The 57,671-nt window shown below is 43.9% G+C and carries 57 protein-coding genes, 2 tRNA genes, 1 rRNA gene, 1 other RNA gene, 1 pseudogene and 1 other annotated feature (1 of these 63 running past the window's edge); of the genes and pseudogenes, 37 read left to right on the top strand and 25 right to left on the bottom strand.

What is annotated here, in order from left to right:
- The 4 genes from dnaB to BM003_RS05760 form a co-directional block, all read right to left on the bottom strand.
- Window positions 1-1,008: the 5' portion of a replicative DNA helicase gene (gene dnaB, locus BM003_RS05775; RefSeq protein ID WP_093671042.1), read on the bottom strand. It extends 363 nt beyond the left edge of the window; 1,008 of the gene's 1,371 nt are visible here — the first part of the coding sequence; its start codon is at window positions 1,006-1,008; its stop codon lies off the left edge, out of view.
- Window positions 1,009-1,074: 66 nt separating this feature from the next.
- Window positions 1,075-1,518: a 50S ribosomal protein L9 gene (rplI, locus tag BM003_RS05770; RefSeq protein WP_093671040.1), complete on the bottom strand. Its 444-nt coding sequence runs from the start codon at window positions 1,516-1,518 to the stop codon at window positions 1,075-1,077.
- Entirely contained in the window at window positions 1,518-3,497 is a 1,980-nt protein-coding gene (locus BM003_RS05765; RefSeq protein WP_093671238.1) for a DHH family phosphoesterase, read from the bottom strand. Before BM003_RS05765 ends, rplI begins: the two co-directional genes overlap by 1 nt.
- 312 nt (window positions 3,498-3,809) lie before the next feature.
- A complete protein-coding gene (locus tag BM003_RS05760; protein WP_093671038.1) occupies window positions 3,810-4,754 on the bottom strand; it encodes a YybS family protein in 945 nt (314 codons plus the stop codon).
- 708 nt (window positions 4,755-5,462) lie between these two features.
- Here BM003_RS05760 and BM003_RS05755 point away from each other — a divergent pair.
- The 4 genes from BM003_RS05755 to BM003_RS05740 all read left to right on the top strand — a co-directional run bounded on the left by BM003_RS05755 (window position 5,463) and on the right by BM003_RS05740 (window position 8,407).
- On the top strand, window positions 5,463-6,398 hold the full coding sequence (locus BM003_RS05755) for a cation diffusion facilitator family transporter (protein WP_093671036.1): 936 nt from the start codon (window positions 5,463-5,465) through the stop codon (window positions 6,396-6,398).
- Between the two features lie 135 nt (window positions 6,399-6,533).
- On the top strand, window positions 6,534-7,004 hold the full coding sequence (locus BM003_RS05750) for a chemotaxis protein CheW (protein ID WP_245734090.1): 471 nt from the start codon (window positions 6,534-6,536) through the stop codon (window positions 7,002-7,004).
- Between the two features lie 76 nt (window positions 7,005-7,080).
- Window positions 7,081-7,740 (top strand): HD domain-containing protein, encoded by a 660-nt coding sequence (locus tag BM003_RS05745; RefSeq protein ID WP_093671032.1) that lies wholly within the window; start codon window positions 7,081-7,083, stop codon window positions 7,738-7,740.
- 97 nt (window positions 7,741-7,837) lie between these two features.
- A complete protein-coding gene (locus BM003_RS05740) occupies window positions 7,838-8,407 on the top strand; it encodes a DUF420 domain-containing protein (protein ID WP_093671030.1) in 570 nt (189 codons plus the stop codon).
- Window positions 8,408-9,171: 764 nt separating this feature from the next.
- On the opposite strand, the gene BM003_RS17355 is transcribed toward BM003_RS05740, so the two are convergent.
- From BM003_RS17355 to BM003_RS05710, 7 genes are all read right to left on the bottom strand, one after another.
- Complete coding sequence (locus tag BM003_RS17355; RefSeq protein WP_143128432.1) at window positions 9,172-9,384, bottom strand: hypothetical protein; 213 nt, start codon at window positions 9,382-9,384, stop codon at window positions 9,172-9,174.
- 162 nt (window positions 9,385-9,546) lie between these two features.
- Window positions 9,547-9,777: a 30S ribosomal protein S18 gene (gene rpsR / locus BM003_RS05735; RefSeq protein WP_093671028.1), complete on the bottom strand. Its 231-nt coding sequence runs from the start codon at window positions 9,775-9,777 to the stop codon at window positions 9,547-9,549.
- A gap of 39 nt (window positions 9,778-9,816) precedes the next feature.
- Complete coding sequence (ssb, locus tag BM003_RS05730) at window positions 9,817-10,341, bottom strand: single-stranded DNA-binding protein (protein ID WP_093671026.1); 525 nt, start codon at window positions 10,339-10,341, stop codon at window positions 9,817-9,819.
- 30 nt (window positions 10,342-10,371) lie between these two features.
- Entirely contained in the window at window positions 10,372-10,677 is a 306-nt protein-coding gene (rpsF, locus tag BM003_RS05725; RefSeq protein ID WP_093671236.1) for a 30S ribosomal protein S6, read from the bottom strand.
- A gap of 120 nt (window positions 10,678-10,797) precedes the next feature.
- A complete protein-coding gene (gene ychF, locus BM003_RS05720; RefSeq protein WP_093671024.1) occupies window positions 10,798-11,898 on the bottom strand; it encodes a redox-regulated ATPase YchF in 1,101 nt (366 codons plus the stop codon).
- Window positions 11,899-11,993: 95 nt separating this feature from the next.
- Entirely contained in the window at window positions 11,994-12,212 is a 219-nt protein-coding gene (locus BM003_RS05715; RefSeq protein ID WP_093671022.1) for a DUF951 domain-containing protein, read from the bottom strand.
- Window positions 12,213-12,563: 351 nt separating this feature from the next.
- Window positions 12,564-13,946 (bottom strand): glycine--tRNA ligase, encoded by a 1,383-nt coding sequence (locus BM003_RS05710; RefSeq protein ID WP_093671020.1) that lies wholly within the window; start codon window positions 13,944-13,946, stop codon window positions 12,564-12,566.
- A 511-nt stretch (window positions 13,947-14,457) separates the two neighbouring features.
- On the opposite strand from BM003_RS05710, the gene yyaC reads away from it, so the two are divergent.
- Window positions 14,458-15,063 carry a spore protease YyaC gene (gene yyaC, locus BM003_RS05705; protein ID WP_093671018.1) on the top strand — a complete coding sequence of 202 codons (606 nt, stop codon included), beginning with the start codon at window positions 14,458-14,460 and terminating at the stop codon, window positions 15,061-15,063.
- A 181-nt stretch (window positions 15,064-15,244) separates the two neighbouring features.
- Here yyaC and BM003_RS05700 read toward each other — a convergent pair whose 3' ends face one another.
- The 11 genes from BM003_RS05700 to rpmH form a co-directional block, all read right to left on the bottom strand.
- Window positions 15,245-16,105 (bottom strand): ParB/RepB/Spo0J family partition protein, encoded by an 861-nt coding sequence (locus tag BM003_RS05700; RefSeq protein ID WP_093671016.1) that lies wholly within the window; start codon window positions 16,103-16,105, stop codon window positions 15,245-15,247.
- Entirely contained in the window at window positions 16,098-16,859 is a 762-nt protein-coding gene (locus BM003_RS05695; protein ID WP_093671014.1) for a ParA family protein, read from the bottom strand. The genes BM003_RS05700 and BM003_RS05695 overlap by 8 nt, the downstream gene beginning before the upstream one ends.
- A gap of 127 nt (window positions 16,860-16,986) precedes the next feature.
- Window positions 16,987-17,859 (bottom strand): nucleoid occlusion protein, encoded by an 873-nt coding sequence (gene noc, locus BM003_RS05690; protein WP_093671012.1) that lies wholly within the window; start codon window positions 17,857-17,859, stop codon window positions 16,987-16,989.
- Between the two features lie 86 nt (window positions 17,860-17,945).
- Window positions 17,946-18,653 (bottom strand): 16S rRNA (guanine(527)-N(7))-methyltransferase RsmG, encoded by a 708-nt coding sequence (gene rsmG, locus BM003_RS05685; protein WP_093671010.1) that lies wholly within the window; start codon window positions 18,651-18,653, stop codon window positions 17,946-17,948.
- 20 nt (window positions 18,654-18,673) lie between these two features.
- On the bottom strand, window positions 18,674-20,563 hold the full coding sequence (mnmG, locus tag BM003_RS05680) for a tRNA uridine-5-carboxymethylaminomethyl(34) synthesis enzyme MnmG (RefSeq protein ID WP_093671008.1): 1,890 nt from the start codon (window positions 20,561-20,563) through the stop codon (window positions 18,674-18,676).
- 55 nt (window positions 20,564-20,618) lie between these two features.
- A complete protein-coding gene (gene mnmE / locus BM003_RS05675; protein ID WP_093671006.1) occupies window positions 20,619-21,998 on the bottom strand; it encodes a tRNA uridine-5-carboxymethylaminomethyl(34) synthesis GTPase MnmE in 1,380 nt (459 codons plus the stop codon).
- Window positions 21,999-22,313: 315 nt separating this feature from the next.
- A complete protein-coding gene (gene jag / locus BM003_RS05670; protein WP_093671004.1) occupies window positions 22,314-22,934 on the bottom strand; it encodes an RNA-binding cell elongation regulator Jag/EloR in 621 nt (206 codons plus the stop codon).
- Entirely contained in the window at window positions 22,931-23,713 is a 783-nt protein-coding gene (spoIIIJ, locus tag BM003_RS05665) for a YidC family membrane integrase SpoIIIJ (RefSeq protein ID WP_093671002.1), read from the bottom strand. The genes jag and spoIIIJ overlap by 4 nt, the downstream gene beginning before the upstream one ends.
- A gap of 4 nt (window positions 23,714-23,717) precedes the next feature.
- Complete coding sequence (gene yidD / locus BM003_RS05660; RefSeq protein ID WP_093671000.1) at window positions 23,718-23,987, bottom strand: membrane protein insertion efficiency factor YidD; 270 nt, start codon at window positions 23,985-23,987, stop codon at window positions 23,718-23,720.
- Window positions 23,984-24,346 carry a ribonuclease P protein component gene (gene rnpA, locus BM003_RS05655; protein WP_093670998.1) on the bottom strand — a complete coding sequence of 121 codons (363 nt, stop codon included), beginning with the start codon at window positions 24,344-24,346 and terminating at the stop codon, window positions 23,984-23,986. The genes yidD and rnpA overlap by 4 nt, the downstream gene beginning before the upstream one ends.
- A 497-nt stretch (window positions 24,347-24,843) precedes the next feature.
- Window positions 24,844-24,978 carry a 50S ribosomal protein L34 gene (gene rpmH / locus BM003_RS05650; protein WP_093670996.1) on the bottom strand — a complete coding sequence of 45 codons (135 nt, stop codon included), beginning with the start codon at window positions 24,976-24,978 and terminating at the stop codon, window positions 24,844-24,846.
- Between the two features lie 894 nt (window positions 24,979-25,872).
- Between rpmH and dnaA the strand changes: the two genes are divergently transcribed.
- The 13 genes from dnaA (at window position 25,873) to BM003_RS17560 (ending at window position 42,953) form a co-directional block, all read left to right on the top strand.
- The gene (dnaA, locus tag BM003_RS05640) at window positions 25,873-27,294 is read left to right on the top strand and encodes a chromosomal replication initiator protein DnaA (RefSeq protein ID WP_093670992.1); all 1,422 of its coding nucleotides are present in this window, start codon (window positions 25,873-25,875) and stop codon (window positions 27,292-27,294) included.
- 264 nt (window positions 27,295-27,558) lie between these two features.
- Entirely contained in the window at window positions 27,559-28,740 is a 1,182-nt protein-coding gene (dnaN, locus tag BM003_RS05635; protein WP_093670990.1) for a DNA polymerase III subunit beta, read from the top strand.
- A 99-nt stretch (window positions 28,741-28,839) separates the two neighbouring features.
- Window positions 28,840-29,061 carry a S4 domain-containing protein YaaA gene (gene yaaA / locus BM003_RS05630; RefSeq protein ID WP_245734077.1) on the top strand — a complete coding sequence of 74 codons (222 nt, stop codon included), beginning with the start codon at window positions 28,840-28,842 and terminating at the stop codon, window positions 29,059-29,061.
- A gap of 17 nt (window positions 29,062-29,078) precedes the next feature.
- Window positions 29,079-30,200 (top strand): DNA replication/repair protein RecF, encoded by a 1,122-nt coding sequence (recF, locus tag BM003_RS05625; RefSeq protein ID WP_093670986.1) that lies wholly within the window; start codon window positions 29,079-29,081, stop codon window positions 30,198-30,200.
- Window positions 30,201-30,376: 176 nt separating this feature from the next.
- Complete coding sequence (gene gyrB / locus BM003_RS05620; protein ID WP_093670984.1) at window positions 30,377-32,296, top strand: DNA topoisomerase (ATP-hydrolyzing) subunit B; 1,920 nt, start codon at window positions 30,377-30,379, stop codon at window positions 32,294-32,296.
- 53 nt (window positions 32,297-32,349) lie between these two features.
- Window positions 32,350-34,812: a DNA gyrase subunit A gene (gene gyrA / locus BM003_RS05615; protein WP_093670982.1), complete on the top strand. Its 2,463-nt coding sequence runs from the start codon at window positions 32,350-32,352 to the stop codon at window positions 34,810-34,812.
- A gap of 113 nt (window positions 34,813-34,925) precedes the next feature.
- Window positions 34,926-35,930, top strand: a complete 1,005-nt coding sequence (locus BM003_RS05610) for an HD-GYP domain-containing protein (RefSeq protein WP_177184659.1) — start codon at window positions 34,926-34,928, stop codon at window positions 35,928-35,930.
- Window positions 35,931-36,216: 286 nt separating this feature from the next.
- Complete coding sequence (guaB, locus tag BM003_RS05605) at window positions 36,217-37,683, top strand: IMP dehydrogenase (protein WP_093670978.1); 1,467 nt, start codon at window positions 36,217-36,219, stop codon at window positions 37,681-37,683.
- A gap of 193 nt (window positions 37,684-37,876) precedes the next feature.
- Complete coding sequence (locus BM003_RS05600) at window positions 37,877-39,202, top strand: D-alanyl-D-alanine carboxypeptidase family protein (protein WP_093670976.1); 1,326 nt, start codon at window positions 37,877-37,879, stop codon at window positions 39,200-39,202.
- Window positions 39,203-39,589: 387 nt separating this feature from the next.
- Entirely contained in the window at window positions 39,590-40,474 is an 885-nt protein-coding gene (gene pdxS, locus BM003_RS05595; protein WP_093670974.1) for a pyridoxal 5'-phosphate synthase lyase subunit PdxS, read from the top strand.
- 14 nt (window positions 40,475-40,488) lie between these two features.
- On the top strand, window positions 40,489-41,064 hold the full coding sequence (gene pdxT / locus BM003_RS05590) for a pyridoxal 5'-phosphate synthase glutaminase subunit PdxT (protein ID WP_093670972.1): 576 nt from the start codon (window positions 40,489-40,491) through the stop codon (window positions 41,062-41,064).
- A 50-nt stretch (window positions 41,065-41,114) separates the two neighbouring features.
- Window positions 41,115-41,341 (top strand) — a binding site (T-box leader).
- Window positions 41,342-41,480: 139 nt separating this feature from the next.
- On the top strand, window positions 41,481-42,767 hold the full coding sequence (gene serS / locus BM003_RS05585) for a serine--tRNA ligase (RefSeq protein WP_093670970.1): 1,287 nt from the start codon (window positions 41,481-41,483) through the stop codon (window positions 42,765-42,767).
- Between the two features lie 33 nt (window positions 42,768-42,800).
- Window positions 42,801-42,953, top strand: coding sequence for a hypothetical protein (locus BM003_RS17560; RefSeq protein ID WP_177184658.1), 153 nt, complete (start codon window positions 42,801-42,803; stop codon window positions 42,951-42,953).
- 392 nt (window positions 42,954-43,345) lie between these two features.
- Here BM003_RS17560 and BM003_RS05580 read toward each other — a convergent pair whose 3' ends face one another.
- Window positions 43,346-44,005 (bottom strand): deoxynucleoside kinase, encoded by a 660-nt coding sequence (locus BM003_RS05580; protein WP_093670968.1) that lies wholly within the window; start codon window positions 44,003-44,005, stop codon window positions 43,346-43,348.
- A gap of 444 nt (window positions 44,006-44,449) precedes the next feature.
- On the opposite strand from BM003_RS05580, the gene cspD reads away from it, so the two are divergent.
- On the top strand, window positions 44,450-44,650 hold the full coding sequence (gene cspD, locus BM003_RS05575; protein ID WP_093670966.1) for a cold-shock protein CspD: 201 nt from the start codon (window positions 44,450-44,452) through the stop codon (window positions 44,648-44,650).
- Window positions 44,651-44,790: 140 nt separating this feature from the next.
- Window positions 44,791-44,863, top strand: a tRNA-Arg gene (locus BM003_RS05570).
- Between the two features lie 188 nt (window positions 44,864-45,051).
- Here BM003_RS05570 and BM003_RS05565 read toward each other — a convergent pair.
- On the bottom strand, window positions 45,052-45,489 hold the full coding sequence (locus tag BM003_RS05565; RefSeq protein ID WP_093670964.1) for a hypothetical protein: 438 nt from the start codon (window positions 45,487-45,489) through the stop codon (window positions 45,052-45,054).
- A gap of 147 nt (window positions 45,490-45,636) precedes the next feature.
- Window positions 45,637-46,074 (bottom strand): NUDIX domain-containing protein, encoded by a 438-nt coding sequence (locus BM003_RS05560; RefSeq protein WP_093670962.1) that lies wholly within the window; start codon window positions 46,072-46,074, stop codon window positions 45,637-45,639.
- Between the two features lie 346 nt (window positions 46,075-46,420).
- On the opposite strand from BM003_RS05560, the gene BM003_RS05555 reads away from it, so the two are divergent.
- From BM003_RS05555 to BM003_RS05475, 17 genes and pseudogenes are all read left to right on the top strand, one after another.
- Window positions 46,421-47,089, top strand: coding sequence for an RNA polymerase sigma factor (locus tag BM003_RS05555; RefSeq protein WP_093670960.1), 669 nt, complete (start codon window positions 46,421-46,423; stop codon window positions 47,087-47,089).
- A gap of 39 nt (window positions 47,090-47,128) precedes the next feature.
- Window positions 47,129-47,716 carry an ATP-dependent Clp endopeptidase proteolytic subunit ClpP gene (gene clpP, locus BM003_RS05550; protein WP_093670958.1) on the top strand — a complete coding sequence of 196 codons (588 nt, stop codon included), beginning with the start codon at window positions 47,129-47,131 and terminating at the stop codon, window positions 47,714-47,716.
- Window positions 47,717-47,834: 118 nt separating this feature from the next.
- On the top strand, window positions 47,835-48,347 hold the full coding sequence (locus tag BM003_RS05545) for a DUF6241 domain-containing protein (RefSeq protein ID WP_093670956.1): 513 nt from the start codon (window positions 47,835-47,837) through the stop codon (window positions 48,345-48,347).
- Window positions 48,348-48,464: 117 nt separating this feature from the next.
- Window positions 48,465-48,608: a small acid-soluble spore protein K gene (gene sspK / locus BM003_RS05540; RefSeq protein ID WP_425441040.1), complete on the top strand. Its 144-nt coding sequence runs from the start codon at window positions 48,465-48,467 to the stop codon at window positions 48,606-48,608.
- Window positions 48,609-48,611: 3 nt separating this feature from the next.
- Window positions 48,612-48,758 carry a YpzG family protein gene (locus tag BM003_RS05535; protein ID WP_093670952.1) on the top strand — a complete coding sequence of 49 codons (147 nt, stop codon included), beginning with the start codon at window positions 48,612-48,614 and terminating at the stop codon, window positions 48,756-48,758.
- Window positions 48,759-48,961: 203 nt separating this feature from the next.
- Entirely contained in the window at window positions 48,962-49,603 is a 642-nt protein-coding gene (locus tag BM003_RS05530; RefSeq protein ID WP_093670950.1) for a Bax inhibitor-1/YccA family protein, read from the top strand.
- A 668-nt stretch (window positions 49,604-50,271) separates the two neighbouring features.
- The gene (uraA, locus tag BM003_RS05525) at window positions 50,272-51,540 is read left to right on the top strand and encodes a uracil permease (protein WP_093670948.1); all 1,269 of its coding nucleotides are present in this window, start codon (window positions 50,272-50,274) and stop codon (window positions 51,538-51,540) included.
- A 108-nt stretch (window positions 51,541-51,648) separates the two neighbouring features.
- Window positions 51,649-52,131, top strand: coding sequence for a tRNA adenosine(34) deaminase TadA (gene tadA / locus BM003_RS05520; protein WP_093670946.1), 483 nt, complete (start codon window positions 51,649-51,651; stop codon window positions 52,129-52,131).
- Window positions 52,131-52,500: pseudogene (locus BM003_RS17910) on the top strand (IS4 family transposase); the annotation flags it as partial. The gene tadA and the pseudogene BM003_RS17910, both read left to right, overlap by 1 nt.
- A 411-nt stretch (window positions 52,501-52,911) precedes the next feature.
- Window positions 52,912-53,005 (top strand) — tRNA-Ser (locus tag BM003_RS05510).
- Between the two features lie 20 nt (window positions 53,006-53,025).
- Window positions 53,026-53,292, top strand: an RNA gene (ffs, locus tag BM003_RS05505) — signal recognition particle sRNA large type.
- A 160-nt stretch (window positions 53,293-53,452) separates the two neighbouring features.
- On the top strand, window positions 53,453-55,153 hold the full coding sequence (gene dnaX / locus BM003_RS05500) for a DNA polymerase III subunit gamma/tau (RefSeq protein ID WP_093670944.1): 1,701 nt from the start codon (window positions 53,453-53,455) through the stop codon (window positions 55,151-55,153).
- A 21-nt stretch (window positions 55,154-55,174) separates the two neighbouring features.
- Window positions 55,175-55,489, top strand: a complete 315-nt coding sequence (locus BM003_RS05495; RefSeq protein ID WP_093670942.1) for a YbaB/EbfC family nucleoid-associated protein — start codon at window positions 55,175-55,177, stop codon at window positions 55,487-55,489.
- 112 nt (window positions 55,490-55,601) lie between these two features.
- Window positions 55,602-56,198, top strand: a complete 597-nt coding sequence (gene recR, locus BM003_RS05490; protein ID WP_093670940.1) for a recombination mediator RecR — start codon at window positions 55,602-55,604, stop codon at window positions 56,196-56,198.
- A 54-nt stretch (window positions 56,199-56,252) separates the two neighbouring features.
- Entirely contained in the window at window positions 56,253-56,471 is a 219-nt protein-coding gene (locus BM003_RS05485) for a YaaL family protein (RefSeq protein ID WP_093670938.1), read from the top strand.
- Between the two features lie 96 nt (window positions 56,472-56,567).
- Window positions 56,568-56,837: a pro-sigmaK processing inhibitor BofA family protein gene (locus BM003_RS05480; RefSeq protein WP_093670936.1), complete on the top strand. Its 270-nt coding sequence runs from the start codon at window positions 56,568-56,570 to the stop codon at window positions 56,835-56,837.
- Window positions 56,838-57,461: 624 nt separating this feature from the next.
- Window positions 57,462-57,671: ribosomal RNA gene (locus BM003_RS05475) — 16S ribosomal RNA — on the top strand; the annotation flags it as partial.

Raw genomic sequence — 57,671 nt, 5'->3', positions numbered from 1 at the left:
GTTCTCTTGTCTACCTCCGCCTCCTGAGCCCAAAATCAGCTGTAAATAGTCAATAATAACCATATCCAGCCCTTTTTCCTGCTTAAGTCTGCGGCATTTTGAACGGATATCATTGACACGGATACCCGGCGAATCATCAATATAGATGCCCGCGCGTGACAAACTTCCCATAGCCATAGTCAGCTTCTGCCAATCTTCATCCTCTAGGCTGCCGGTTCGCAGTTTCTGAGCATTAATATTCCCTTCCGCGCACAACATACGCATGGCCAGTTGTTTCGCACCCATTTCAAGGCTGAAAATGGCAACATTCGCTTCATTTTTGATGGCGACATTCTGCGCAATATTTAGAGCGAACGCCGTTTTACCCACGGAAGGACGTGCGGCAACAATAATGAGATCACTTTTCTGGAAACCCGCTGTCATTCGGTCAAGCTCGAGAAAACCCGTTGGCGTGCCGGTGACATCGTCATGACGGCTCTGCAGCATTTCGATGTTGTCGTAAGTCTCAATCAACACATCTTTAATTGACTGAAATTCACCGGTGCGCTTTCGTTCGGCGACCTCAAGAATTTTCCTCTCCGCTTCATCAAGAATGCCTTCAACACCCTCTTCACGAGTGTATCCATCCGAGACAATTTGTGTTGCCGTTCGGATCAAGCGCCTGAGGGTTGCTTTCTCCGCAACAATCGTGGAGTAGTATTCAATGTTTGCAGCAGTCGGCGCCGATCCGGCGAGCTCAGCCAAATAGGACACGCCGCCAATCTCTTCAAGACGCTTTGACGTTTGAAGCGCGTTCGTCACTGTAACCACATCGACCGGTTCATTTTTTTCTGAAAGGTCCAGCATAACAGTAAAAATTAACTGGTGACTTGTCCGATAAAAATCTTCGGGCACCAGCAATTCTGAAGCAGTAATTACCGTTGACGGTTCAAGAAAAATTGCGCCTAAAACCGCCTGCTCTGCCTCCATATTATGCGGTGGAACTCGGTCAGCGAATAAGTCACTCATGGCACGCCTCCTTCGTTTGAAACGTTAAAATCCGCCAAGTACATGCGCAAGGCGGATGAAACGCGCTTATTCTTCCGTGACATGAACCTTTACAGTTGCGAGGACATCCGAGTGAAGCTTCAGCGCTACATCTGTGTAGCCTAGAGTTCGGATGGGTTCCGGCAGATCTATTTTTCGCTTATCAATAGAAATATTAGCTTTCTTTAAGGCTGCGGCGATTTGTTTGCTGGTAATCGATCCAAACAATCGTCCTCCCTCGCCGGACTTTGCCTTCATGTCAATAGTCATTTTTTCAATTTTTTCTTTAAGTACTTCCGCTTCATGCCGCTCATTCGCTTCAAGCTCTTGCTTCTTTTTCTTCTGAGCTTCCAGCTGGCTCAAGCTGCTTTTATTTGCTTCAACCGCAAGTTTCTTGGGCAAGAGATAGTTACGTGCATAACCTTCTGATACATCTTTGATTTCGCCTAAACTTCCTTTACCTTTAACATCTTTTAAAAAGATCACTTTCATTAGGATAAACCTCCTTCAAGATACAGGTCGATGGCGCGTTTCACGCGTGCGGTCGCTTCGTCAATGGTCGTGTCTGCCATCTGCGTCGCCGCGTTATTCAAATGGCCACCGCCTCCAATACTCTCCATGATCACCTGTACATTCAAATCACCGAGTGAACGGGCACTTACGCCAATTAGTCCGTCTGTCCGTTTGCCGATGACAAACGAAGTTCGAATCCCCTCGAGCATTAACATTGTGTCAGCAGTCTGTGCAAGGAGTACTTGATCATAGATGTGATCGCTGTCGCCCACCGCCATTGCAACATTCTGCCTATACAAATGTGTCCTTCGAATTAATTCTGCCCGCTGATTAAACTGATCCAAATCATCACAGAGAAACTTCTGTACCAAAATTGTATCTGCGCCATGTGCGCGTAAATAAGATGCTGCGTCAAATGTTCGGAATCCAGTTCTGAGTGTGAAATTCTTGGTATCGACGGCAATCCCGCCAAGCATCGCCGTCGCCTCAATTAGGTCCAAAGGTCGTTCATTCGGCTGATATTCGAGCAGCTCTGTAACCAATTCGGCTGTCGAAGAGGCATACGGTTCCATATACACCAGAACCGGATCTTTAATAAATTCTTCAGCCCTGCGATGATGGTCAATGACAACAATACGATGGCTGCTTGCGAGCAATGGTGGATCAGCAACCATAGACGGACGATGTGTATCAACGACAACAACCAATGTCCTTCTCGTTATCTGATCGGCAGCCTGACCTTCGGTGATGAAGTTCGACCACAAGTTCTTCTGCTTCTTGAGTTCATCAATCAGCCTTGCGACCCCGGAAACATTACGTGTCTGATCCATGATGATTTTTGCGCTTCGTCCATTGGCATGAGCAATTTTCAAAATGCCGATACACGAGCCAATAGAATCCAAATCCGGTGCCTGATGTCCCATAACCATCACTTGATCACTTTCCAACATCAATTCAGACAATGCGTGTGAAATAACGCGCGCGCGTACCCTTGTCCTCTTTTCCACCGGATTCGATTTTCCTCCATAGAAACGGACATCTCCATCCGGACGTTTAATAACCGCCTGGTCTCCTCCTCGTCCCAGCCCCAAGTCCAACGCGGATTGAGCATAGCTTCCCAAATCTTCTAGTGAAGCTGTACCCGCACCAACGCCAACACTTAGGGTCAAAGGAATATGGCTGAGCGGAACCGTAATTTCCCGTACCTTATCAAGTATCGAGAAATGTTCTTCTTCTATAGAGTGAAGCAGACGTTCATTCAAGATGGCAAGAAAACGATCTGATGCTGTTCGGCGCAAATAAATACCGTGCTCAGACGCCCACGTCTTAATGATCGTCGTTGTTTCATTATTAATTGTGCTTCGCACCTGATCTTCGAGCCCTTGCGTCACTTCATCATAATTATCCAAAAAAATCAAGGCAAGCACTGTTTTTTCATTGTAATACTGTTTCTTTATTTCCAAGACATCCGTAATATCGGTAAAATACAGCAGGCGTTCCGGTCGCTTTAAGCGCACACGATATTGCCGTTCGTTCAATGCGACGATCATTGATTCCTTGTCTGAAGCAATCAGCTTGCTCAGCAGCTCCGAAACCTCATGCAGCGGGCGTCCGATGACCGTTTTTCGGCTCTCATCCGCGATTTGGTTGAGATAAGGATTGCACCATTCCACCCGTTCTGACTCATCATACAAAAGAATACCAATCGGCATATTAAGCAGCGCTTCATTACCGACTTTCTTAAGCCGATAGGATAGACCAGCCACATACTCAATCAATTCCTTGTCGAATTGTCTTTCGTTAACTAAGAACCACAAAACGGACAGGGCGAGAAGCACAAGTCCGGCAATGGACAGCAACCAATTTAAGAATGCTGTGAATACAAGAAAAAGAAGAAACAGCAGCCCGATCACTATGAGCAGATCACTGCGCCATCGATGTTTAAATTGGTTCGCCAAATCATTCAGCTCCCGCAACCGCATTTCTCCGCAATCATTCTGAGAGAAGATGGTTCATAAATTGAGTAAACACAACATTAGATATTCTTGTTGGCCTATGAATGTAGTAATTTTCAATGAATTAACTATTAGAAAACTTGGCTTCGCCAAGCCTCTGGCGGAGGCGAAGACTTAGTTGCGACGGCCATGGACGGCCTAGTGTCCGGTGAGCCGCAGGACGCGGCATTTTTTCGGACCGCTTACACTCGTTACCTTGAATCTTTAATTTTTTTATACTTTCTTATCAGTGTAAATACGGTCCCATTGTATATATTAGGACTTCTTCTGATCAATTTTCTTCCGAAGATTGAAACCTAGGTCAATTATACCTAATATACGTACCATTTGCAGTAACAAGAATCCGAAAACGCCTGCTAATAGCGTTAGCGAAATGGGCACAATCAATGGAAATCTCCGAATATGGGCGTAATAATAAATGAGACTAAACCCTTGAATTGCAAGCAATATTTGCAGGATAACATCAATATTGAGCATCGCCGTGTACAAAGGAGTGTCTTTCTCAATACCAAACCAACCGGCAAACAAGACAATTAAATAGATCCAGATAATACTTTTTGGCATTTGCCACATACGAAATGGAACCCAGCGCGGCACATCAACCTTAAATTTCCGTAAAACCGGCAAGCTAATTAAGGCAACAATTAGGGCATAGGAAACGGCGACTACGATTAAAATCACTGGTGCGAGATGAACAATACTGTCCATTTGCGTCTGATATTGCGTTGCCAATTCATCCGTATTCTGTTCCAATATCGGTGCCATTTGCTTCACAACCTGCTGAAACGAATCATTAAGTGCGGACTGTACGGCAGTAACCGGATTAAAGTGAAAAATCAAAACAGACATTGCTAGATAAACAATCAGCACTGAAATGTTGGTCAGACTCCCCACAAGCAGGAGTGCGAATGCAGATTTTTTCAAATAAACCGCATAGCCAAGTACAACACCCAAAGTCATAAAAAATATGGGTAACAATGAGTAGAGCGAATGGTCCACGATCACTAAAAACAGAGCACCGAGACCGAAGCCGCATAGAGCGTGCTTCCAGCCATCTTTGGCCGCGAGAAACATAAGCGGCAACGGAATAAACCACACGGAAATCAATGAAACATAAGGCATAAAAAAAGTTAAAGCAATTAGAAGATATAATGAAATCGTTGCAAGCGCTCCGCGTATCAGAGCGTTTCGATCAGTCATAATAACACCTCTTAAGCTTGGGCTTTGCAGGAGAATCCCGCATTTTCTTACGCTGGTAAGAAAGTGGTAAAAATAAAAAAAGTTAAGAAAACGAGTGTAAGCGGTCAGGCGAATAACGGATCTTCGACTAGCGGCGCTCACTTCCTATGAGCAACGCCGAAGCCCACCACATCCTGCGGCTCATCGGACCCTGACCATTATGGCCGCGACGGCTTGGCCTTTGCTAAAGCTTGGCGAAGCCACGTTTTCTAATATAAATTCACTGGATTAACACCTCAATGAACGGCAAGCAATTGGTCACAATCGAAATTTGCCTGCTTCCGCTTATGAACAAGCGGGCTGTTCGTCTTAATGAATAGGACGACTTTGAAACCCCATAATTTTCATTATAATACAAAAGCACTTTTTATTGAAAGAGGTGATCTTTTCCTTGCAATTTATAAGAGATATTCATATAATTAAAATGTTAACTTAAAAACAAAAGAAAGCGTTTTATCGTTAGTGGATGACTTGCATTTCCTTTTGATTACAGGCTTGTTTCCGTTTTCCTTACCAAAGCTATTGACTACTTTTATCAACGAGAGTTGGTATCCTTATGAATACTTTAACAGTGAAAATAGACTTTTTTAAAAAGGCGGTCCGCTTGCGGATTGCCTTTTCTGTTTCCCGACTTGCCTTGGGTAAACAATTTAAGGAGTGTGAATCATTATGACCTATGAAGGACCAAAAGCACTGCTTACCGCATGGGTCAGTCTGGTAAGCAACTTACTTTTAACTTTGATAAAAATCATCTTCGGATTGATTTTCCATAGTACTGCTCTTGTTGCCGATGGCGTGCATAACGGAGGCGACGTGATTGCTTCCATAGCCACAATTGGTTCAATGAAACTCTCCAACCACCCGGCCGACCGCGAACACCCTTACGGTCACGGAAAAGCGGAAGATATTTCAACCGCCTTTATTTCAATCGTCTTGATTGTTGCCGCTTTGTTTCTTTCATACGAGGCTGTCAAAGCGTTATTTGGACCCATATCTTCTGTCAGCTTGTGGGCATTCATCGCGGCTCTTGTCTCTGCTCTGTGGAAATGGCTCTTATACCTTTACACGAATAAAGCCGCTTATCGCTATCACAGCAAAAGTTTACATGCAACTGCCGCCGATCACCTTGCAGATATTTACGCGTCAATCGCTGCGGCTCTTGGTCTGGGCATCGGCTGGATCGGCAGTGTCCTTAATATCCCTTATACACACTTTGGAGACCCGGTCGCCGGCATCGTTGTATCCATTTTGATCTTGAGAATTGCCATTGTCATGATCATCAAAGCGACAAATGTGTTGATGGAAAGCAGTGTCGATGAGAACGCGCAGGAAAAATACAGCGAAGTCTTTCTTTCATTTCCCGAAGTGAAAAAAATTGATATACTACGTGCCCGTGAACACGGAAACGCAGTACTTATCGACGCGCAGATTCGTATTCCCGCCTCCTATACCATTCAAGAAGGCGATGACCTTACCGAGGCAATCCGAACAAAAATGCTTCGTATCTATCCGGATGTAGAGGAAGTACTGATTCACATCAACCCATGGTATGAAGGCAGAGAATTAGTTGAGCCGGATTCGGTGCCTCATCTGAAAAACAAATGACGAACATGTATTTTTCGTTTACACTATTAAGTAATCTTAATCAAAGTTCGAAATAGATTATAAAGAGAGTTTGCGTTCTCACCATTTTTGGTTGGGGCATTTTCTCATTAGTTATTGAGGTGATGGATTTTGGCAGTGGATTCCGAAGAGTATTCAGGTATTACATTATTTGTTGGCACTCAAGAAGTCGGCGTACTAATTAAGGATGTTCAAGAAATTATTGAACCGATATCAATTCTAAGCGTACCCGTTACTCATCCCTTTTTTGCTGGCTTGATTTCATTGAGAGGCACGATTATTCCGCTTCTCTCATTAAGACAGATTTTCCATGCTTCGGAAAATCCATTCACAAATAAAGACAAAAAATATGTGATTTGTGCTTTAGGATCGGAACCCGTAGCATTGGACATTGATGCCGTTGGCGATACATTCTCTTTCGAAGTCAGTCAGCTGGTCACTATAACCGAGGATGACGCAAACCCACACCAACTTTTAGCAAAACAGGTTGCCTTAGAGGACAAAGTTCTGCCGTTGATCAGCATATCTAAACTGATCAATTTTACTTCCGGATTGAACACTGAGGAACGTGAAAAAATCGGTTATTGACCAACGGATTGAGATTACGCGTTGATCTGTTGTCGTATTGCAAATCAAATACATGTTTAAGCGGGAGGAGACATTTATGGGAATTCATAAATACTTTCAAAGCTTATCTGACCTGGAAGGCATTTACCGCTGTCCAGGCGTTTTTAAATACCAAGAACACTCTGTTGCCAGCCATTCATTTAAAGTTGCCACGATCGTTCAATTTTTGGCAACTGTCGAGGCGGAGAACGGACAAAATGTGGACTGGAAAACAGTTTACGAAAAAGCGATCAACCATGATTACTCAGAACTTTTTACAGGTGACATTAAAACACCGGTAAAGTATGCACTGCCTAAGCTTAGAGAATTATTTTCCCAAGTTGAAGGGACAATGACGAAGGAATATCTAAACAAAGAATTTCCAAAGGAATTCCGTCAAGTCTATGAAGCACGCTTCAAAGAGGGTAAGGATCGATCACTTGAAGGACGGATACTTGCCGTCGCTGATAAAATTGATTTACTCTATGAAGCCTATGGAGAAATCCAAAAGGGCAATCCTGAACCTCTGTTTTTTCAAATTTATAAGGAAGCACTTACTTCAATCGTTCAATTTAGCGATATGGTGTCCGTTCGTTATTTTATCACTGTGATTCTTAAAGAAATGATCGAAGAAGAAATTACTTCTCATACCCGAATTAAATCGATTACCGAACAGCTGCTGCGTACAAAGAAAAATACCCCATCACAAAAGGACTAAACGGCTTCTTGATCAAACATTTTTCTTGATTAACCTCTGAATCTCTCTTATGATAGAGTAAATGTGTCTGTTTTGTGACAAAAGGGGTTGGCTGGTCATGCAGAAACAAATAAATTTGCAAGACGAGAAGGACAAAGCTAAGCGCAACAAACACTATGTCCTGTCTATTCTCGCCTTTTCCGTGGTCGCCGACGCATTCATCCTACTGCTGTTTTTTGCCCCGTTCATCGGCTACAAAGGGCATATCGGATTTGATGTTTATTTGCTTCCACGATTTAACGCGGTTTTTAATAGTTTTACGTTTATTTTTCTCGTCGCCGCTCTGGTGGCGATAAAAAATAAGAAGATAAATGTACACCGTGGATTTATTCTCGCGGCATTTACGTCGACGCTCCTGTTCTTAGTATCTTATTTATCTTTCCATTACCTCGCACCGCCCCCGCACTATGGAGGCGATGGTATTGTTCGTCCGATCTATTTCTTTATCCTGATTACGCATAGTATACTGGCTGCTTTTGTTGTTCCCCTCGCTTTGTTTTCCCTTATATGGGGATGGACCATGCAAATTGGAAAACACAAGCGTATTGTTCGTTGGACAATGCCAATCTGGCTCTATGTAAGCCTGACCGGGGTTATCGTCTACGTGATGATGGCACCGTATTATTAATAAAAGGTTTCAGTATGAACTGACCCTCGGAAGTCGGACAATAAAATCCGATTTCCGAGGGTTTTTATTTTCACTGTCAATTACAGTGCAACCGAATCATAAGATTACCTGCATGAAATAATTTACCTAGTTACTATGCTTAAGTCATTTTTGTGGTTTGAAAAACCGGGAAAGAGCACTTGGTCTTTACTTTCGCAGGATGCGGTGGCCTTCGCGTTGCTTGCAGGACATATGCATCATTAGCGAAGGTTCCTTACATACGAAAATTCCTCTGCTCCAAATACCGTTTTGAATCATCAACCTTGTGCGTGAACAGACATTTCTGTTCCACACTGGTAGGAAAGTATAAGAAAACATTTAAAGGAAACGAGTGTAAGCGGTCCGAAAAAACGCCGCGTCCTGCGGCTCATCGGACACTAGGCCGTCCATGGCCGTCGCAACTAAGTCTTCGCCTTCGCCAGGGGCTTGGCGAAGCCAAGTTTTCTAATAAATCATTTTGATCCTTAATTAAGTAACGCGGCCAGAATAAAATAAGCGGAGATTTTCCGGTTATATGCATCCTGGCGCTTGTTTTACAGGTACATAAGAGGAATTTTTCCGCTTATTCACAGAAAAACCCTCCATTTTCACGTTTTTCGATTCGATAAGCGGAATTTCTCCGTCTATTTAAGCAATTTTTTCATTCATTTTGTGATTAAGCGGAAGTTTTCCGTTTATTTCTCAGATTGGGCGCTTACCTGATCGCTCAACCGAATCTTATGACCTTATCGTCGTACCGGCAAGGCAAAACAGTAAACTTTCTTTACCTGTGGGAAAAACCGGACAAAAAGCGGCCGGTCGCTAATCTCCAGCCATGTGTCATTGGTTCGTGTCTTTATTGTTCTGAATCGTCGCTTCGGTTGCTCGCTTGCCGCGTGCGCACCGCGAGCCTCATCGAGCAAACCGGTGTCTGTGGGGTCTCGCCGGCACGCGATCAATAGCGACGCTCCCGCAGGCGCCCTCGCACCTCCGCTTTGATTCCCGACCAAGACACTGTTTTATTGGTTTGATACAGGGCAAAATCACGTTCTTTACTTATGAAAAAAAGGTTGTCTCAGAGCTTAGTAAAGCCCATGAGACAACCTCTTCATTTACAATCATCATTCCGTTGTGTACGGAAGCAAAGCCATTTGACGCGCGCGTTTGATCGCTTTTGTCAATTGACGTTGGTACTTCGCGCTTGTTCCAGTTACACGACGAGGCAAAATCTTTCCTCGTTCAGAAATGAATCGGCGAAGCAAATCAACATCCTTATAGTCAATATAAGTAATGTGATTAACGGTAAAGAAACATACTTTACGGCGCTTACCACGTGAGCGGCGTTCTGCCATATTCGGCACCTCCCCTAATTTTCAATTGAATCGTTCAAATCAGAACGGCAAATCGTCATCCGATATATCAATCGGTTTACTGTCGCCCGCGAAAGGATCATCAAAAGAAGGAGCACCCTGGTTTTGACCGCCGCTCGTGCTCTGGTTATTGGACGGCGCATAACCGCCACGCTGCTGGCTTGACTGGTTTGAAGGTTGCGGAGCGCTCGGTGCATAACTGTTACCGCCGTCAGCATGTCTTGCGCCTTTCGGTTCAAGAAATTGCACACTATCAGCGATTACTTCGGTTATATACACGCGTCGCCCTTCATTATTCTCATAACTGCGTGTCTGAATCCGACCATCAACGCCTGCCAGACTTCCTTTTTGCAGGAAGTTTGCCGCGTTCTCAGCCTGCCTTCTCCACACAACGACAGGTATGAAATCAGCCTCTCGTTCCCCTTGTTGGTTCGAAAACGGCCGATTCACAGCGATGGTGAAGCTGGTAACAGCAACGCCATTCGGTGTGTACCGCAATTCGGGATTTTTCGTCAGCCGGCCAACCAAAACAACACGATTGATCATCAGGACCACTCTCCTTTCTTTTCAAATCGATTATTTCGCTTCTGCAGGTTTGCGTTCATCTTTAATCGTCATGAAACGAAGCACGTCGTCATTGATCTTAACAAGACGATCAAATTCGTTAATTGCTTCGCTGCCGGCGTTTACATACAGAACAACATAGGTACCCGTGTTCACGTCATTGATTTCATAAGCTAAACGACGTTTTCCCAGTTCCTTGACCTCATTGATTTCTGCGCCATTATCCGTCAGAATGGAAGCCAGTTTTTCCTTAACGGCTTTTTCCTGTTCTTCTTCCAAATCCGGACGGAGGATGTACATAATTTCATATTCGCGCACAATCATTCACCTCCCCTTGGACTAAACGGCTCCAGTAATGGAGCAGAGAGCAAGTTTACTCACTCATAGGTAAATATGATAGCATAACTTGCCCAATGATTCAAGTTTTTTCAATCCGAATTATACGTTGAATCTAAAATTGACGATATCTCCATCTTGCATCACGTAATCTTTTCCTTCAAGGCGGAGGCGCCCCATTTCTTTAGCGGCTGCCTCCGAACCAGCAAGAATCAGATCTTCATAAGAAACGATTTCAGCGCGGATAAAGCCACGTTCAAAATCCGAGTGAATAATGCCTGCGGCTTGTGGGGCTTTCGTTCCCTTACTGAATGTCCAAGCACGCACCTCTTTCTCACCTGCGGTAAAATAGGTGGCCAATCCAAGCAGATCATAGGATTTGGCAATTAAGCGATCAAGTCCTGAAGCGTCTAGGCCCAATTCTTCTAGGAATACTTCTTTTTCTTCGCCATCAAGTTCTGCAATTTCGGATTCGATTCGCGCAGATATTACAACCACTTCAGATCCGTCCTTCTCAGCAAACTCCTTAACTGCTTGAACATATGGGTTGTCATCAGGCGCAGCGACATCATCTTCAGATGTATTAGCAACATACAGAACCGGCTTATTCGTCAGGAAGTTAAAAGGCTTTATTGCCGCTTCTTCATCTTCTGTCAACGCAACATGCCTAGCCGGTTTTCCTTCTTCAAATGCTTCTTTTAATTTCTGAAGAGCAGAAAACTCCACGATTGAGGCTTTATCTTTCTGTTTTGCCAATTTTCCAACCCGATCGATACGCTTATTGACCTGCTCCATATCAGACAAAACGAGTTCAAGATTGATGGTTTCAATGTCATCAATCGGGTCTATTTTTCCGGAAACATGGGTAATGTTCTTATCCTCAAAGCAGCGCACTACATGAGATATCGCATCTACTTGACGAATATTAGCCAAAAATTGATTTCCTAACCCTTCACCTTTACTTGCGCCCTTAACCAATCCGGCGATGTCTGTGAATTCAAAAGTTGTCGGAATTGTCTTCTTCGGATGATACATTTCATTCAATTTATTAAGACGTACATCGGGTACACTGACGATCCCGACATTCGGTTCAATGGTGCAAAACGGATAATTGGCCATTTCTGCTCCGGCCTGTGTAATCGCATTAAACAATGTTGATTTGCCAACGTTGGGCAACCCAACAATACCTGTTGTCAAGCTCATTTACATTCAACCCCCTGGGTTTCTCTTTCCACGTGTGTGCTAACAAATAATCAAGCTGAACAGTCATTTTCAGCCTGTCCTTGCAGTTCCTGCCTTCATTCATTCTCTTCAATTTTTGGTCCACGCTCAAGAATCTTTTTAATTTTTCGCTGAAATTCACTTCTTGGCATTAGGACACTGTGTCCACAACCGAGGCACTTAATACGAATATCCGCACCCATACGAATGATTTTCCATTTATTATCTCCGCATGGATGCGGCTTCTTCATTTCAACGACATCATTCAAATCAAAACTGATACGGGGATTCGGCATCATCCATCCTCCTTTGTTGACCATAGTACCTTAAGAAAAATCGGGCAAACTTGCTCATTGATTCCGCTGGATGCGGCTTTAACCCTACGCTTGAACGAACACTTCAGCTGCTCGCTTGACACGGGCGGTCCGGTAGCTTCCTTGAACAGACGATTATCTGCAGGATCTCCCCTGACTCGCAATCAACAGAGGCTCGCCCACAGGCGTCTCGCACTTTCGCGCTCTGGGAACGATTTATCAATAAAATGCCGCTTATCCCAGTATCCGAAAGACCAAATTCATATTCTTTTTTTATCTTTTAAAGTACTGCAAAGCAGTACTTGGATCAAATAGGCTTGAAAACTATTCTAATTAAAAGGCTGTTTTTTCTTTCAGAAATGCAGCAAGTTCGCTAATAGGCAACCTTTCCTGATCCATTGTGTCGCGGTCACGCACGGTCACTTTGCCATCTTCTTTTGAATCAAAGTCGTAGGTGATACAGAACGGTGTGCCGATCTCGTCCTGACGGCGATAACGTTTACCGATCGAACCGGTCTCATCATAGTCAACCATATAATCTTTCGCAAGTTCTTGATACACAGCTCTCGCTTCTTCGCTTAGCTTCTTCGAAAGTGGAAGAATGGCAGCCTTATACGGCGCCAAAGCTGGGTGAAAATGCAGTACAGTTCGTGTATCGTTTTCGCTGATTGTCTCTTCTTCATAGGCTTCGGCCAGGAATGCGAGCGTTACGCGATCGGCGCCAAGTGACGGCTCAATAACATAAGGGATATAACGTTCATTATTATTCTGATCAATGTATTGAAGATCCTGACCGGATACCTCCATATGACGGTGAAGGTCATAATCAGTACGTGAGGACAGGCTGGACAGCTCGCCCCATCCGAATGGGAACAAATATTCAATATCCGTCGTTGCGTTGCTGTAGTGCGGCAATTCTTCTTTTTCATGATCACGCAGCCGTATATTTTCTTCCTTTACGTTCAAGGATTTCAGCCATTCATAGCCAAAAGTTCGCCAGTACTGAAACCATTTCTGATCATCGCCCGGTTTGCAGAAGAATTCCAATTCAAGTTGTTCAAATTCTCTCGTTCGGAATGTAAAGTTTCCCGGTGTAATTTCATTACGAAATGACTTACCAACTTGACCAATACCAAACGGAATCTTTTTCCGCATTGTGCGCTGTACATTTTTAAAGTTCACGAAAATACCTTGGGCAGTTTCCGGACGAAGATAGATCTCGTCCTTTGCCGTTTCCGTCACACCCTGGTATGTCTTAAACATTAAGTTAAACTGACGGATGGACGTGAAATCATGTTCGCCGCACTCCGGGCAAGGAATATGATGGTCTTCAATAAGCTGTGCCATCGTATCAAATGTCAGGCCGTCAACGGGTCCGGGGAGCTCTGCTTGCGGAATGTTGGCTTCAATGAGCTTATCTGCACGAAAACGTGATTTACATTTTTTACAATCAATCATCGGATCATTAAAGTTCGTAATGTGTCCTGATGCTTCCCAAGTCTTTGGGTTCATCAAGATAGCTGCGTCGAGTCCTACGTTATAAGGAGACTCCTGTACAAATTTTTTCCACCATGCTTTCTTCACATTATTCTTCAGCTCGACGCCGATCGGGCCGTAATCCCACGTGTTCGCTAACCCACCATATATTTCTGATCCTGGGAATATAATTCCTCGTTGCTTGGCAAGATTCACAATCTGTTCCATTGTTTTGCTCATGTCTTTTTTCTCCTTTATAAATAAAATAAGCTTTCATCCAACTAGGCCCAATGCCTAGGGACGAAAGCTTTTATTTGCTCACGCGGTTCCACCCTAATTGATGCGAATAATCCGCACCCGCTCTGTCATGCTATGGCTCAAGAACGCCTTCCCCACGCGCTGCAATCAGGCTCCCACTTTTCCTGAATCGCTAAATACAGCTGCAATAGGTACTCCTTTCCTTCATCGCCTAAATTTAACTAAACGATAGTCATCATTTTCTGATACATAGTATATCCTATTTTGTTTGAAAAAGACAGGTTTTTAGCACACTCATTGTTTTTTATTATATCAAGATACGCTCAGATGCTTTGCTTTAGTAAACCCGGCTTTACCCAGCCCTTGGATGAGTCGACATTCCTTATGCGCCGCCCCCTATACTGCTGCCGCTAATCTTTTACGATTTCGTATGTTCTTGTTGTATAAAAAAGCAAGTATTCTCATATACTGTGGATACTTGGGAGGCGAATCTATGAATCTAAAACTCGATAAAACTCCAGAAAAGCGGCTTTCTACGCATGTCCACTATCAAGATCTGAATAATCATCACTCGCTTGTTCGAGCAATTCGTCACCTCTTGCCGGCAGTTGGAAGTTCCCCTATTGTCGTTGTCTGCATTGGAACGGACCGGTCAACGGGCGATGCACTTGGTCCTCTTGTTGGTTCTTATCTTGAACGTCATCATCTCCCGGATAGCTATGTTTATGGAACCTTGGAAAAACCCGTTCATGCCGTCAATTTAAACGAAACGTTGGCATTGATTAACTGTTCTTATAAAAATCCGTTCATTATTGGTATTGATGCCTGCCTGGGAGCGCAGCAAAACATTGGTAATATTACCATTGCTGAAGGGCCTGTTCTTCCTGGAGCAGGCGTTAAAAAGGAACTTATTCCTGTAGGTGACATGAATATTACCGGAGTTGTTAATATCAGTGGATTTATGGAATACTCTGTGCTGCAAAACACTCGGCTTAATGTAGTAATGAGTCTCTCTCAAGTAATTGGACGAAGTCTCAGTGTTGCCCTTCTTTCACGAAGAAAAGGAAAGTTCCTGTCTAAACTACTATTAATGGATTAATAGCACGAGCAACTATACTTCACTAACAAAAGCAGGTTAAAGCACATTGACCTAATCGGATGAATAAGTTAGGGGGCTTGCACCCTCCTGTTCAGTTCAGAATCGGTTTCGCATTAAGTCTCAACACTTCGTACATGAGGATTATTACCTTCATTTCCGCAAAAATAGAAAAAGCGGCTTATTAGAGCCGCCCTTCCATAATTTCAATTAGTCGATATAAATCTTCAGCTGAATAATAATCGAGCTCAATTTTGCCTTTTCCTTTTTTCATACCCGGTTTAACTTTCACTGCGGTACCGTACTTTTCTCTCAGTCCAAAAACACGATCCTTTAATTCTGCGGGCATTACCCATTGCTTCTTTTTTGATGTTTCACGTGGAACATGGTGGTTAAGCTGCTGAATAAGTGCCTCAAGCTGACGTACATTCATCTGTTCTTTTAAAACCTTGTCAACAACTGGTGTCATCTGTTTCTTATCCTTTAAACCAGCAAGCGCGCGCCCATGCCCCATTGAAAGCTTTTCTTGCTCAATCAGTGCAGTAACTGCCGGATCTAATTGAAGCAACCGCAAATGATTGGCAATATGAGGTCTGCTTTTCCCCAATTTTTTAGCCAGTTCATCTTGTGTCAATTTCAAACCGCTCATAAGTTTCTTATATGCGATCGCTTCTTCAATCGGATTCAGATTCTCGCGTTGCAGATTTTCTATCAACGCGATCTGCATCATCGCTTCATCGGATAATTCCTTAACGACAACAGGTACTGTCGCTAATTTAACTTGTTTTGCCGCACGGAATCGGCGTTCACCAACAACAATATCGTACCCCTTTATACTTTTACGAACGACAAGTGGTTGTATGATGCCATGTTCCTTTATTGAGCTTGCAAGTTCGTCCAATGCTTGTTGATCAAATTTCTTTCGTGGTTGGTATGGATTCGGTCGTAATTCGCTTAATTTAACATGTTCGACAGCATTGTCCAGTTCTTCTTTAAACGCCGCCGGAAAAAAAGCATCCAAACCTTTTCCCAATGCTTTAGGCATTCGTGATCACTTCCTTTGCGAAATCAAGATAAGCCTCTGCACCTTTAGATCTAGAATCATACATAATAATTGGTTCTCCGTGGCTTGGAGCTTCACTTAATCGCACATTCCGTGAAATGATTGTCTTAAAGACCCGATCCTGAAAGTACTTTTTGACTTCTTGAATGACCTGTAGCCCAAGATTCGTCCTAGCATCAAGCATCGTTAGCAAAACACCCTCTATGGCTAGATGATGATTCAAATGTTTCTGAACAAGCCGTACCGTATTCAGCAATTGGCTGAGCCCTTCCAGGGCGTAGTACTCACACTGTACCGGAATAATTACGGCATCAGCTGCCGTCAGCGCATTAATTGTGAGAAGCCCGAGTGACGGAGGGCAATCAATGATTATATAATCATATGTATCTTTAACCTTTTCTAGAGCGCGCTTAAGACGAACTTCTCGGGAGATCGTCGATACAAGCTCTATTTCGGCACCGGCTAATTGAATAGCTGAAGGGACAACATCAAGATTTTCAATTGCCGAACTGTGGATTACTTTTTCGATCTCAACTTCATCTACCAAGACATCATAGACACACTCATCAACATCACCTTTGTCCACACCCGAACCGCTCGTCGCGTTTCCTTGCGGATCAATATCAACCAGCAATATCTTGCATCCTAATGTAGCCATACATGCGCTGAGATTAACCGCAGTCGTAGTTTTGCCAACACCGCCTTTTTGGTTGGCAATGGCCAATATCTTACTCACACTTCCACCTACTCTCAATCTTCAATCGCTACATTTCATTTTATCATGAATTAATTCAATCAGGACATGTTACATAAATTTAACTTCAAAAAAAAAGAACCATCAATGATGGCTCCGGGTGAAATTGTTATTTATTTTTAGGAATCCGTATGGTGAATTGATAAAAATCCCCCATATCCTCTTCATGAGTATCAATATCCAGTCCGGAATCGGTAACCATGTGCACTGACTGTCTGATTGTATTTACCGCGATTCTTGAATCTCTGCTTAACGAAAAACGTTTGCTTTTTTTTGCGTCATCAGCCTTTTCCTCGGCTTCATTTTCCAAATAGTGCTTTACACGATTTTCGGTTTGTTTAACATTCAACTGCTTTGAAATAATCTCATTCAGCATTTTCTCTTGTAGTTCCGAATTTCTAAGAGTAATTAAAGCTCTCGCATGCCGTTCAGTTATTTTCTTTTCTAGAATTGCGGTTTGAACAGATGATGGCAGTTTCAGTAATCTTAACTTATTTGCGATCGTTGACTGACCCCTGCCTAATTTTACGGCAAGGCTTTCTTGTGTCAAACCATGAATATCAATAAGACGTGCATAAGCCATTGCTTCTTCAATAGCAGTTAGTTCTTCACGTTGCAAATTTTCAATCAACGCGATAGACGCCGATTGATCATCGTCTAACGGTTTGATAATTGCAGGAATCGTTTCCCACCCAAGATAAGATACTGCCCGCCATCGCCGCTCACCAGCTATAATCTCATACTTATCGCCGATTGGCCGAAGCACAATCGGTTGAATGATTCCATGTTCATCGATTGTTGCAGCTAATTCATGCAGCTTTTCTTCATCAAAAACAGAACGCGGCTGATACTGGTTCGGCGTAATCAATGAAACCTCAATTTCCTGAACCCTGCCTTGTTCAAGATCCTGTTCCGCCTCCTGGGTGGCAGCAACTTCCTCTTGCTCGTTGTGACTAAATATTTTTGAAAAATGATTTTTCATACTCGCACCACCACCTTTTGCTCTCTAACTTTTACTATTCTCCTAATGGACAGCAATTCCTGCTAAGATGTTCCACGTGGAACTATTTAAAGTGGATTTTTCATCGGAACGCCTGGTTTTCTTGGATATTTCCTTGGAGTTGGCGCTGTTTTATCAATGCGCACTAATGATCTTTTCCCACTATTCTCGGGAAGATCAAGGGAAATAGTACGAATCAATTTGCCGCCGAGTTGCGCTATCGCGTCTCTTGCCTGCTCTACTTCAGTATCGGCATTACTGCCCTTTAGTGCAATAAATGAACCCCCAAGGTGAACGAGCGGCAGGCAGTACTCGGAAAGCACCGATAATTTCGCAACAGCTCGTGCCGTTACAAGATCAAAGCTCTCACGTATATCCGCTCTCCGTGCAAAATCTTCGGCACGATCGTGGCATAACGTCACATCATCCAACCCAAGCTGATCCACAACAGCTTGAAGAAACGTCAATCGTTTCTTTAGCGAATCGACAATCGTTAACTTTAGTTTAGGAAAAAGAATCTTCATGGGGATCCCGGGAAATCCAGCACCGGAGCCGACATCACACAATGTCTGTGTCCCCTGAAGCGAGAAGTAAAAACATGGCGTCAGTGAGTCGAAAAAGTGTTTAATTATGACCTCTTTCTGATCGGTAATTGCCGTTAAATTCATTTTATTATTCCATTCAATTAGCATCTCATAATAGAGTTGAAATTGACGGCTTTGCGTTTCGCTTAGATGAATGTTCTTCATGCTCAGCAGTTTTTCCAAAACTTCCATAGCATCCTCCTGCATAACAATCAGCCTGTTCGTCTTGCCAATTTTCCCTCTTCCAAATAGACGAGCAAAATCGCAATGTCACTCGGATTAACACCGGAAACGCGTGACGCTTGTCCCACGGAAATTGGTCGCACTTTGGCTAATTTCTGCCGAGCTTCTGTAGCTATTCCGTCGATCTTGCTATAATCTAAATCTTGAGGGATTTTTTTCTTTTCCATGCGTTTCATTTTCTCAACTTGCTGTAATTGTTTGCTGATATAGCCTTCATATTTGATTTGAATTTCAACCTGCTCACCAACCTCCGCCGGCACTTCGCCATGTTCCGGAAGCAGAGCGGCTACATCTTGATAAGATAATTCAGGTCTCTTTAATAAGCGATCTGCCTTCATGGGTTCTCTAAGCTGCGTGGCACCTTTTGATTCCAATATTTTTTCCGCTTGTTCAGAAGGCTTTATTGTTGTAGCGGCAAAATAACGTCGTTCCTGTTCAATCAATTCCTTTTTCAATACGAATCGTTCATAACGCTCTTCCGGAATAAGCCCGATCTTATGTCCGATTTCCGTCAAGCGCAGATCGGCGTTATCATGACGCAGCAATAATCGGTACTCGGCACGAGAGGTAAGCAGTCGATACGGTTCCTTAGTGCCCTTTGTTACAAGATCATCAATGAGAACACCAATATAGGCTTCGGACCGATCCAAAATCACAGGATCCTTGCCCATTGCTTTCCTTGCCGCGTTAATTCCGCCCATCAAACCTTGTCCGGCTGCTTCTTCATAGCCGGAAGTGCCGTTGATTTGCCCGGCGGTGTACAAACCGCTGATTTTCTTTGTTTCAAGAGACGGCCAGAGCTGCGTCGGCACAATTGCATCGTATTCAATAGCATAACCAGGACGCATCATTTCAGCATGTTCAAGCCCTGGTATGGTCGCCAGCATTTTCCGTTGAATTTCTTCCGGCATACTTGTCGAGAACCCATCTACATAGACTTCTTTTGTTGCCTTTCCTTCGGGTTCAAGAAACAATTGGTGACGATTTTTATCGTTAAACCGAACAATCTTTGTCTCTATTGACGGGCAATACCTCGGACCTGTTCCAACAATTGCTCCGGAAAAGATCGGTGAACGATTAAGATTTTCCTGAATAATTTTATGTGTTTCAAGATTCGTATACGTTAACCAGCAAGGAATTTGTTCTTTAATAAAGTTCCTTGTATCATACGAAAAAGCAAGAGGCACATCATCGCCGGGCTGAATTTCTGTTTTAGAGTAATCAACCGTCCGTCCATTAACCCGTGGTGGTGTCCCTGTTTTAAACCGCACTAAATCAAAACCGAGTTCTTTAAGATTATCGGACAATTTGACTGATGCCTGCATGTTGTTAGGACCACTCTCATACTGCAATTCTCCAATGATGATCTTGCCTTTTAGATAAACCCCTGTAGTCAGAACTACGGCCTTTGCACGATACGCCGCTCCGGTAGCCACAACTACTCCTTTACAAACACCATTGTCAACAATAAGATGATCAACCATTCCTTGTCTTAAGGTTAGGTTTTCAGTTTCTTCAATGGTCTCTTTCATTGCCCGCTGATAAAGTTGTTTATCTGCTTGCGCTCTCAATGCTCGAACAGCCGGCCCCTTTCTCGTGTTCAGCATCCTCATTTGAATGTAGGTCTTATCGATATTGTGACCCATTTCGCCGCCAAGCGCATCAATTTCTCGAACAACAACACCCTTGGCGGGACCACCAACTGAAGGATTGCATGGCATAAAAGCCACACCTTCCAGATTGATCGTCAGCATTAGTGTCTTTGCACCGGATCGCGCCGATGCAAGTCCTGCCTCTACCCCGGCATGCCCGGCGCCGACAACAATCACATCATAGGTACCGGCCTCATATGTCTTCATTTTTAAACCTCCATCTTTATCAATTTTCACGCTCTATTTAAAACTGCATGGCAGTTTATTTCCCTAGACAAAATTTAGAAAACAGCTCATTAATAAGACTGTCAGAGACTGTGTCCCCTACAATCTCACCAAGCAAATCCCAAGTACGCTTAATATCGATTTGCGTCATATCAACAGGTATGCCCTGTTCCGCACCTTCGATAGCATCGGTAATCGCTGATCGCGCCTGTTTCAGCAAGGCAATATGCCGTGTATTAGAAACATAGGCTTCTCCATGTGACGACACATTGTTGCTGAAGAACAAAGATGCGATCGCTTGCTCCAATTCATCCAGACCTTTCTCATCAATCATTGAGGTCCGCAGTACCGGATTGCCGCCAGCAAGATGTTCCACTTCGGTGACTGAGACTTCAAGAGGCAAGTCCGCCTTATTAATCAGAATAATAGCCGGTGTATCGCCAATCAGCGCAAAAAGTTTTCGATCTTCATCTGTCAGCTTTTCATTACCATTGATCAGCAATACGACAAGTTCAGCAGATTTCAATAATTCTTTGGAACGAGAAACCCCAATCTTTTCAACGACATCCTCGGTATCTCTGATTCCAGCCGTATCCACAAGTTTCAACGGAACACCGCGTACATTGACATATTCCTCAATCACATCACGTGTTGTTCCGGGAACGTTCGTAACAATCGCTTTAGACTCATGGACGAGCTGATTAAGCAGCGACGATTTGCCGACATTAGGTCTCCCGACAATCACCGTTGACAATCCTTCACGCAAGATTTTACCCTGCCTCGCCGTTGAAAGAACCCGATCCAATCGTTCACGGACTTCAGTAGCCTTCTCAAAAAGAATCTTAGTGGTCATTATTTCCGCATCGTCATACTCCGGATAGTCAATGTTCACTTCAACAGCAGCCAAGATATCGAGCAACTGCTGCCTGAGCTTCCGGATCAATAGTGAAAGTTTTCCCTCCATCTGGCTCATCGCGACATTCATCGCTTGATCGGTTTTCGCACGGATCAGATCCATGACTGCTTCCGCCTGAGATAGGTCAATTCGCCCATTCAGAAACGCCCGTTTCGTAAATTCACCCGGTTCAGCCAGACGAACATCCTGATCCAGGATGAGCTCAAGGACGCGATTGACACTTGTCAAACCGCCATGACAATTAATCTCAACAACATCTTCTCGGGTAAAAGTTTTCGGTTTTCTCATCACTGAAACCATGACTTCTTCAACGGTCTGTTCTGTCGCCGGATCTACTATTTTCCCATAGTGAATCGTATGGCTGCGCACGTCACTGAGTGCTTTTCCACCACGAAAGAGTCGATCAGCCGCACTTACCGCTTCAGATCCGCTTAGCCTGACAATGCTAATCGCGCCTTCCCCAATCGGTGTTGAAATAGCAGCGATTGTATCATAATCCAATTTTATCACTCCTTCCTATTCTCGTCCTTTATTTGATGATACTTACTCAGTAAGTTCACTGGTTATATGAATAGAGATTGTTCTTCTAAAATGGTTCACTCTAATGAAGTAATCGAGGCGTCACAAAGAGCACCAAACTTTTTCAAAGACTATCATACATTATTTTTCCGTCAAAGGAAAAATCTTAGCGTATAACTTTCCGCATTTCCAAAGCATTCCAGATTCACTTTCGTCAACGATTAAGATGATCATCCATGTCTGTTGTACGAAAAAAAGCGCGCAAATTGCGTGCTTTTTCTCCACTTGATTTATTGTTTAAGAACGCGGAGCAACGATTAAATAACGTCTTGGTTCTGCGCCATTTGAAAAGGTTCGTATTTTGCTGTTGCCGGATAAAGCCGTATGGACAATCTTTCGTTCAAACGCCGGCATGGGTTCAAAACGATGCGGACGTCCAGAACGTACTGTTTTTTCCGCAATTCGCTTAGCGAGTGCGATCAATGATTTCTTTCGAATCGCCCGATAATTCTCAGCGTCCAAAATCATTTTCATTCGATGTTCGGAGCCTTTGCTCACAACCCGATTGGCCAAATATTGAAAAGCATTTAATGTCTTCCCGTGCTTTCCAATGAGTTGAAATGCGTCTTTCCCAACAAGTGAACACCGACAAACACGCGTATTGCGTTCGTCCACCTGGACACGAACCGTCAATCCGCTCTTGTTGATTAACTCTTTTAAATAGTCAATGCCATAATCAATCGGCGTCTTCATTAAGATTACTCTCACCAGCGCTTTTCGCGCGCCAATTCCAAGAAACCCTGATCTCGGTTCTGTCAAAATTTGAACGTCCACCTGATCTGAAGTCGCATTTAATTCCTTGAGGGCGATGGACACCGCTTCTGCAACCGTCTTCCCGTACTTGGTTACTTCCCTCACTTCTTATTGGCGCCTCCTGCAGGCTTTTGATCCTTTTGGCCATCGTCTTTCTTTTCATAAATAATGTACGTCTGGAAAATCATAAAAATATTACCAACAACCCAGTAAAGTGCCAAAGCTGATGGAAAATAAAAAGCCGGAACAGCAATCATGATTGGAAATACATAAAGCATCATAGCCATCTGAGGATTGTCATTTCCCATTCGGCCCATCATAATCTTCTGCTGCAAGAACGTAGTTGCGGCAGCAACGACCGGCAAAATATAGAACGGATCGGCAGAACCGAGCTGGAACCACAAAAAAGACTGTGTCTTGATTGCCGATGTTCTCATAATCGCCTGGTAAAAGGCGAATAAAATCGGCATTTGAATCAAGATCGGCAAGCATCCAGCTAGTGGATTCACATGATTTTGTTGGAAAAGCTTCATCTGTTCTTCCTGAAGCTTCTTCTGCGTATTCTGGTCTTTAGAACTGTATTTTTTCTGCAATTCTTTAATCTTAGGCTGCAGTTCCTGCATTGCACGCGAGCTCTTGACCTGTTTGGCCATCAGCGGCAGAAGAACAAGGCGGACAATGATCGTTGTGATAATAATTGCTAGCCCATAGCTGTTCCAGAAAAGATGAGCAACAGAGATAATGAACTTGGAAAGCGGCAGAACAAACCATTGACTCCAAAAACCGGTACTTTGATCATTTATTGGTTTGTTAAGATCAGTGCATCCTGCGAGCAGCACAGTCATAAGCACCAAAGAACTAATAGCAAAAAACTTTTTTCTCAAAATACTACCTCCTCGGTCGGTCCGAACGATGTCTCAACATGCCCGTCTTTTTATGGGTGCACTTTTCAGGGACGGGATCAATCCCTCCCGAATGAAAAGGCTGACATTTTAATAGACGCTTGATCATCAGCCATCCCCCCTTCACCAAACCGAACCGTGACAGGGCTTCAACCGCGTATTGGGAACACGTCGGATAAAATCGACAAGTCGGTGGAGTGTAAGGTGAAATGAACTTTTGGTACAAACGAATAATAAAAATGAATACATGTTTCATACTTGCGAAACATTACGGGTTGCTGCTAGGACATTTGCTTTCTTTAGCACATGTTCCAAGCTTTTCCGCATCTCCTGATGAGTCATAGTACTTACAGGTTTGCGAGATATAATGATATAATCATTTCCAACCTCAAGCCTGTCCGCAAATTCGCGGAAAATTTCTTTTATATTGCGCTTAATATGATTTCTCATAACAGCATTGCCCATCTTTTTGCTCACGGACAGACCCAATCTTGAATAAGGCTTCCCGTTTTGCTTCATTACATAAACGACAAACTGCCGGTTAGCAAAGGATTTACCTTTTTTAAATACAACTTGGAAATCTTGGTTTTTCTTTAATCGATTCAATGTTTTCATTTTGTCCCTCCATATGGGACGTCTCAACTTATGAGTAACTAGTGATTGACATAGGATGATCATACGTCATCAAACCCGCATCACATCTTCTGCCTTTCGAAACCGTTCCTACCCTTTATATCTTTCAAGTATAAAGAAAAAGATTGGAATGACAAGGCTGTCCGAAGGAAAAGTACTTATTATAAGCATCGCAGCTTAAGTAGCAGCTTCATTAATACCCCACCCGACCCATGATACGCAACTATGCCAACGTTTAATCACCTAGCCATTGAAGAAAAATCAGCAATCCTTCGACATGGACAGAAGTATAGCCGCACTGCCATAGATCTTCGTGTTCGGCATTCTATGAAACGTTCTACCACAAGGCGACAAAAGTTGCTATGAATTATTGGAAGCCACTTTTTTGCCGAACCCCTACACTAAATCACTCACGCAGAGCATCCGTAATCTTTTCCTTCTTTCAGTATAAAAAAACCACTGTTGGTCACACAGTGGCTTTATGCTGATAGAACTTTTCTTCCCTTGCGGCGACGAGCTGCCAAAATCTTACGGCCATTAGCTGTTGCCATCCGCGAACGGAAGCCATGAACTTTTTTTCTCTTACGATTATTCGGTTGAAAAGTACGTTTCAATTGATACACCTCCCGCAAATTTAGTTAAATTGCCGACAAATCAAATGTTTTATTGCGAATTTCACATTCGCTCAATCTATCCATTCAGCCGGTCTGTCAAAATCGCCACGACGAAAATGAGCTCCATGAAGTTGTGGTTTCTTTATCCTCCATCGATCATCGACTGGGTTCGCCATGTCTCTTTATTCCAATTCTTTAGCCTCAAACACTCATCAGCTTATCTCTAAAACCAGTCTGACTAATTATAATTAGTTTGCAACTAAAAGTCAATTAAGGTGCTACCTCGTTCATTCATTCCCTCTGTGGATTATTTTTTCCAAATTTCATTTTTCCACACCATTTATCGACAACTTTCTCACATATTCGCCCCCTGTGTATAACGTTACTGTGTAAAAAGATATCCACTGTGGATAACATTTGTCGATCATTGCTTTAAAAGCGAATTTTTGATATGATCATAGTGCATTTGTTTAGGAAAACCAAGGAATCCTCAAAAAGTTTTCCACTAGTTGTGGATAATTTTGTGGACAGTCATTAACACCTGTGAATCGTAGTTATCCACAATGTATGCACCTTGTTGATATCTTTCTCATTATCTGATGTTTCCGTTCTTCTTCAGCTGATTCACTTGTGGATAAAATTATATTAACTAAAATATTAGTTTAAGAAATTACTGATCCAATTGCCTGGCATGACTAGTCCTTATTTTTTCCTTGCCAAAATACCGAGAAAAGCCGTACGTATGCCCGCTGCACTACCCGGCATATTTTTTGTTTCATTTTTTATTGGTTTTTTAAGATCAACTTGCCCGTGGAATCCCACCAGGATAATTGATCTCGGGCAGTGTGGAATTTTACTGTAACAATGCAACTTTTTAAGGAGGGCCGCCTTACTTTGAACAACCTTCAAGAACTATGGATCCAAACACTAGAAATCATTAAAAAGAAACTGAGCAAGCCTAGTTTTGAAACTTGGTTGAAAGAAACACGAGCTCAGTCTATTAATGGTCAAATGATGATTGTTAGCGTGCCCAATGAATTTTCACGTGATTGGCTGGAAGAACATTATACAAAGCTCATTTCCGATATTCTCTATGAGATCACCGGTTCTCGCTATCGTGTCCAATTTGTCATTCCTAGAAAAGAAAATGACAACGACGCCTCACCTGTTACAACGAATAAAGGAAAGAGTGATGGAATGAATTTCAACCCAAATGACCACGGTAACCCTTATGGGGGCATGAGTCAGAGGAATCAGCACCGCATGGAAGACTTAGGGAACAGCATGCTCAATTCAAAGAACACGTTTGAGACATTTGTCATTGGCTCAGGGAACCGTTTTGCTCATGCTGCTTCACTTGCTGTGGCGGAAGCACCGGCAAAAGCCTACAATCCCCTGTTTATTTATGGTGGGGTTGGTCTTGGCAAGACCCATCTGATGCATGCAATCGGTCATTATGTGATCGATCATAATCCTTCTGCGCGTGTTGTTTATCTCTCCTCAGAGAAATTCACAAACGAATTCATCAATTCAATCCGCGACAACAAAACTGTTGAATTTCGCAATAAATACCGAGGCGTTGATGTTCTGCTCATTGACGATATTCAATTTCTTGCCGGAAAAGAACAGACACAAGAAGAATTTTTCCATACCTTTAACGCACTGCACGAGGAATACAAGCAAATTGTCATTTCGAGTGACCGACCGCCCAAAGAAATCCCAACATTGGAAGATCGGCTGCGTTCGCGATTTGAATGGGGACTTATCACAGATATAACCCCGCCGGATCTGGAGACACGAATCGCAATCCTTCGCAAAAAAGCAAAAGCCGAGGGTCTTGACATCCCAAATGAAGTCATGATCTACATTGCGAACCAGATTGATACAAACATTCGTGAGCTGGAGGGTGCACTAATACGCGTTATTGCATTTTCATCCTTGAACAATCAGGACATTAACGTTGATCTGGCAGCCGAGGCTTTGCGGGATATTATCCCATCGGCTCGTCCAAAGACGATCACCATCCAAGATATCCAAGTCGCTGTCGGGGAAGAATACCATATGAAACTTGAAGACTTCTCAGCGAAAAAACGAACGAAATCGATTGCTTTCCCGAGACAGATCGCGATGTATCTCTCAAGAGAACTCACTGACTACTCTTTACCGAAAATTGGTGAAGAATTTGGCGGCAGAGATCACACAACTGTGATTCATGCGCATGAAAAAATAACCAAACAGCTTTCGGTTGATCGAGATCTCCAGAAAACAGTAAACGCACTCATCGACCAGTTAAAAGCGCCGATCAAAACGCAATAAAAAAACGTGTCGATGAAAGCCTTGGGACTCAGAAATCATAATCCTTGTAGTTATATAATTTCTTATCTTATAAAATTGAATGAACTTTTTTATTGACAGGGGTGTGTATAATTATCCGGCACACCCCCAATTTTATCCACAACTTATCAACATGTGGATAAAACTATATATCAAGGCTTATCCTACTTACTAACATATTCACAGGCCCTACTATTATGATTACTATTTTTTTATTCTTTAATATAAGATTTGGAGGCAACAAACATGCAAGAAACGCAAGACATAAATCCAAATGCAGCACTTACGCTAAAACTTACCGTACTTAAAGAAAAACTTGTCGATGCAGTCAATCAAGTTATGAAAGCAATATCGTCTAAGACTACGATCCCAATTCTTACCGGTGTGAAAATAACAGCGGGACTGGATGGAATTACATTAACCGGAAGTAACTCGGATATCTCAATTCGATCATTTATTCCTCTTGAAGAAGATGGTAATGAAAATGCTGTTGTCCATACTCCGGGTCAAATTGTTTTACCCTCTCGTCTTTTTTCAGAACTTGTGCGAAAACTGCCGGATGAGGAAGTTCATATTGAAGTGGACAGCAGATTAATTACAAAAATAATTTCAGGAACAACTGAATTCAGCCTAAATGGTCTTGATCCTGAAGAATATCCAAACTTACCAATTATTAACGAGAGCGATGTATTTAGAATACGTAAAGACCTGCTTAAAGATTTAATCAAACAAACCGTTTATGCCGTCTCAGTAACAGAAACTCGTCCTGTTCTGACCGGAGTGAAATGGATTATACAAGATAATCAGTTGAATTGTGTTGCTACCGACAGTCACCGGCTTGCTCAGCGTTCAGTCACTGTGGATAAAACAGAAGACTCCGGCACGCAGACACTTGTAATTCCGGGATCAAGCCTAAACGAACTCTCGAAGATCCTGGATGATGATGATGAACAGATGGTTGATATTGTTATGACAGCCAATCAGATTCTTTTTAAAAGCCACAACGTTCAGTTCTACTCACGTTTGCTTGACGGGAATTATCCGGATACGAGCCGTCTGATTCCGACCGAAAGCAAAACGACAATTGATCTAGGTACAAAGGCTCTGTATCATGCCATAGAACGCGCAGCATTGCTTGCAAAAGAAGAACGGAACAACGTCGTTAAGTTACGTGCAGAAGGCAACCAAGTTGAAGTTTCTTCACAATCTCTTGAATTAGGACGTGCTTATGAAACATTGGCAACTGAAAAATTTGAAGGAGATCCGCTGCGTATCTCCTTCAGCGCTAAATTCATGATGGATGCGCTTAGCAAGGTCGATGCCCAAAACGTCCGGATCCATTTTGTAGGACCAATGAGACCGATCATTATCCGGCCTATTGGTGACGAGAATATTTTAATGCTGATCCTACCGATCCGTACGTTCTAAGACACGCTGGCAAAATGGATTCGATCACTCCACGTTTTCAGTCTATGCGCGATAAATAGAACCATGCATCGGTTGTTATCAAGAAAAGAGGAAAAGAAGTTGAAACAAGTAAAATTAAGAGCCGGAGAATCGTTCATTACATTAGGCCAATTATTGAAATATGAGGGACTAATCCAGACTGGCGGAGAAGCGAAGCACTTCCTAGCGGAAACGGAAATCTTTGTCAATGATGAACATGAAAATAGGCGTGGGAAAAAATTAGTTGAAGGCGACCGGATAAAAATTAGCAATTCGGAAGAATTCATTATCAACCGTGATTAGAGGGGAGCTGCCCCACCATGAAACTTGAGTCGATTGAGCTTACAGCTTACAGAAATTATGACAGCTTAACGCTGTCTTTTTCTGACTCTGTGAATGTTTTCCTAGGTGAGAACGCTCAAGGGAAGACAAATTTACTTGAGGCGATCTATGTCCTGGCGATCGCAAAATCGCCCAGAACGTCTCATGATAAAGATTTAATCCAATGGGATCGGGATTATGGTAAAATAAAAGGTAGAATATCCAGACGTGGTCAATCGATACCTCTTGAACTGATCATATCAGGCAAAGGAAAGAAAGCGAAAGCCAATCATCTTGAAAAACGAAGATTGAGCGACTATGTAGGTCTTTGCAATGCGGTTATGTTCGCGCCGGAGGATCTGAATTTGGTCAAAGGAAGTCCTGCGGTACGCAGACGTTTTATCGATATGGAAATTGGACAAATTGCGCCGGTCTATATGCATCATCTTGGCGAGTATCAGAAGGTGCTTCAGCAGAGGAACGCACTGCTCAGAACATCCAGGCATTCAAGCAGTGATAGCAGTTTACTTGATATTTTGACCGAACGGCTGATTGAGCTCGCGTCGGAAATTATTAACCGCAGGCTGACTTTTGTCGCACAGCTTAATGAATGGGCGGCACCGATCCAGAAAGAGATCAGCCATGGAAGAGAACATTTATCGATTGACTATCAATCTTCAGTTCCAGAGGTATTAGAAAATGCCGATTCGTCAAAAATAGTAACAGCCTATCAGACAAGTTATGAGCGGTTGAAGCAAAGGGAACTGGACAGAGGGACAACCTTATTTGGCCCGCATCGTGATGATTTGCGTTTTTTTGTCAATGACAAGGATGTGCAAGCGTTCGGTTCTCAGGGACAGCAAAGGACAGCTGCATTGTCTGTCAAACTTGCTGAGATCGAATTGATTAAACATGAAGTTGGTGAATACCCCATCCTTCTTCTTGACGATGTATTAAGTGAACTGGACGATATTAGAAAAACACATTTACTAGGTGCTTTTCAGCAAAAAGTACAGACTTTTGTCACCACAACGTCTATCGACGGATTGGATCAGAGTTTGCTTGATCGGGCCACACTTTATCACATACACCAGGGCGTCGTAGACTGTGCGAAAAGGTAATTAGGTATGGTTAACGGTATCGCAAACGGCTGACAAATGACCTTTTTAGAAGCTATTGATTGAAGCGGAGCGTTTGCTGTAGTTGCTATTACGGACGATATCTGCAAAGTTTAGATTCAATAGTTGACACATGAGAATGCGAGTTTCTCAGATAACACCAAGTTAGGTGGGTTAAGATGAGCGAAAATCAAGAAGAAAAGCAATCGTATAATGCCAGTCAGATTCAAGTACTTGAAGGACTGGAGGCGGTTCGAAAACGGCCGGGGATGTACATAGGTACAACCGGTGAAAAAGGTCTTCATCATTTGGTTTGGGAAATTGTGGACAATTCAATTGATGAAGCACTTGCGGGTTTTTGTAGTCATATCCAAGTGATCATTGAAAAAGAAGGCGGCATTACCGTTATGGATAACGGACGCGGTATTCCGGTCGACATCCAAAAGAAAGTTGGCCGGCCGGCCGTTGAAGTCATTATGACCGTGCTTCACGCAGGTGGAAAATTCGGTGGTGGCGGATATAAAGTGTCCGGCGGACTTCACGGTGTAGGCGCATCGGTTGTTAATGCCCTTTCAACCACAATGTGGGTCAAAGTTTATCGAAACGGTCATGTCTATTACCAAGAGTATCATCGCGGGAAACCGGCAGCCGATCTGAAAATTATTGGCGATTCTGATCAGACAGGAACTACGACTCACTTTGATCCGGATCCGGAAATTTTTACCGACACGACTACTTTTGATTATGATACACTTCGTGTTCGTGTGCGCGAACTTGCTTTTCTGAATAAAAATATTCGAATCTCCATTGAAGACAGGCGCGAGGAAGATAAAAAAGAAACGTTCCACTATGAAGGCGGTATCCGTTCCTATGTGGAATATTTGAATCGCTCTAAAGAAGTCATTCACCAGCCGATTGACCTTGAAGGTGAAAAGGACGGAATCAAAGTCGAAATCGCAATGCAGTACAACAGCGGTTTTGCAAGCCAGCTCTATTCTTTCGCTAATAACATCCATACACATGAGGGCGGAACGCATGAATATGGATTTAAGGTTGCTCTGACTCGAGTAATTAATGATTATGCGCGTAAAAACCAATTTGTAAAGAGCAGCGATCCAAACTTAACTGGAGATGACGTACGTGAAGGGCTGACGGCGATCGTGTCGATCAAACATCCGGATCCCCAGTTTGAAGGTCAGACAAAAACCAAATTGGGAAATTCTGAAGTTCGGGCTATTACGGACACGTTATTTTCGGAAGCATTCTCACGATTTTTACTCGAAAATCCGGATGTCGCACGGCTCATCATCGAAAAAGGCATTGTCGCATCGAGAGCGCGTACTGCGGCTAAAAAGGCACGTGAATTAACACGCCGCAAAAGCAGTTTGGAAGTATCGTCACTTCCAGGAAAATTGGCGGATTGCTCGTCAAAGGATGCGAGTATTTCAGAATTGTATATTGTCGAGGGTGATTCAGCCGGAGGTTCAGCGAAGCAAGGTCGGGATCGTTTATTTCAGGCGATTCTTCCGCTACGCGGTAAAATCCTTAATGTTGAGAAAGCCCGGCTGGACCGAATACTTTCTAACGCAGAAATTCGCGCGATGATTACGGCGCTTGGTACCGGTATTGGTGATGAATTCAATTTGGATAAAGCGAGATACCATAAGATCATTATTATGACTGATGCAGATGTCGACGGCGCACATATCCGTACACTCCTGTTGACATTTTTCTATCGATTTATGCGGCCACTGCTTGAGAATGGTTATGTATATATAGCTCAGCCACCTCTCTACCGTGTTCAGTATGGAAAAACACTTCTGTATGCGTACGATGATCTGGAATTAAAACGAATTCAAGGGGAGCTTCCTGCAAATGTGAGACCGGCGCTCCAGCGTTATAAAGGTCTTGGCGAAATGAATCCTGAACAGCTTTGGGAAACAACGATGGATCCGGAAAATCGTCTTGTCTTGCAGGTCCACCTTGAAGACGCGATCGAGGCAGATCAAACATTTGAAATGCTGATGGGTGACCGTGTTGAACCGCGTCGTGATTTTATTCAGCAAAATGCCAGCTATGCTGAGAACCTGGATGTTTGATCAGGGCCATCTTCAGAAGATACAGTGTGTGATTGAAGCAAGGAGGAAGAAAAATGGCAGAGCAAGATGAGCGGCGGGTCAAGCCGGTCAATATAGGCAAACAGATGCGTGAATCGTTCTTGAGTTACGCGATGAGTGTTATCGTCAGCCGCGCATTGCCCGATGTGCGCGACGGCTTGAAGCCGGTGCACAGGCGAATTCTTTTCGCGATGAACGAACTCGGTATTACGTCGGACAAAGGATATAAAAAGTCAGCGAGAATTGTCGGCGAAGTCATCGGTAAATACCATCCACATGGTGATTCAGCCGTTTATGATACGATGGTGCGCATGGCTCAGGATTTCAGCTATCGCTATGAATTAGTTGACGGTCATGGAAACTTCGGTTCAGTCGATGGTGATCCGGCAGCTGCGATGCGTTATACAGAAGCGCGCATGTCGAAAATATCGATGGAAATGGTTCGCGATATTCGCAAAGATACGATTGATTTTGTTCCGAATTATGATGAGAATGAAGAAGAACCGGTTGTGCTCCCTTCACGTTTTCCTAACCTGCTGGTAAATGGCGCTTCAGGGATTGCCGTAGGTATGGCGACGAACATTCCTCCCCACCAATTGGGCGAGGTCATCGACGCTGTACTCGCGCTTAGCAAAAATCCGGATGTTCCTGTTGAAGAATTAATGCAATTTATACCAGGGCCTGATTTCCCGACGGGTGGGCTGATTCTCGGACGTGAAGGTATCCGTCGTGCTTATCGAACGGGCCGCGGCTCGATCATTGTCCGCGCAAAAGTTGAGATTGAAGAAGCTTCGAATGGAAAACAAAGCATCATTGTAACCGAGCTCCCCTACCAAGTGAATAAGGCGAAGCTAGTTGAGCGAATCGCCGAATTGGTTCGCGATAAGAAAATCGAAGGTGTTACTGACTTGCGCGATGAATCGGATCGCCAAGGAATGCGCATGGTGATTGAAGTTCGACGCGACACGAATGCCAATGTGCTGCTTAATAATTTGTACAAACATACCGGTCTGCAGACAAGCTTCGGAATTAACATGCTGGCGCTTGTTGATGGTAGGCCACGTATTCTGACCTTAAAGGAATGTTTGCATTACTATTTGCAACATCAGGAAACGGTCATTCGCAGGCGTACGGCGTTTGAATTGAAAAAAGCAGAAGCGCGGGCACATATCCTCGAAGGATTGCGGATCGCTTTGGACCATTTGGATGAAGTGATTGCCTTAATTCGCCACTCCAAGACGGCAGACATTGCTCGACAAGGATTAATGGAAAAGTTTTCGCTTACTGAAATACAGGCTCAGGCGATTCTGGACATGCGTCTGCAACGCCTGACCGGTTTGGAACGTGAGAAAATTGAACAAGAATATGCAGAACTGGTCAAGAAAATTGCGGAACTTAAAGCAATTCTTGCTGATGAACAGAAAGTACTGCATATCATCCGTAAAGAATTACGTGAAATTAAAGAGAAGTACAATGATGCACGTCGAACAGAGATCACCGTTGGAGATGATCTGATTGAGGATGAAGATTTGATCGAACGTGAAGATATCGTCATCACCGTTTCTCATAACGGTTATGTAAAACGGATGCCAGTTAATACGTATAAAAGTCAGAATCGTGGCGGACGCGGCATTCAAGGAATGGGTACCAATGAAAATGATTTTGTTGAACATCTGTTCCAAACTAATACGCATCACCACATCCTCTTTTTCACAAATAAAGGACGCGTGTATCAGCTTAAAGGCTATCAGATTCCTGAACTCGGAAGAACAGCCAAGGGCATTCCAATTATCAACCTGATTCAAATTGAAAAGGGTGAAAAAATAACTGCCTTCTTCCCGGTTGAAGGATTTGATGATGACCATTACCTCGTATTCCTGACGAAGAATGGAATCACCAAAAGGTCGCCGCTCTCTGATTTTTCAAACATTCGAAAGAACGGATTGTTTGCGATCACAGTGCGTGATGAAGATGAATTGATGGCTGTTCGCCTAACCGACGGAACTCGCGATTTAATCGTTGGAACAAAGAGAGGCATGGCCATCCGTTATCACGAAACGGATGTGCGTGCGATGGGAAGAACCGCGGCAGGTGTTAAGGCGATTACCTTGGATCAAGGTGATGAAGTGGTCGGCATGGGAATTGCCGAGGAAGGCTTGGATGTCTTGATTGTTACGGAGAACGGGTTCGGCAAGCGTACGAACTGCGAGGAATATCGCCCTCAGACACGTGGCGGCAAGGGTCTGAAGACATGTAACATTACGGAAAAAAATGGTGAATTGGTCGCCCTTCGTACCGTTGAAGAAACAGAAGATCTAATGATCATTACAGCGAATGGAGTTATTATCCGTATGCCTGTGTCCGGAATTTCCAGACTTGGCCGAAATACAATGGGTGTAACCTTGATTCGTGTTGATGACGGAGACAATGTGTCGACAATCGCTCGCATACAGAACAATGATGATGAAGAGCAAGAAGACGGAGAAAATGAAGAGTAACGACACACATACCTGGAATGGTGGGGTGGGCTGGCGTGATTGTGACTATCGATGAACTTAAGACAGGCTGTGTTCTGCGCAAGGATGTCTATTCAAAGTCGGTGAAACCACTGATGAAGGCAGGAACTGTACTAAACGAAACGCATATTGCGTTCTTAAAGGCCTTTTTTATAGCAAAGCTAGATATTGATCCAGTGACACAATCATCTGCTCGACAATCATCTGAGAAAAAAGCAGTCAGAGAGTCTGAACCAGTACCCTTCACGGAGCCAGAACCAAATCCGCAACTGAGCCCGTTAGATAGGAAATTCCAACAATCAGTGAGGGATTATCAGTTTTTCTTTCAACAATGGCAATCGGGCACCGGTATCTCTATAGGGGATTTTAGAGAGACAATGATGCCTTTAATCACAGGTTTTCTTGATGATCCCATGTGGTTGACGACGTTTCTTATCAAGCAGAGACGAACCCAAAGTGCCGCAGAACGAAGTGTACTTTTTGGACTCGTGGCCGCTTTCTTTGCAAAGAAGTTTAATTTTGCTTTAGGGGACACGATTCAGCTCGGACTCGCCGGAATGCTGGCTGATTGTGGATTAGCCAAATTGCCGCCATCACTCCTCGATAAAAAAGAGCTGGTTGGTAGTGAAAGAAAGATCTTTGAGCGTCATGTTATTGATAGCTACAAAATGCTTAAAGGAATTTCAACACTGAAAAATGAGACCTTGGTTGCTGTGATTCAGCACCATGAGCGTGAAGACGGGAGCGGCTATCCGCTTAATATCGACGGAACCCAGCTCAGCTTGAATGGAAAAATACTGGCGATATGTGACAGCTTTTTAACTCAACTTTCGGTTGAACATTCAGAAAATATATTCTTAAGCTTAGATCATTTAAGCATCACCTCCTATGGTAAATTTTCGCGATATCTCGTGGATAAATTTTGCTATGAGCTGATGACTCTTTTTATCGGGCTGAATGTTCAACTATCCGACGGTCAATCCGGCGAAATAACCTTTATACCTGTTAAAGAACCAACACGTCCGATGATTCATCTCACCGATAACCGTGTCCTTTCTTTGTTGCAAGATAGTACCGTCACCATTGAACGCTTTCTATAAAATGGTGGCGATTCTTTTTGAGTCCTGCACGTCATCTTTTTGGAACAATTGGGAAAAAAAACTACCTGCGGGACCTTGAAAATCGGTTTATAATAATAGGTATTCGATTCATCATTATGTTCAAAGAGCTTTTTGAATAGGAAATCAGTTGAATAAGAAACTGTTATTTGAAAACTTCAACTTCATCCGGTATTCTTGACAGCCGACAGTCCACTTGATAAGCTATCAATAAATTTTTCGGATAGTAAGACAACCACAACCATACCATGGGGGTAATCTAACATTGATGAGAGAAGATAAGTTTACAAAAGAGGCGTTGACCTTTGATGATGTATTGCTTATTCCGGCAGCTTCCGAGGTCTTACCAAGAGATGTTTCTGTACAGACAGCATTGACGCGGACATTGAATTTAAATATTCCGATTATCAGCGCGGGAATGGACACGGTCACTGAAGCAGCGATGGCTATTGCGATGGCCAGGCAAGGCGGTATGGGCGTTATTCATAAGAACATGTCGATTGAAGAGCAGGCAGAACAGGTTGACAAAGTGAAACGTTCTGAAAGTGGCGTTATCACGAACCCATTTTTTCTGACCCCTGACAATCAAATTTTCGATGCAGAACATCTGATGAATAAATACCGAATTTCAGGAGTTCCGATCGTTGATAATGAGACAGAGCAGCATTTAGTTGGCATTTTGACAAATCGTGACATGCGCTTTGTTAAGGACTATTCATTAAGAATCGGCGATATGATGACCAAGGACAACCTTGTTACAGCACCAGTAGGTACAAGTCTGAAAGAAGCCGAGGAAATTCTGAATAAGAACAGAATTGAAAAATTGCCGCTTGTTGACAAAAATGGCGTATTAAAAGGGCTTATAACAACTAAGGACATTGAAAAAGTCGTTGAATTCCCTAATTCTGCAAAAGATGAACACGGTCGCTTACTGGTTGCCGCAGCTGTGGGTGTCACTTCTGACTCATTATTGCGTATGGAAAAATTGGTTGATGCCGGTGCGGATGCTGTTGTGATCGATACAGCACACGGACACTCGAAAGGCGTTCTTCAAAAAGTAGCTGAAATTCGCAAAGCTTTTCCAAAGATCAGCATTATTGCCGGAAATGTAGCAACTGCTGAGGGAACAAAGGCGTTGATTGATGCCGGAGTTGATGTTGTTAAAGTTGGCATCGGACCTGGTTCCATCTGTACGACGCGTGTCGTTGCAGGTGTTGGTGTGCCGCAAATTACAGCTGTCTATGACTGTGCAAATGAGGCGGACAAACATGGTGTTGCTATTATCGCTGATGGCGGTATTAAATATTCCGGTGACATCGTGAAAGCTTTGGCAGCCGGAAGCAGTGCGGTCATGCTTGGCGGACTTCTTGCCGGTGTAGATGAAACGCCTGGTGAAAAAGAAATTTATCAAGGCAGACAGTTCAAAGTCTATCGCGGTATGGGTTCGGTCAGCGCGATGGAACACGGAAGCAAGGACCGTTATTTCCAAGAGAATGCAAAGAAATTAGTTCCTGAAGGTATCGAAGGACGTGTGCCTTATAAGGGCAGATTGGCTGATACGATTTACCAATTGTTAGGCGGTCTGCGTTCGGGCATGGGCTATTGTGGCGCAGCGACTCTGCAAAATCTGCGAGAAAACGCGCGCTTTACAAAAATTACTAATGCAGGGTTACTTGAAAGTCATCCACATGACGTTCAGATAACTAAAGAAGCGCCGAATTATTCTATTAAATAAATAACGATTGTGCTCCATTGGTCGAGTTATTTGGTTGAGGTTAGTTGATCCAGAGTCAGATAATCTTTGGAATTTTTATCTGCAGAGTAGAGACTGACCACTTATCAAGAGAAAATCGAGACGGCTTGTATCGCCTCGGTTTTCTATGTATGCGCTGATTGATGGCGCATGAATTCTTTCGGGGGTGTAGGGGTTGAATTTTAGAAATAAGCTGGGTCGTTTTGCAGCGGCAAGTCTGGCATTTGTACTTGTTTTGACACTTGCTTTTCAAACGCCATTCGCTTCAAAGGCAGAGGCGGCATCAGACGCGTTAGGCGTAAAAGCCAAGTCGGCGATTCTTATTGATTTTAACAGTGGACAGATATTATATGAGAAAAACGCTGACAAAGTGTATCCTCCGGCCAGCATGACCAAGATGATGACCGAATACTTAGTTATGCAGGCGCTCCACTCGAAAAAATTGACCTGGGATTCCAAAGTGTCGATCAGCGACTATGTCTACCAAATTTCTCAGAATCGCGAATTCTCCAATGTGCCATTGAAAAAAGACTATGAATACACAGTCAGAGAATTATATGAAGCAATGGCAATCTATTCAGCAAACGGAGCGACCATTGCACTCGCTGAAAAAGTTGGTGGAACGGAAAAGAACTTTGTTGATCTTATGAACAAAACAGCAAAGAAATTCGGAATGACCAGTGCTCATTACATCAACAGTTCAGGACTTGAAAATGTTGATTTAGGGAAGTTCGCTCCATATGGTGACAACAACGCAAGCAATAAGCTTTCTGCTCATGACCTTGCCAAACTTGCTTATCATGTGATTAAGGATTATCCTGAAGCGCTTGATATTTCCAAGATTCCATTAAAGAGTTTCACAGCCGGAGTGGACGCGCCCATTCAAATGGTGAACTGGAACTATATGCTCCCAGGATTTGGCGTGAACATGAATAAATTCAAATATGAAGGCGTGGATGGCCTGAAGACAGGTCATACTGATCTTGCCGGATATTGCTTCACAGGGACGGTTAATCGTAACGGGCATCGCCTAATCAGCGTTGTTATGGGAACCGGTTCTGATGCTCAGCGCTTTGAACAGACACGCGCCCTTTTTGACTACGGCTATCAGCAATTCACTGAAAAGACGATTGCTAAGAAAAATCAGCTGATTAAAGGTCAAAAGGCCGTGCCTGTGCATAACGGAAAAAAAGATGCAGTTAAGATAGCTTTTGGCGGCTCCTATAAAACAGCTGTTGCTAATGGTGAAAAAGTGGCGACCGACTACAAGGTTGTCTTGGATCGGTCTAAGTTAAAGAACGGCAAGCTAGAGGCTCCTGTTAAGAAAGGCGAAAAGATCGGCTATGTGACGCTTACTCAGAAAGGCAAATCACAGTATGGCTATCTTTACAACACAAACAATAAGATTCCGGTCATTGCTGCGGAACACGTAGACCGAAATAATTGGTTTGTACGGATGTTTAAAGGAATCGGCAATTTCTTTGCATCAATTTTTTCTTAAATCGGAAGAATTCTTTAACACCATTCATAAATGGGAAGTCGGGAGATAATCCCGACTTCTTTTAACAAAATAAGTATATGTTTTTGGTCTTGCAGATACTGGGATAAGTGACGTTTTATCAATATATTGACCCCAGACACGAAAGCTCCTGCATCCTGTGGAGATAAAGACTCTGGACTGTGCCCGGTTTTTCTAATAAAAAATATAACAAGGTTCGTGGAATTTAGAGAATAGAAAATTATTTCAATAAAAGAGAACATCTCAGGATAGTCTAATAAAAAGAAAAAAAAGCCAAAAGACTTTTATACATATTTATTTACTTGGTTTTGTTGTACACTATAGGTACTCAAAAAAAATATAGTAAATAGATTCATTGGAGGGATTATGGTGGCATTGAAAGGTACGGACCGCGTAAAGCGCGGTATGGCGGAGATGCAAAAAGGCGGCGTGATCATGGATGTGGTCAACGCCGAGCAAGCAAAAATAGCTGAAGAGGCAGGCGCGACAGCGGTAATGGCGTTGGAACGTGTCCCATCTGATATCCGGAAGGCGGGCGGAGTTGCTCGTATGGCAGATCCAACTATTGTGGAACAAGTGCAGAATGCTGTCTCAATTCCGGTTATGGCTAAAGCGAGAATTGGTCATATTGTTGAGGCGCGCGTCCTCGAAGCGATGAAAGTAGATTATATCGACGAGAGTGAAGTGCTGACCCCGGCAGATGATGTGTTTCATATAGATAAAAAGGCGTACACCGTTCCTTTCGTTTGCGGATGCCGTGATCTTGGCGAGGCAGCGCGTAGAATCGGTGAAGGCGCAGCGATGCTTCGAACGAAAGGTGAACCGGGAACGGGTAATATTGTGGAAGCGGTTCGGCATATACGCCTTGTCAACAGCCAGGTTCGAAAGGTTGTTGCCATGTCTTCTGACGAATTGATGGTTTTTGCTAAAGAATTAGGCGCACCATACGAAATTCTTTTGCAGATTAAAGAAGCAGGACGGCTGCCGGTTGTTAACTTTGCAGCCGGTGGAGTGGCTACCCCAGCGGATGCCGCATTGATGATGGAGCTTGGTGCCGATGGAGTTTTTGTTGGTTCTGGTATTTTCAAATCTGAAAATCCATCAAAATTTGCTCGATCAATTGTTGAGGCAACTACGTATTACCAGGATTATGAACGAATTGTTGAATTATCCAAAGGTCTCGGCGCGCCGATGAAGGGAATTGATATGAGCCATCTAGAGCCTTCCGAGCGCATGCAGGATCGCGGAATTTGAGGTGAGCCAAAACTATGTCTGTTAAAATTGGTGTGCTCGCGCTTCAGGGCGCAGTCAGTGAACACGTACATGCGCTTGAATGTTCCGGAGCGCAAGTGTCGCTTGTGAAAGATGTGGACGACCTGGAGGGCTTACATGGGCTGGTGCTCCCCGGCGGTGAAAGCACGATGATGCGTCGAATGATGGATCGCTACGGTCTATTTGAAGCGGTAAGACAATTTTCTGAGCGGAAGCCTGTTTTCGGTACATGTGCAGGATTAATCTTAATGGCAAAGAAAATTGAAGGAAGAAAAGGGCCACATTTGGCATTATTGGATATTGATGTAAAGCGAAATGCTTTCGGACGCCAAGTTGACAGTTTCGAAGCGGTACTTTCAATTAAAGGAGTCAGTGAAAATTATACAGGTGTGTTTATTCGCGCGCCGTATATCAAAAGTGCTGCTGAAAATGTGGATGTACTGGCTACTTTTGAGGAACATATTGTTGCTTGCCGTCAAGGACGTTTTCTCGCCTGCGCTTTTCATCCGGAATTGACCGATAATCCTGCGCTGCATCGCTACTTTGTTCAAATGGTGAATGAATACAGTTAACCGCTTGCTTTTTTTGATACAGTAGTGTAAATTTTAAATTAGTTAATTTTCAGAGCTTGATGACAGGAAAAAGTAGTATTTGTTTCCTTAAATAGAGAGCCGCGTTTGGTGGAAAGCGGTGAAGGATCAAATGCGAATCCATCCTTGAGAGTTTGGATCAGTCTGCGGGCTGATCACACGGATCATTACCGTTATCAATGACTAAAGCGGCCGGCAAGACCGTTGAACATCGTGCCGGCAATTTGGGTGGCAACGCGGGTTACATCTCGTCCCTATCATTACAGGGGACGGGATTTTCTATTTTTATACAAATAATAATGTACAAAAATGAAGGATTAGCGGTATCAGTTTAAGGAGAACTATGGCTAGCCGGTGTCAAAGACGTGGCTTCGCCCAGTTTAGGAGGCAGAAAAGCAATGCTCGACATGAAAAGATTGCGAGATCATTATGATGAAATCAAGGGAAAATTAAATAAAAGAGGTGAAGATCTCAGCGATTTTCAGCGTTTTCCCGACTTGGACAACAAGCGCCGTGAATTGATCAGTCAAACGGAAGTACTGAAGGCGAAACGCAATGAAGTGTCCGCACAAGTTGCAGCCAAAAAACGCGCCAAGGAAGATGCACAGGAGCTGATCACTTCAATGCGAGAGGTCAGTGCCAGCATCAAGGAAATGGACAGTGAGCTCAGTCAAATTGAAGAAGAATTGAAGCAAGTTATGCTGTCCATTCCAAATGTTCCACATGAAACAGTTCCGGTGGGTGCCGGTGAAGACGATAACAAACCGATTCGTTTTTGGGGTGAGACTCCCAAATTTGCCTATGAACCAAAAGCGCACTGGGATCTTGCCACCAATTTGGATATTCTTGACTTTGAGCGCGCTGCGAAAGTAACCGGCAGCAGATTTGTCTTTTACAAAGGATTGGGTGTCCGTCTGGAACGCGCACTAATCAGCTTCATGCTTGATCTGCACGAGGATCAGCATGGTTATGAGGCGATCATGCCGCCTTACATGGTAAATCGGGCGAGCATGACCGGTACCGGTCAGTTACCGAAATTTGAAGAAGACGCCTTTAAAATTGCTGATGATCGGGATTATTTCTTGATCCCAACAGCCGAAGTTCCCGTTACAAATTATTATCGTGATGAGATTTTAAGCGGCGATCAATTGCCTATCGCTTTTGCGGCGTACAGCGCATGTTTCCGTTCTGAAGCCGGATCCGCGGGACGCGACACACGTGGTATTATCCGTCAGCACCAATTCAATAAGGTTGAGCTTGTTCGATTTGTAAAGCCAGAAGACTCTTACAGCGAACTGGAAAAATTGACCGGGCATGCTGAGGAAGTGCTGCGTTTACTCAACTTGCCTTATCGTGTGATTGCAATTTGTACTGGTGATTTAGGATTTACGGCTGCGAAAAAGTACGATCTTGAGGTGTGGATTCCTAGTCAAAATACGTACAGAGAAATTTCTTCTTGCAGTAATTTTGAGGATTTCCAAGCGCGCCGCGCGAACATCCGCTTCAGGCGTGGGCCAAAGGCGAAGCCTGAATTTGTGCATACGCTCAATGGTTCTGGTCTTGCTGTTGGCCGTACGGTTGCGGCTATTCTGGAAAATTATCAGCAAGAAGATGGCAGCGTGATTATTCCTGAAGCACTTCGTCCGTATATGAAGAATTTGGAACGAATCACACCGAAGGACTAAGTTCATTTCGATCAAATTCATAGGAGGTGCGCCATGCCTTTTCATCAGAAAGTGAACAATGACGCAAGACTGACAAAGATGATTGACGATCTGGGTATCTCGTTAAATCCCGGCAAACCTAAAGCATCCAAAGATGAAGAAGATCGAGAAGCAAAACAGAATACAAGTGAAGAAGATAAGAACTAACAAAAAACGCGCAGGCGCGAGATATAAACTCGTGCCTGCGCGTTTTCACTATTAGAGTCTGTTCAAAAAGGAGGACAAAAAGAGCCGAGGTCAGGCAAATCGCCACGTCCTGTGGCATGCCTGACACTAGCTCGTCGTGAGCGTCGAAGATCAAGGAAGCGCAGTTTCGAGCTACCCGCGCGTACTTTCACAGGACGTGATGACTTCAACGTTGTGCACAAGGACGTGCATGGTATTAGTTGAAGTTCCCCTGTTGATACGTGAGGAGCGGAGAAACAAGCTGACACAGAACTTCCGCAGGATGCGGTGACTTCTGCGTTTTGCACAGGACGTGCATGCTGTTAGCAGAAGATCCTCATTGCCTTTTTCCCGGACTTTTTGAACACCCTCTATTAGCAACTACAATCTGCCGTTTCGTTCAACAGTTGCTGAATGTGCATCGCAATCGCATCCGCTGAACCAGGATCGTTGACCACATCATAGTCGTCGATATTAATTTTTAAGACCGGACAAATGGAGAAGTGGCTGATCCATTGTTCATAGCGGTCAAACATTTCCCGCCAATAACTGCGGGGAGTTTCCTTTTCCAAACCACGTCCGCGCTGGCAAATTCGATTAACAGTCGCGTCCAAAGAGCCGTGAAGATAGATCAGTAAATTGGGATGGCGGAAATAAGGCGTCATCACCATCGCCTGAAAAAGGCTGGAGTAGGTTTGGTAATCTGCATCAGACATCGTTCCTTTTTCGTGGTGCATCTTCGCAAAGATTCCGGTGTCTTCATAGATTGAGCGATCTTGAATAAAGTTATCGGTACTTGTCGCGATCTTTTGTGTTTCTTTAAAACGTTCGCCGAGAAAGAAAATTTGCAAATGAAATGCCCAGCGTTCAAAATCCTTATAAAATAAATCAAGATAGGGATTTCCGTCCACCTTTTCAAAGGATGTGCGATAGTTCAAGCGGTTTGCTATGGCTGTGGCAAAAGTTGTTTTTCCAATGCCAACCATACCGGCGACAGAGATTAATTTATTTGATGGTGGTGCAGATTCGATCATTGTTGACGTCCTTTCATTAAATACATTTGAAAATAAGAACACATATACGATTTATTTATTCAGTGTATCACCTTAAAAGCAGAAAAAAAAGTGGAGAAGATCGAAAAAGATTGTAGATTCATGTATAAAAAAAGAGAAAAAAGTCGATTATTAATGTATCGTTTCCGATTTGTGAACTTGACAGAGAAATGTTGATATACCAAGGAAGAATCCGTTTACAAACTTGCGATTTTATTGACACTATATGGGTATTGTGCTATATTGTAATAAACCATTTTACTACTTAATATAAGATCTGGATGTAAGAATGAAGACCCTTCCTAGAAGTGTAGTAGTTTTTACTTCTGGAAAGGTCTGTTTTTTATGTACATGTTTTTGTTGTTAAATGGTGGATGGTTTTAGTTCACGCGCGGGCAGCGCAACGTTTTAGGGAGGCAGTTACACATGCAAAACGGTAAAGTAAAATGGTTCAACGCAGAAAAAGGCTACGGTTTCATTGAAGTTGATGGCGGAAATGATGTATTCGTACACTATTCTGCAATCGAAGGCGACGGTTTCAAAACGCTTGAAGAAGGTCAAGAAGTTAGCTTCGAAATTGTTGAAGGTAACCGCGGACCTCAGGCAGCAAACGTTACAAAACTGTGATCTTCGGCCATAACCGATGATGCGGAAGCAGTCCTCTCTAAAAAAGGGCTGCTTTTATTTGTGGCTCAAAGGGCAATGCCCTGTTCAAACCCTCTCTTTTTCTGTATAATACACTATGTCGCAAAAATTGTGCGAGCTGCGGCTCTGTAGCTCAGTGGATAGAGCGTCGGTTTCCTAAACCGTGCGTCGCAGGTTCGATTCCTGCCAGGGCCATAATGTAAATGCTTTACTATCAAGGGTTTCAGCCGTTTGGCTGAGACCCCTTATGTTGATTAACTTGATTGTTGATACCGAAATATGCGTTTTTTGCATGGGTATGAAGAATTCAGTTGTCTAAAACAAAAGCGCTCCTAATCGGGCGCTTTTGTTTTAGGTATTTTCAAAATGGTTTTTCAAAAGGATCAAAGGGATATATAAACCAGCTCGGAAGCTTCTTGCTTTTTATGAATGAACATGCCGGCTTCGCCATAATTATTTAAAAAGTCTTGATTAAACGACTTATATTCTTTTGGTGTCAACGTTAAAACGTATCCGTGATCGTTCGCTGTTCCATATTTAGAAAAATGGCCGGGAAAGCGATGGAGTGTGTTCTTGTTTCCCAGCTGAACATTTAGGGGAACAGAACTTAAATCTAAATGAATCACGTAACCATTAGTTAAATGTAATAAGATCGTTCGATTGCTTCGAAAGGAATACGAATGAACGGATTGTTCCGTCTCAATACTCTGCGTTGCCTTGTAGTCAATCACTTCTCCGTAAGTGGCCAAACTTGCAATGACAAGAGCGGCTGCTACTAAAACTGCAATACCTATACGTTTACTGAAAAAAGTACTTTTCATGTTTAATGAAGGCCTCACTCTAATGGATTTCAATGTCACAAACGTTATCACATTTTTGACAAAAAATCTACACAAAATGTACACAATTTTATTGATGATGCTTATAAGTTTTTTTTATGAGTCATTAAGCGAGGATGAAATTCAATTTTATTTTGAAGCCTGAATGTTTCGAAGCACGCGCTCTGCTTGTACGATTTGATCCTTGAGATAGTCAGGCGCTTTGGGATGGCTTAGAACCTCTTCGGTTGTCAACCAGTAAAATTCGGCGATTTCATCGGCACTGACGGCATGCGGTATGCCGGATTTCGGACTACATAAAAAGATTGCCTCAAGCGCGCATCGTCCTTCGGGAAGGAGAAACGAGGCGCTTTTTACGTACGTGAGCTCACCTACATCAATCGCAATTTCTTCTTTAATTTCGCGGCGCAGCGCATGTTCTAAAATATCATTCGGGTGATCATTCAGATCCACTTTTCCGCCGACGAGCGCAAGCAATCCGGCAGCGTGTTTTTCTCTTTCGCTGCGTTTAATAATCAGCCAGCGTCCTTCATGATAAATGGCGGCCTCAACGATGACAAGAAACATCGAATTCCTCCGATCATACTTCTTTTTTTCTTCATTATATGGCAGTGTCGCTTTTCTTGAATGTCTTTCTTAAGTTTGTTACAGTCAAAAGTAATTTATTGGTCAGCCTTCGACGGAGGGGGCATGAGAATGACAAAGGTGACGGCTGTTGTCACGGGAGGATCAGGCTCGTTGTTTCTCACTTGGGCTTGACGCAGCGGGTAATTGGTTAGAGGAATTTTCTGAGGGCTTCACGAAGTACATTATTGACGAGTAGTGGGCGGCTATTGATCAAATAATCGACGTGTAACATTTAAAGCGACTTTTTCGTTTATACAGATATAAAGGCAAAGGAGGAGGCAGCAGATTGAACAGCCAATTGGAAAATCAAGCTCGGGATGATGCATTTGCGCAGCGCATTCGTCCGTATATGACGATGATGCGCAGGCAGTGCGTAAGACTTGCGGGGAATACTTGGGATGGCGACGACCTTTTTCAGCGCGCGATGATGAAATGTTTCAAGGCGTGGCAGGAGCGCGAGACACGGCCGCTCACGAAGGCGTATGTCTTTCGCATCATCTCAAACACATGGATTGACGATCACCGAAAAGTGCGCGTGACGGAAGAGACTCAGGAATCATTTGATGATGTCGCTGGGCGCAGTGACGAAAAGAACACAAGCGACCATTTCGCTGCAGCGATGAAAATCGTGCTTGAAAAGTTAAATGCAAGGCAAAGACTGGTATACTTAATGCAGGCTGGTTTGGGACTGACCGCATCTGAAGTCGCCAAGCGATTGGGAGAGACTGAGGGTAATGTGCGTGTCATTTATCATCGAGCGAAAAGGTGCGTTGCATCCCATCAGCCGAGCTTGGACGCGCATCCTGGTGAGCGGCGTTTGGCGCGTTACATCAGTGCTTTTCAAAGCGGTGATCCGGATCAGCTGCTTACCCTTTATCATGAGGAAACGCGCCTGTATAATGCGCGTAAATCAGGTTTCGGCGGCTCTGGCATTACCTGCCGGCTGGCTGCTTAAAAATAAAATAATTGAATCGAATTACAGGGAGGAATTACTGTGTCGTCATTTTTTATTCCATATGTCATTGAACAATCCAGCCGCGGGGAACGTTCCTACGATATTTACTCGCGTTTGCTGAAAGACCGTGTCATTTTTCTTGGTTCGGAGATCAACGATGAAGTTGCTAATAGCATTGTTGCACAGCTGCTTTTCTTAGCCTCTGAGGATTCGGAAAAGGATATCTCCATTTACGTCAACAGTCCAGGCGGCTCGGTGTCTGCCGGCTTTGCAATTCTAGACACGATGAATTTTATTAAGCCGGACATTCAGACGATTTGTGTTGGCATGGCTGCGTCAATGGCCTCAATCATCCTGACATCGGGAACAAAAGGCAAACGTCTTTCGCTTCCAAACGGCGAAGTGATGATTCATCAGCCGCTCGGTGGCGCGCAGGGTCAGGCAAGTGATATCGAAATCAGTGCGCGACACATTTTGAAAACGAAAGAAAAGTTGAACAAGATTCTTTCGGAGACATCGAACCGGAGCTACGAACAGATCCTGAAGGACACGGATCGCGACAACTTCCTAACGGCTGAACAAGCGAAGGAGTACGGCTTCATCGATAAAATCATTAAAAAATTGTAAAGAAGTCATTCGGTCTGGCGTGTCACAATGCGCCGGGCTTTTTTATTTCCAGTATTTTCTGTTTTATTCTTGTACATCATGCTGATCTCAAGTACCCTAAACATGGGGGGAACGCGACATGAAAAGGGCTATTTTTATAATCCTGGGATGCCTGATCATCTTTGCTATTATTGGCGGAGCAGGTTATCTCTTTTATCAGAAACAGCAGCATAACGAATTACGTCAGCAGACGGCAGAGAAAATGATTGAAAAAATCAACCAGGCGGATCCTAGTGACAAGAAAAATCCGTTTGGTGAGGATAAAAAAATCAATGACCTGACCGATGACGACATGCAGCTGTTCATCCATGAAATGGCGCATCAAAAGGTTAAGGCCGATCAGAAATGGGGCTACATTCGAATCACGCAAAATCGAGTTGATTGGCTGTACCGCGCGCTGGATCAGAATAAATTTACCTATGAAAAGACGTACCAAGCGATTTTAAAACGCTGGAAGAAGGGTGATTTCTCCAAAGTGGATCAGGATCATAATGCAGTATGGAAGCTGCAGGGCGGAACGATCGGAAAGGCTACAGGCCTGTTGTCTCCTGCAGAGGAGAAGCGTTACATAGAAGCGCGGAGTAAAAAGTAAATCACGTGAAAAATTGCTCCATTTTTTTGAATAGAAAAAGCGATGCCGCACATAATAAGACCACCTTTTGAAAAGGAGGTTTTGACCTTGGTGGATAAGCCGGGAACACGATACAGTGTGCAGAAAGAAGAAGAACTTTGGCCGGCGGCGGATCCTTCGCACGCATCGAAGCGTCCGGACGGGAGCATAAATACCCGCCCCGGTGAACGGATGTTTTCTGCACATGATAAGCAGCGTCATCACGATCATACGGAGGGATGACAGGTGAAAGAGCCGGGCAGAACCGATGAAATGATCAAGCGTTTCGGCACATCTCATGCCAAACATTCGCCGAATCAAGTGAACGGCGAAACGCAGCAGACACAATCAGGAAAAATTCTTGAGGTTAATGCAAGGCGTCACCAAAAGTAAAACCGGGTCAAAAGGTGAGGAAGGCGGCTCTCTAAAAAGGGGCCGTCTTTTCTTCTGATTTTTGATTTTTTAAAATTTATTTGTATAATGGATGTAAGCCTTTTAAATTCGTTTATGTTTGCATAAAGATAAGTGGACAACGGAAACTTTTGATGAAAATCAGACGTATGTATATTACAAGCCTTTAAGGAGGATGAGCGTTCATGGTTGAATTTGCATCACATGCGGTTCGTAAACCGTACTCGAAATTGTTTGCAGCATTTTTTTCCGGACTGCTGGTAACGACAATAGGTCTTTATTTTGGACAATATGTCTCTGATGCGTTGCGTTTGCCGCTGTGGATTCTGGAAATCGGCATGATTTTCATGATGATGTTTGTGAGAAAACGTAAAGCGGTCGGCTATCTCCTGATGTACGGGTTTATGTTCATCTCGGGCATCACCCTATACACGGCAATTGGCTACTATGTAAGCTTGCTTGGCGCGTCACTCGTGATGCAGGCATTCGCAGTAACAACGGTATCATTTGGCGCTATTGCGGTCTATGCGATGGTAAGTAAACGCGATTTCTCGTTTCTCGGCGGGTTTCTGTTTGTCGGTTTAATTGCGCTGATTGTTGTTTCGTTGTTCAGTGCTTTTTTCCCGGTATCAAGCATGACGGCGCAGATTTATTCAGGACTCGGCATTCTCATTTTCGTCGGGTATACGTTATTTGATTTCAGCCGGTTGACGGTGCACGGGTTTTCGGATGAAGATATTCCGATGATTGTTGTATCCATCTATTTGGACTTCATCAACCTGTTTCTGTACATTCTGCAGTTTATCGGTATCGGATCGAAAAACTAAAATCTTATTCAGATACAAAGGAGGCGCTGCGGCGTCTCTTTTTTTGCAAGTAAAAAAAGTATAGCGTTTTGCCTTGCAGGTACGATAAGGTCATAAGATTCGATTGAGCGATCAGGTAAGCGCCCAATCTGAGAAATAAACGGAAAAATTCCGCTTAATTAGAAAATGAATGAAAAAATTGCTTGAATAGACGGAGAAATTCCGCTTATCGAATCGAAAACGTGAAAATGGAGGGTTTTTCTGTGCATAAGCGGAAAAATTACCCTTATGTATCTGTGAAACAAGCGTAATGATGCATATAACCGGAAGATTTCCGCCTATTTTGCTCGTTACTTAATGAGGGACCAGAATGCTTAATGAAACAGAAATGTTTGTTCAAGTACAAGGTTGATGATTCAAAACGGCATTTGGAGCAAAGGAACTTTCGTATGTAAGGATCTTTCGCTAAGCACGCGTATGTCCTGTACGCAATGCGAAAGCCATCACATCCTGTGAAAGTACGTCCTGCAAGCAACGCGAAAGTCACTGCATCCTGCGGAAGTAAGAACCGTGCGCTTTTTGCCCGGTTTTTCTTATTTTTTTAGAAACGGCTATTTTTTCTTTTACGAGATTAGGCACTTTCGTTATACTAGACAAGATGGACAAACATACATATGGAGGAGATGCACGTGGCAGGACGTATCGTTCAAACGAACGAAAAGCTTCCTTTGATTGAAAGTATTCCTTTGAGTTTGCAGCACTTATTCGCAATGTTCGGTTCTACGGTCCTTGTACCGCTTATTTTTAAGGTTGATCCGGCAACCATTCTGTTGATGAACGGAATCGGCACCTTACTTTATCTAGCGATTTGCCGCGGAAAAATCCCGGCTTATCTGGGTTCAAGCTTCGCATTTATCTCCCCGGTGCTCTATGTGTTGGGGAACGGTGGTTATGAGGCGGCACTCGGCGGCTTCATCGCGGTTGGTGTGGTATTTATCCTGGTATCATTCATTATTAAAGTTGCCGGCACAGGCTGGCTGGATATTGTCTTTCCACCCGTGACGATGGGTTCGATTGTCGCTATTATCGGATTGGAATTAATTCCGGTCGCGGCGCAAAGCGCGGGCCTGATCAGCAACGGCACGCCGAAATGGGCGCCGGATGCAGCAACGATCACCACGTCACTTCTAACGTTGGCGATTACACTGCTCGGCTGGGTGCTGTTCCGCGGTTTTCTGAAGATCATTCCGATCTTGATCGGCATTATTGGCGGCTATATTATTGCGGCATTTGCCGGTCTCGTAAAATTCCAACCGGTACTTGATGCTCACTGGTTCTCATTGCCGACCTTTTATCGTCCTGAATTTGATTGGTCGGCAATCGCGGTGATCCTTCCGGCAGCGCTCGTGGTCATTGCAGAGCATATCGGCCATCTGATCGTGACAGGCAATATTGTTGGTAAGGATTTAATGAAGGATCCGGGTCTTGACCGTTCTATGTTAGGAAATGGTATTTCAACCATCATTTCAGGCTTTGTAGGCGCGACACCGAACACGACCTATGGTGAAAATATTGGCGTCCTAGCCATTACGCGTGTCTATTCGACATGGATTATCGGTGGCGCAGCGGTGATCGCTGTGGTGCTGTCGTTTGTCGGCAAACTGTCAGCGTTGATTTCAACCATTCCACCAGCAGTCATGGGCGGCATTTCACTGATGCTCTTCGGTGTCATTGCTTCCAACGGTTTCCGTATTTTCGTGGAGAAGCAGGTTGATTTTGCCAAGGCGCAAAACATGATTCTAAGCACTGTGATTTTTGCGACCGGAATCAGCGGTGCAACGATCAATCTCGGACCGGTTGCGCTTAAGGGCATGGGTCTTGCAACGATTGTTGGCGTACTGCTCAGTCTGTTCTTCGCATTGATTAACAAACTGCATTTATCTAATGAAGAAGAATAATCTTGTTATTGTTATTAAGAGAGGCACTCTCCTGGTGGGGGTGTCTCTTTTTACATTGAATTCTGCGGCATCATTCGGTATACTGCTGTTCAGACAGGAGGGGTGTCCATGTGCTTAGAGGATGAACGGTTTATGGAACTTGCAATTGCTGAAGCAAGGAAAGCGGAAGAAATCGGCGAGGTGCCGATCGGTGCGGTGATCGTGCAGGGCGGCGAAGTGATCGCGCGCGGGTACAACCGACGCGAACAGCTTCAGCAGCCAACCGCGCATGCCGAATTGATGGCGATTGAATCGGCAAGTCGAAAGCTCGGCACATGGCGTTTGTCCGGCTGCACGCTCTATGTCACGTTGGAGCCGTGCCCGATGTGCGCCGGAGCTATAGTCCTTTCGCGCATCGACCGCTTGGTGTACGGCGCGGCTGATCCAAAGGCGGGATGCGCCGGTACTCTGATGGATTTGATTCAAGAACCCCGCTTCAACCATCGCGCAGAAGTCGTGGCCGGAGTGCTCGGCGAGCGATGCGGCCGGATGCTCAGCGATTTTTTTCGCACATTGAGAGAAAAGAAGAAACGTAAAAACGATAATTTATAATTTATGGCATGCGATGGGATATTGAGTTAAATTCCTGCCCAAACTTCAAAAAGAGTTTCAAGGCAGATCCTATGATTTAATGATCAGCCATACGACCATCGCTTTTTCTCGGTTTATCCTCTTATCATGGCAAAATCGCTGTCACACGGATCATCCCACACTCGAAGTATGTTCTATAACCTTTGCGATGGAGTGGATGAATTAGACTGGACTGCAGCGCTCGTAGATCTGTTCAAAATTTTTGATGCTATGCTTCAGCAGACAAACAAATAGATCAACAAATTAATCAAAAGTCAATTAGCACAATGGATTGAGGGCTTACCCAACTATATCAAGATTTACCTGCCCAAATTAGGGTGCGAAAGTTGAGTATTAATATTAACGATTAAGAATCACTAATTCCTTATGATGACGAGCCATTAACTGAAGAAGAGAAAAAAGCGATTGACGAATTTGAGAGTGGAAAAATGGAATTCGTTTCTTGGGAAGATGTATTTAGGGATGATGAGGCCAAGTAGTACCCCAGTCTGTTTTGGATTAGATTTCAACAAGATAAATCTAAAACCCTACAACTTAAAGAGTTAGAAAGTCTTTTTTTGTAGCGTATAAATGGTATTGATAAAGACGCAGCGATTTTGATATGAAATAATATAGACCAATATCGATTGTCTTGCCTCTCTTATCTTTTTATGTTAAACTAACTTTCGTCGTAGCGATTAATTAAGCAGTATTTGGATTAAGTTGTGTTATGAGAAATTATGCGTTACGGTATTTGGCTGTGGAGGCGTACCCAAGTTGGCTGAAGGGGACTGACTCGAAATCAGTTAGGGCGTCGTTCGGCGCCGCGGGGGTTCGAATCCTCTCGCCTCCGCCATTAATTTGTTATCCAATTAGCCGTGCTAGATGGGGAGGTAGCGGTGCCCTGTAACTCGCAATCCGCTGTAGCGAGGTTGAATTCCTTTCGCGAGGTCTCGACATTGTGAGGCAGCCTTAAGCACGTGGTGTTGACGTTCGGGTCCCGCGCAACGGAAACTCATGAACCCTGTCAGGTCCGGAAGGAAGCAGCAGTAAGTGAGACCTTTCGTGTGCCGCGGGGTTGCCCGGGCTGAGCCGGCGACTTGAGAAGCGCTCGTGATGTCTTGATCGACGAAAGGTGCACGGCGTTAAAAATAAACCAACAAGAGCTATCGAAGCTGATCTTCGGTAGCTCTTGTTTTTTTCATGGAGAAAGAATAGTGCCGCAGTTTCTTTCAAACACGGTAACCGTTATAATGAACGTATATCATTAACGCCGAGCGTATTCGGTGAAAGGAGGAGAAAGATGGCGTATCAGGCGCTTTACAGAGTCTATCGGCCCCAAACGTTTCATGATCTTGCCGGGCAGCAGCATATTGCTCAGACTCTCCAGAACGCGCTGACCAAACAGCAATTTTCTCACGCTTACCTCTTCACCGGACCACGCGGAACAGGAAAAACGAGCGCCGCTAAGATTTTTGCGAAGGCGATCAACTGTGAACATGCTCCGGTGGCGGAACCATGTAATGAATGTGCGGCTTGCCGGGGTATTACCAGCGGAAGCATTGCCGACGTGATCGAAATTGATGCCGCGTCAAACAATGGCGTGGATGAAATACGCGATATTCGTGATAAAGTAAAATATGCGCCGAGTGAAGTCCGCTACAAAGTTTATATCATTGATGAAGTGCATATGCTGTCAACGGGTGCCTTTAACGCATTGTTGAAAACCTTGGAAGAGCCGCCGGAGCATGCGGTGTTCATCCTTGCGACAACAGAACCGCAGAAAATACCGCTTACGATTATTTCACGTTGCCAACAATTTGATTTTCGCCGCATCCCTTCATCAGAGATTTTTGAGCGCCTGCGTTTTGTTGTTCAGAATCAGAAAATCGATGCGGAGGATGAAGCGCTTCAGCTGATCGCTAAGGCGAGTGAAGGCGGGATGCGTGACGCACTGAGTGTATTGGACCAGACTGCTGCCTACAGCGAAGCGACCGTGACGGTTCAAGATGTGCTTGACGTGACGGGTATGGTTGCGGGCCTCATGGTTCGGGATTTGATTGACTTGCTGGAAGCCGGCGGTGCTGCCGGAGCGGTTGGAAAGATCGGTGAGCTGCTGGATCAAGGCAAAGATCCTCTAAGGCTAATAGAGCAAGTGCTTTTTTATTATCGAGATCTTTTGCTTTATAAAACATCTCCGGAACTTGAGGATTTGCTGAGCCGCCCTCATGTTGATGATGATTTTTGCAAGCAGGCGGAGGCTGTGCCTGCTGAACGGCTTTTTCAGGTCATTAACCAACTAAATAGCGCATTTATTGAAATGAAGCGTACCAACCACCCGCGTATTTTACTTGAGATGGCGGTTGTTCGATTATGTCAGCCGTCAGAGTTAAGCAATCCCAGTGCGGGAACAGCTTCCGTACCTGCCGCACTGGAAAAAAGAATAGACAACCTTGAAAAGCAAGTACGGCAGTTATCTGTCGCGCCGCAACCCGTGCATCAGCAAGAACAGCATCAGGAGCAGAGTCACACGCGTGCGCCGCGAAGAAACAAAGCTCTGCGTATTCCAACCGCGCATATTAACCGTGTGCTTACTGACGCGACCAAAGAGGAATTGGTTGAATTGCGCTCCGTTTGGGCTAAGGTTATGGCAAAAATCCGTTCTGAAAATGTGGCCGCACACGCCTGGATGATGGAAAGCCAGCCGGTTGCCAGTTCCGCTGAGGGATTTGTGCAGGCCTTTAAATATGATTTCCATTGCCAGATGGTTATGGAAAATAAGAATAATATAATGGGCCTCGTTCAATCCATTGTTCAGGACGTGACTCAGAAACAAAAAATCATGTATCCTATTCCTGAGGAAACATGGAAAACAATGAAGAAAGAATTTATTGCACGCTCAAAATCAAGTCAGGACGATAACGGCGGGAAGAAGGAAGAAGATCCGATCATCGCAGAGGCGAAAAAGCTTGTGGGTCCTGATTTGCTTGATATAAAAGATTAATGAATTATGGAGGCGATTGATATGATGCGAGGAAATATGAACAACATGATGCGTCAAGTGCAGAAAATGCAAAAACAAATGGCTGAAGCCCAGGATAAATTGAAAGATGAAATTGTTGAGGGTACGGCCGGGGGCGGAGTTGTTACTGTTAAGGCGAATGGTCAGAAGCAAATCGTGGATGTAACCATTAAGCCTGAAGCTGTAGACCCAGATGATGTGGAAATGCTGCAGGATCTTATTGTTGCCGCTGTTAATGATGCGTTTGCTCACGCGGATGAACTGGCAACAAAACGTTTAGGCAAATTTACTCAAGGATTAAATCTTCCGGGCATGTAAGCCGTCGGTATTTTGAAGCGATAAGACAGCAAATTTCTTAAACCAATGAACCGGACTCGCTGTTCGTTCATTTATTAGAGGATCTTTGACAAAGAGCGGAAGGAGATCGGTGATGCACTATCCTGAACCGATTGCGAAATTGATTGACAGTTTTATGAAGCTTCCAGGCATTGGTCCGAAAACGGCAGTGCGCCTCGCTTTCTTTGCAGTCGAGATGAATGAAGAAGACGTTATGGACTTTGCTCGCTCGCTTGTTGATGTAAAGCGAAAGTTAGTTTATTGTTCAGTTTGCCAAAATATCAGTGATCACGATCCATGTTCTATTTGCGACGATTCCTCCAGAGACCATTCCACCATCTGCGTCGTGCAGGATCCAAAGGACGTGGTAGCGCTTGAGAAAATGCGTGATTACCACGGCGTGTATCATGTACTCCACGGGGTGATTTCGCCCATGGATGGTATTGGTCCGGAGGACATTAAGGTTGCGGAATTGATCCATCGTCTTGAAGACGAAAATGTAAAGGAAATTATTCTCGCGACGAATCCGACGGTAGAAGGCGAAGCGACAGCGATGTACATTTCACGTCTAGTGAAGCCGATCGGTGTCAAAACATCGCGCATCGCTCATGGGCTGCCGGTTGGCGGCGATCTGGAATACGCAGATGAAGTAACGCTCTCTAAGGCGTTGGAAGGACGCAGAGAGCTCTGATTCTAGTTTGCAGCTAATGTAGTAGTGAACAGGTGATTATTGGAGATGGTGGGGATGTTTGGCAGAAAGAAAGGCACCTTGCGTAAAGAGATGAATGAATCACTTCTTGACCTTCTTTATCAATGCAAGACAGAGTGGATGACCAAGAAGAAGGTAATCGATGCTAGCATTGATCCTTCTGATGAAGTGCTTCATCAGTTGAAGCTGGCTGAAGCTAAATATTTTTGTTTGTTAAAAGAAGTTCGCGCGCGAAAATCATTCATGAATGAATAAAGTTCTAAACAGGACATGCCTTCATACCTTAACTAATGAGGACATCTATGGGATAAACCTAGATCTTCTATTACTTTGGGTGGGGAGGCATGTCTTTTGGGTAATTACTTATTTTTAATTATTGGTGTAATGATCGTATTTCTTATCATCATGGCTGCAGGGGCTTCATTCCATCCTATGAAGTGGGTTGGCAGGCTGGCGATCCGTTTTGTTGTTGGCGCGTTGCTACTGTTTCTGCTGAATGTCATTGGAGAATCTTTCAGTATGCACATACCAATAAACCTTGCCACGGCTGCAGTCAGCGGGTTGCTAGGTATCCCCGGTATTGCGGCACTAGTTATCATAAAGTTCTCGCTGGGCTCATGAGCGGGGGCTTTACTATAAGAACGTATATAGATTTAAGAAATTATAAGTGGTCCGTCAATAAGGGCGCTTCGCTAAACACGCGTACGTCCTGTGGCAAGCTGAGGACTAGGCTGTTCATGGACGTCGCGACGGCGGTTTCAAATTAAAAAGATTTGGCGAAGCCAAGTTTTCTAATCTATAGTATAGAAAAATAGTAGATATGGAATAGATGTTTTATATTTTTCTAAAAGGGTATTGACTAACTATACGGCAGATGGTACGATGTTTCTTGTCGTGTTTCGGAACACAAAAAAAGATGTTGACGAGATAGTTAGTCTATGTTAATATATTTCTTGTCGCTGAAACACAACGAAAAAAAGATGTTGACTTCCTGATAGAAACGTGATATTATTTAAAAGTTGCTGTTGGGAATAGCACAGCGAAGAATGTTCCTTGAAAACTAAACAAAAGCCAAGCGTGATTTAAAAAGGGTTTAACCCCTGATAAATTCAAATTGCTATGGATCTTATGAACGAGCTTCCACAGGATGTGGTGACTTCCGCGTTATACACAGGACGTGCATGACTTTAGCGGAAGATCCGCTCCTTTGGAACTGAAACAAAACTGTGTTATAAAGCAAGACACTTTTTGGAGAGTTTGATCCTGGCTCAGGACGAACGCTGGCGGCGTGCCTAATACATGCAAGTCGAGCGCATTGAAGGGAGCTTGCTCCCGGATGTGAGCGGCGGATGGGTGAGTAACACGTGGGTAACCTGCCTGTCAGATTGGGATAACTGTGGGAAACCGCAGCTAATACCGAATGATCCCCTGCACCACATGGTGCAGGGTTGAAAG

This window comes from Sporolactobacillus nakayamae, assembly GCF_900113325.1.
Lineage (GTDB): Bacteria > Bacillota > Bacilli > Bacillales > Sporolactobacillaceae > Sporolactobacillus > Sporolactobacillus nakayamae.
Note: the sequence above shows the minus strand (reverse complement) of the source record. Positions and strands in the feature narration are given on the sequence as shown.

Bases quoted from the DNA above. Each gene is read 5' to 3' on its own strand.
- BM003_RS05760 (WP_093671038.1), bottom strand. From the start codon at position 4,754: ATGACTGATCGAAACGCTCTGATACGCGGAGCGCTTGCAACGATTTCA.
- mnmG (WP_093671008.1), bottom strand. From the start codon at position 20,563: ATGAAGACATATGAGGCCGGTACCTATGATGTGATTGTTGTCGGCGCC.
- BM003_RS05530 (WP_093670950.1), top strand. From the start codon at position 48,962: ATGGTTGAATTTGCATCACATGCGGTTCGTAAACCGTACTCGAAATTG.
- gyrA (WP_093670982.1), top strand. From the start codon at position 32,350: ATGGCAGAGCAAGATGAGCGGCGGGTCAAGCCGGTCAATATAGGCAAA.
- dnaN (WP_093670990.1), top strand. From the start codon at position 27,559: ATGCAAGAAACGCAAGACATAAATCCAAATGCAGCACTTACGCTAAAA.
- rpsR (WP_093671028.1), bottom strand. From the start codon at position 9,777: ATGGCAGAACGCCGCTCACGTGGTAAGCGCCGTAAAGTATGTTTCTTT.
- yyaC (WP_093671018.1), top strand. From the start codon at position 14,458: ATGAATCTAAAACTCGATAAAACTCCAGAAAAGCGGCTTTCTACGCAT.
- BM003_RS05700 (WP_093671016.1), bottom strand. From the start codon at position 16,105: ATGCCTAAAGCATTGGGAAAAGGTTTGGATGCTTTTTTTCCGGCGGCG.
- tadA (WP_093670946.1), top strand. From the start codon at position 51,649: ATGTGCTTAGAGGATGAACGGTTTATGGAACTTGCAATTGCTGAAGCA.
- BM003_RS05715 (WP_093671022.1), bottom strand. From the start codon at position 12,212: ATGCCGAATCCCCGTATCAGTTTTGATTTGAATGATGTCGTTGAAATG.
- rplI (WP_093671040.1), bottom strand. From the start codon at position 1,518: ATGAAAGTGATCTTTTTAAAAGATGTTAAAGGTAAAGGAAGTTTAGGC.
- BM003_RS17560 (WP_177184658.1), top strand. From the start codon at position 42,801: ATGCCTTTTCATCAGAAAGTGAACAATGACGCAAGACTGACAAAGATG.
- guaB (WP_093670978.1), top strand. From the start codon at position 36,217: ATGAGAGAAGATAAGTTTACAAAAGAGGCGTTGACCTTTGATGATGTA.
- BM003_RS05495 (WP_093670942.1), top strand. From the start codon at position 55,175: ATGATGCGAGGAAATATGAACAACATGATGCGTCAAGTGCAGAAAATG.
- noc (WP_093671012.1), bottom strand. From the start codon at position 17,859: ATGAAAAATCATTTTTCAAAAATATTTAGTCACAACGAGCAAGAGGAA.
- BM003_RS05580 (WP_093670968.1), bottom strand. From the start codon at position 44,005: ATGATCGAATCTGCACCACCATCAAATAAATTAATCTCTGTCGCCGGT.
- BM003_RS05745 (WP_093671032.1), top strand. From the start codon at position 7,081: ATGGGAATTCATAAATACTTTCAAAGCTTATCTGACCTGGAAGGCATT.
- ychF (WP_093671024.1), bottom strand. From the start codon at position 11,898: ATGAGCTTGACAACAGGTATTGTTGGGTTGCCCAACGTTGGCAAATCA.
- serS (WP_093670970.1), top strand. From the start codon at position 41,481: ATGCTCGACATGAAAAGATTGCGAGATCATTATGATGAAATCAAGGGA.
- gyrB (WP_093670984.1), top strand. From the start codon at position 30,377: ATGAGCGAAAATCAAGAAGAAAAGCAATCGTATAATGCCAGTCAGATT.
- dnaX (WP_093670944.1), top strand. From the start codon at position 53,453: ATGGCGTATCAGGCGCTTTACAGAGTCTATCGGCCCCAAACGTTTCAT.
- yidD (WP_093671000.1), bottom strand. From the start codon at position 23,987: ATGAAACATGTATTCATTTTTATTATTCGTTTGTACCAAAAGTTCATT.
- BM003_RS05740 (WP_093671030.1), top strand. From the start codon at position 7,838: ATGCAGAAACAAATAAATTTGCAAGACGAGAAGGACAAAGCTAAGCGC.
- recF (WP_093670986.1), top strand. From the start codon at position 29,079: ATGAAACTTGAGTCGATTGAGCTTACAGCTTACAGAAATTATGACAGC.
- BM003_RS05755 (WP_093671036.1), top strand. From the start codon at position 5,463: ATGACCTATGAAGGACCAAAAGCACTGCTTACCGCATGGGTCAGTCTG.
- ssb (WP_093671026.1), bottom strand. From the start codon at position 10,341: ATGATCAATCGTGTTGTTTTGGTTGGCCGGCTGACGAAAAATCCCGAA.
- BM003_RS05565 (WP_093670964.1), bottom strand. From the start codon at position 45,489: ATGAAAAGTACTTTTTTCAGTAAACGTATAGGTATTGCAGTTTTAGTA.
- recR (WP_093670940.1), top strand. From the start codon at position 55,602: ATGCACTATCCTGAACCGATTGCGAAATTGATTGACAGTTTTATGAAG.
- pdxT (WP_093670972.1), top strand. From the start codon at position 40,489: ATGTCTGTTAAAATTGGTGTGCTCGCGCTTCAGGGCGCAGTCAGTGAA.
- BM003_RS05545 (WP_093670956.1), top strand. From the start codon at position 47,835: ATGAAAAGGGCTATTTTTATAATCCTGGGATGCCTGATCATCTTTGCT.
- BM003_RS05710 (WP_093671020.1), bottom strand. From the start codon at position 13,946: ATGAGCAAAACAATGGAACAGATTGTGAATCTTGCCAAGCAACGAGGA.
- rsmG (WP_093671010.1), bottom strand. From the start codon at position 18,653: ATGGAAGTTTTGGAAAAACTGCTGAGCATGAAGAACATTCATCTAAGC.
- BM003_RS05560 (WP_093670962.1), bottom strand. From the start codon at position 46,074: ATGTTTCTTGTCATCGTTGAGGCCGCCATTTATCATGAAGGACGCTGG.
- rnpA (WP_093670998.1), bottom strand. From the start codon at position 24,346: ATGAAAACATTGAATCGATTAAAGAAAAACCAAGATTTCCAAGTTGTA.
- BM003_RS05485 (WP_093670938.1), top strand. From the start codon at position 56,253: ATGTTTGGCAGAAAGAAAGGCACCTTGCGTAAAGAGATGAATGAATCA.
- cspD (WP_093670966.1), top strand. From the start codon at position 44,450: ATGCAAAACGGTAAAGTAAAATGGTTCAACGCAGAAAAAGGCTACGGT.
- BM003_RS05610 (WP_177184659.1), top strand. From the start codon at position 34,926: ATGAAGGCAGGAACTGTACTAAACGAAACGCATATTGCGTTCTTAAAG.